Here is a 49,839-nt window from a genome sequence, read left to right on the forward strand (position 1 = left end):
TTCCGGTCCCCGCTATCTTCTCCAGGTTGTCATCAACTATCTCGACATCCACATTAAGTACGCCGGCTATGACCTCGGCATACTTTGTCACAGAGGACTGTATCTGCTTAAGGTAAGACCTTTTTTCGAAAGGAACACTCAAATCTCCATCCCTGTTCATTTGACAGCTCCGCCTGCACTCGCCAGCCTGTCCTTCATGCTGCGAAGCTCTTTTCCGTTCTTTACCTGCAGTATCTCAGCCAGTATTGCGACAGCTATCTCTCCCGGAGTTCCGTTGGAAATGTCAAGACCTATGGGGAGATGCAGAGTCTTCAGGCTATCCTCGGAAAAGCCGCTTTCCTTCAGAAGTGAAAGTGTCTCCAATGCCTTCTTTCTGCTGCCGAGCCCTCCAAGATAAGCATACTTTTCACCAAGGCATGCCTTGTAGGCCTCCTGGTCCAGCATATGTCCCCTTGTGGCGACAACTATGTATGTGTTCTCCCCGAAGGGTATCCTGACCTTTGCCTCAGTAGGCTTCAGACCTATGAATTCCTTTATCCCGGCGTATGCTGGAAGTTTCGCAAATTCCTCCCTGTCATCAGCAACATATATGTTGAAGCCAAGTGGCTTCGCTACCTCAGCAAGCTTCTCGCCTACATGCCCCGCACCGAATATGATGAGGTTCGATGGCGGATTGAAATACTTGACGAAGCCTTTGACATCTCCACCACATACCATGGCCAGCTCCCCCTTCTCAACAAGTGAATACTCAAAGCCGAAATGCTTTCCTTCTCTCATTCCTTCAAGTGCCCTTGTAACAACCTGGAATTCCAGGTTACCTCCGCCTATGGTTCCGGTCCTTCCACCCTCAGCATCCACTGCCATGATCGACCCCGTCACACCCGGAGTCGAGCCTTCATTCACCTCAAGAAGTATCATGGCGCACTTCCTGCCAGTCTTTAACCTGTCTGTCAAGAATTCCAGAACATCTGTCTCCATATCTATCAACCTTCCGTATTTCCGATTCTTATCATAATGATAATCCATCCTGGAATATAGTTCAACGGAGAGTACCAGGTTATTAACAAACCCTATGACAAGGATTTCACAGCTTATTGAGTTTTCGTTTTCATAATGATATAATTAGCGCGATTATAAGTGTCATTCGTCTCCATGGTTGCATTCCGGGCTGAAGTGGAGACCTTAACCCGCTTTTTGCTGCGCTGTCAAAATCATTTTGTAATCATTTACATAAGGTTTGACAGCTGTCGTTGGATTAGAGTTTTCACGGCCAAAAAGGAGATGTGTCCATGTATGCATTTAGGGTAAACGGAAAAGAGACAAGTACGGCTCAGGATATGGGTCTCATGAAATATCTGAGGGAGGAGCTGGGCCTTACATCGGTCAAGAACGGCTGCAGCGAAGGTGCCTGCGGCACCTGCTCGATACTTCTTGACGGAAAGCTTACAAAGGCCTGCGTCCTTACTACCGCCAAGGTGGCGGGAAAGAGCGTCGAGACTTTGGAAGGCTTCACTGAAAGGGAAAAGGAAGTATATGCCTATGCCTTCGAGAAGGCAGGGGCTGTCCAGTGCGGATTCTGCACACCGGGAATGATAGTAGCTGCCAAAGCTCTCATAGATGTCAATCCCGACCCAACTGAGGAAGACTGCAGGAAGGGTATAAGAGGAAACATATGCAGATGTACTGGCTACGTCAAGATAGTTGACGCAATGCTGATGTCTGCGAAGATCCTCAGAGAAGGAACCGCTATAGAAGCAAGTGACAAGTCAGGAGTATACCATAGCGTGCCCCGTGTGGATGCCAGGGCCAAGGCTCTCGGTACAGGAAAGTACGTGGATGATTACAAGATTGACGGAATGGTATACGGAAAAGCTCTGAGGACAAAGTTCCCCAGGGCTACAGTGCTTTCTATTGATACGAGCGAAGCCTCTCTCCTTCCTGGAGTAATTGGCGTCTATACTGCCAAGGACATCCCGGGACACAGATACATCGGCCACCTGGTGAAGGACTGGCCGGCGATGATAGACATCGGAGAGACCACAAGGTACATAGGAGATTCTGTGGCCCTTGCGGTTGCCGAAACCGAGGAGATACTTGAAAAGGCGCTTGCACTGATCAAAGTGGAATACGAGGAGCTAAAGCCAATAACATCACCTGCCGAATCACTGGCAGAGGGTGCACCATTGATCCACGAAAAGGGAAACCAGCTGTCATTCCAGCAGCTTAAGCGCGGTGACGCTGAAAAGGCCCTGAAGGAATCGGTCCATGTGGTCGACATTACCTTCAACACCCCTGCCACTGACCATGCCTTCCTTGAGCCTGAATGTGCGATAGGCATCCCGGTTGGAGATGGCCTTGAGGTCATAACCGCGAGCCAGGGAATATACGATGAGCAGAGGGAAGTTGCAGAGGTCTGCGGAATACCAATTGAAAAGGTAAGGATAAGGAGCGCTTATGTAGGCGGTGGCTTTGGAGGCAAGGAGGACATGGTGGTTCAGCATCATGCGGGACTTCTGGCCTATCTTGTGCAGAAGCCTGTCAAGGTTAGGTTCTCCAGGGCTGAAAGCCTTGCGATACATCCTAAGAGGCACCCAATGGAGATGCACTTCACAGTGGGCTGTGACGAAAACGGAATACTTCAGGGAATGAAGGCAAGGATAGTGTCAGATACAGGAGCTTACGCCTCCCTGGGCGGACCTGTTCTGCAGAGGGCATGCACGCACGCTGCAGGACCCTACAACTACCATAATGTCGATATCGAAGGCCGTGCGGCATACACCAACAATCCTCCTTCAGGAGCCTTCAGAGGCTTCGGGGTCACCCAGTCCTGCTTCGCAATGGAGAGCTGCCTGAACGCTCTTGCAGACAAGGTCGGCATATCCCCATGGGAGATCAGGAGAAGAAACGCCATTAAGCCTGGGGATGAGCTGCCAAACGGCCAGATAGCAGACGGAGGAACAGGTTTCATTGAAACCCTTGAAGCCGTCAGGGAAGAGTTTGACAGGTACTGGAATGACCCAGCCTTTGCTGTTGGCCTTGCTTCAGGAATGAAGAACGCAGGATTAGGCGTCGGAGTTCCGGATACCGGAAGGTGCAACATAGCGATCAGGAACGGAAAGGCACATATAAGAAGCAGTGCAGCCTGCATAGGACAAGGGATAGGAACGATAATGCTCCAGGTACTCTGCGAAACTACCGGATTGACAATGGACCAGGTAGTCGTTGAGAATCCTGACACGAAATATACCCCTAACTCAGGAACAACCACCGCATCAAGGCAGACTGTATTCACAGGTGAAGCGGTAAGGACTGCAGCCCTCCTTCTCAAGGAGCAGCTGGACAAGGGAAAGAGTCTGGCAGAGCTCGAAGGTGAGCTCTTCAAGGGAGAGTACTCCTTCAAGTCAGACCCTATGGGATCTGACAAGCCGAATCCTGTGAGCCACGTATCCTATGGCTTTGCGACCCAGATGGTAGTCCTCGACAAGGAAGGAAAGCTAGTGAAGGTCATTGCGGCACACGACCTTGGACGTGCGATCAATCCGGTTGCGGCAGAAGGTCAGATAGAAGGCGGAGTTGTTATGGGTCTGGGTTATGCCCTTACTGAGGATTTCAAGCTTGAGGCCTCTGTCCCCAAGGTCAAATACGGGACACTTGGACTGTTCAAGTCAACCCAGGTACCTGAGGTCAGGGCAGTGCTCGTTGAAAAGAACGAAGATTCTTTAGCCTACGGCGCAAAGGGAATTGGTGAGATAACCACGGTGCCTACGGCACCAGCAGTCCAGAATGCTTATTTTAATCTGGACAAGAACTTCAGGACAAGACTTCCTCTGGAAAACACATTTTATAGAAAATCTAAGTAGAAAGTGATTGTGTGATTTCCTGCAGCTAAAGTCTGCAGGAAATTCATTTTATCCGGCTTTCAAGGAGCAATTATGGAGCGTTTTTCAGCGGATCTTGGAACCCTAACAAATGAAGTCATTGCAATAACCGGCACAGGCGGCAAGACAACCCTCATGTTCAGCCTGGCCCGCCAGCTCTCGAAGGGCAGGAAGGTGCTGGCAACCACCACCACAAAGATAATGCTGCCCTCAAGGAACGAGTATGACAGGCTGTATGTTGATATTGAGGAACTGAAGCGTGAAGAAGGGAAATTTGAATTTGGACTTGTTGTTGCAGGAGGTCCTGTAAACAGTGACGGAAAGCTGACCTCAATATCAGATGAAGACCTTGGGAAGCTCCTCCCCTTTTTCGATACTCTGCTTATAGAGGCTGACGGTTCAAGGATGAAGAAGCTTAAGGCCTGGAGGAGTAATGAGCCTGTCGTTCCCTCATTCACTTCAAAGACTATTGGGATAATTCCCATAACATGCCTCGGTATGAGGATAGATGGTGAGCACATACATAATTTCGATTTGTTCGGGGAGTTTTTAAGTGGTGAAAAAAGTGTTACGATGGAGGTACTAAAGCGTTTAGTCCTGTCTAGGGACGGACTCTTCAAAAACTCCACCGGTGAAAGGATACTTGTCATCAACCAGGCAGACGATCAAAGCCTTCATGAGGCTGCACTGAAGCTGTCAGAGATGATTGAACAGGAAGATACCGGACACCTTATATCCAAGCACTTCATACTGAGTCTGGAGGCGATAAGCCATGGCGATTACAGCCATTATACTTGCCGCAGGCTATGGCAGGCGGATGAACGGAAATAAGCTCCACAGACTTGTCCGGGGAAAGGAAATGATTGAACGGGTGCTTGAGACGGTAGCTGCACTTCCCGAAGTAGACGCTCTTGTGGTGACAAACGATCGAAAGATCAAAGAAAAGGCGGAGTCACTGGGAATAAGGGCAGCTGAAAATAAAGATGCGATAGACGGACAGAGCACATCAGTAATAAGCGGGGTGCTTTCAGCAGATTCCAAGTCATCAGGATATCTCTTCTTCATGGGAGACCAGCCGTTCATATCACAATCCACAGTGATGAGGATAATTGATGAGGGCATGAATAATCCAGGATGCATCATAATCCCTAAATCAGGAGACAGGACAGGAAGCCCTGTTCTATTCCCCTCTGAATTCAAAGATGAGCTGCTAAGTCTTACAGGAGATACAGGAGGGAAAAGCGTATACAGGAAATATCCGGAAAGTCTAAGGTTCGTTGAGGTAGTGTCAGAATTGGAGCTGCTCGACGCCGACACCCCGGAAGACATAGAAATATTGGAAAGGACAGGTGAATGAAATGAACAACCTGGTAATAGTCAGAGGCGGAGGAGACCTTGCATCCGGAGCCATACTCAAGCTTCACAGAAGCGGCTTCAGGGTCCTTGTACTTGAAAATGATGATCCAAGCTGCATCAGGAGAAGCGTATCCTTCGGCGAGGCGGTCCACACCGGATCGGTAACACTCGAAGGCACAACAGCGGTATTTGCAAAGAGCACCGCCGAAATCGGAGCAATATGGGACAAGGGTCAGGTACCTGTCCTTTCAGACGAGTACGGCTTCATTCTTTCCATACTTAAGCCAATGGCTGTAATCGATGCAATAATCGCGAAGAAGAACCTTGGTACCACTAAAAAAATGGCGCCGGTCACCATAGCACTGGGACCTGGCTTTGAAGCCGGGGTTGACGTTGATACTGTAATTGAGACTAACCGTGGCCATGACCTCGGAAGGCTCATATTCAAGGGTACTGCCTCGGAAAATACAGGGATACCCGGAATAATCGGCGGAATTGGAATCGAGAGGGTCATATACAGCAGCAAGGAAGGCAAACTTACACATACTAGGAAAATCGGAGACAGGGTCGCAAAGGGCGAAACCATAGCTGTGATCGATGGAACTGATGTTGTTGCCTCCATAGACGGAGTGCTCCGCGGCCTGATAAGGGAAGGAATTGTAACTGAAGGCCTGAAGATTGCAGACATCGACCCCAGGGAAGGTTCTGAAGAATATTGCTTCACCATCTCGGACAAGGCCAATGCACTTGGCGGTGCTGTCCTTGAGGCTCTGCTCATAGGGATGAAGCAGCATGGCTTCATCCTAGACTAGAAATCATACTAAATCATTGACCAGAAAGGAAACAACGAATGAAGCTTATAAGGACTGCAGATGCCGTTGGGCATGTACTTTGCCATGACATCACGCAGATAATAGTCGGTGAAACAAAGGCCCCCATATTCAGGAAGGGCCATGTGGTCACTGAAGAGGACATTCCTGTCCTGCTTAGCGTAGGCAAGGAAAATCTGTACATTTGGGAAAAGCAGGAAGGCTTCCTGCATGAGAATGATGCCGCTCTTGTCCTTGCGGGACTCTGCGGAAAATCTGGAATGACCTGGTCTCCCGTGAGGGAAGGGAAGGTCGACATCACAGCTGATTACGACGGCCTGTTCAAGGTTGACGTGGAGCGTCTCTTTGAGGTCAACATGGTCGACGAGATAATGATAGCCACAAGGAAGACCAACACCGTCGTCAGAAAGGGCGACAAGCTGGCTGGAACAAGGATAATACCTCTGGTGATAGATGAAAAGAAGCTGGAGGAAGCAAAAGAATTGGCTGGAGATACTCCCCTCCTTTCAATAATGCCATTTGGCAGTAAGAAGGCCGGAATCGTCACTACAGGCAGCGAGGTATATCATGGCAGGATAAAGGATACCTTCGGTCCTGTCATAAGAAAGAAGCTTGCAGAGTTTGATGTTGAGGTCCTGGGCCAGACAATAGTCAATGACGATATTGAAATGATCAGGGAAGCAGTCTTAAGCTATATTGAAAAAGGCGCAGACATGGTCTTCTGCACCGGAGGCATGAGCGTGGACCCTGACGATGTGACTCCATCAGCTATCCGAAGTACTGGAGCTGAAGTCGTGACCTATGGCTCACCAGTCCTTCCGGGTGCCATGTTCCTCCTCTCATACTATAACGGCAGCATACCGGTGGTTGGACTTCCTGGCTGCGTAATGTATGAGAAAAGGTCAATATTCGACCTCATACTTCCGAGGCTCATAGCCGATGACAGGATGGACAAGAGAGATATTGCGAGGCTTGGACATGGCGGACTCTGCCTTCATTGTGAGGTATGCACCTTCCCTAACTGCGGATTCGGAAGTTCAGGCTGATAAGCAAAGCATTTACGAATTATCATGTCAGTCGCAAACCCTAAACTTTATTGTCAGTTTTATCAGAATATGGAATTTTTTTTCATATAATCAACTGAACCATGGTACAATTAATGTGCCATACTCAAAAGATAAAGGAGAGAATTAAATGAAGAATTGTCTAGTAGCACAGTCAGGAGGACCAACCTCCGTGATCAACGCTTCAGCGGTTGGTCTCTATCTTGCAAACAAGGAAAATGGCCACTTTGACAAGGTCCTTGCAGGCCTTAACGGCATTGAGGGAGTACTCAGGGAGGACTTTTTCGACATGTCCGAGCTTACAGATGAAGAGGTTGAGCTTCTTAGAACAACCCCATCAGCCGGCCTAGGCTCCTGCAGATACAAGCTGAAGGACAGCACAGTGAACAAGGAAGAATACGAGAAGCTTTTTGACATATTCTCGAGACATTCCATCGATTCCTTCTTCTACATTGGAGGCAACGATTCACAGGACACAGTGAAGAAGCTTTCCGCCTATGCAAAGGAGAACGGCTTTGATGTAAGGATTAACGGCATACCCAAGACGGTCGACAACGACCTGATGGTAATAGACCATACGCCAGGCTTCGGCTCGGCTGCAAAATACATTGCTACAAGCGTGCTTGAGAGCTATCTCGATTCACTTGTATACACCAACAACGGAATCTTCATAGTCGAGACCATGGGCCGTGATGCCGGATGGCTTGCAGCATCTGCCTGCCTTGCAAGGTACAATGGCAGACAGTGTGCAGACTTCATACTTCTTCCTGAGGTACCGTTCGATGAGGCTGCCTTTGCCGCAAAGGTAAAGGAAACCTTTGAAAAGAAGAACCATGTGTACATAGTTGCTTCAGAAGGCGTCAAATATCCTAACGGCGACTTCCTTGCTGCAACCAAGGCACAGAGCCATGACAGCTTCGGTCACGCTCAGCTTGGCGGAGCAGGAAATGCCATAAAGGCAATAATCGAGGCAAATGGAATAACCAAGAGGATCAAGGTACTTGAATTGTCAGTCCTTCAGAGATGCGCATTCCATGCAGTTTCCGAGGTTGACCTCGAGGAATCGGGTAAGCTTGGAAAGACCGCCCTTGAGCTTGCAGCTGCAGGCGAGACAGGTAAGGTTGCAATACTTGTAAGGGAATCTGACGAGCCGTACAAGGTCAATTTCACCTCCACAGACGCAGCGAACATTGCCAACAAGGTCAAGTACTTCCCTGCTGAATGGGTCACTCCTGACGGCTTCAACATCAAGGAAGAGGCACTCTCGTATTTCGTACCTCTCGCAGGAAAAATGCCTGAGTACAGGGTAATCCACAAATACCATAACATGTAGGATCGCAGGCTGGCGTTGCCAGCTTACTGATGACAGGACGGCTTTTGCCGTCCTTTTACTTTGCTGAGGACTAAAAATCAGGCTTGGATGAAAGTACTCAATTTATCACTATTTCTATATATCACGTTCCCACTTATCGCATAAATAACAAAATTTTAATCGCCCATTAATATAGATTTGGTATAAGTAAAAGGAGGAGTGATCATATATGGATTCAGGTAATAACAACAAGGGCGGCTTCACCATCAATTTCGGTCCGGGCACAAGGCGTGGAACCTCAAAGGGTTTCAAGGAAGCATATGCAGATTTGAAGAGGAAGATCATAATCCGCGACAGCAACCGGAAAGGGAAAAATCCTTTTTTCATTCTGCTTGCAGCGGTTGCCATAATGTTCGTACTGTTCTTTCTGACTCTGCCTGCGCTAAACTTCATGGCACCAGAATTCTATACGTTTCTTATAACAGGTATTCTGGTATATAACGGACTGAATCTTGTTGCCGGAAAAATGCCTATTCTTAAGACCGGAGTCGTTTCAGCGGTTGCAGTAGCACTGCTTATAGTAGTGCCAGCTGTTCTGGGATTCCTGTCACAGCCGATATTCCGGGCAAAATCATACTCTGCGCTCATACCGGTAACGGATGCAAGCTTTGCCGATACAGTAAAGGAAGTAACCTATGACAAGGTCCCTGTTGTAGACAGGGAAGCTGCGGCAATAATCGGGGCAAGGCAGATGGGTTCAGTACAGGAAGTTGTCTCACAGTTTGAGATCAACGACAATTACACCCAGATCAACATCAGGAACGTGCCTGTCAGGGTATCTCCGCTTGCTTACTCAGACATCATTAAGTACATCATCAATGCGAAGAACGGTATCCCTTACTACGTCAAGGTAGATATGGCTACCCAGGAGGCTGACCTTATAAAGCTGGTCAATCCTCTGAAGTACTCAAAAAGCGACTATCTTATGAGGGATATATATAGACATATCAGGTTCAGATACCCCACCAAGATGTTCGGGGAAACCAACTTCGAAGTGGATGATGAAGGCAGAGGCTTCTACATAACCTCAGTCCTTACAAGGCGCATCGGCTTCTTCGGTGGAACCGACGTAAAAGGTGCAATAGTCACAGATGGAAACACCGGTGAGTCAAACTATTATGAGGTTGATCAGGTCCCGGCATGGGTAGACAGAGTGTACCCTTCTGACCTCATAATCCAACAGCTTGACTTCAAGGGAAGCTACACTGATGGATTCTTCAATTCAATCATCGGACAGAAGAACGTTACCCAGACAACTGAAGGGTATAACTATGTACCGCTGAATGATGACATATACCTTTTCACAGGTGTAACTTCAATCAGAAGCGACTCTTCAAACCTTGGCTTCTACTTCGTAAACCTAAGGACAAAGGAAGCAAAATTCTTCTCAGTCCCTTCAGCTGATGAGGTTTCGGCCATGAATTCAGCGACAGGGCAGATACAGGAGAAGAACTATACGCCGACCTTCCCTGTCCTGCTCAACATTAAGAACCGTCCGACCTACCTCATAGGCCTCAAGGATGCTTCAGGCCTTGCCAAAATGTTCGCTCTGGTCGATGCTGAAAACTACCAGCAGGTAATCGTAGGCAATACAGTCCAGGAGATCATCAGAGAATCTAACCTGAGAACGGATACTTCGGGTCAGCCTGGGGCTGATGCAAAGGAGAAGACCATACTTATCGAGGCAATCGAGAGCGTAGTCATTGACGGCAACACGATCTTCTTCATAAGGGCAGCGGATGATGACCTGGTATATACGGGAACTGCCAAGGCTTTAGGATCGTCAATAATATTTGCGAAGCCTGGAGATACAATAAATATCTTTGGCAATCCAAGAGAAAGCCAGTTCGACATCCTTGAGATAAGGCCATAATCTATCTAGAAAGTTAGATTGTCCAAGAATCAAAATATAGCACAAAAAGGAAGCCCCTGATTTCAGTGGCTTCCTTCCATTTGCATACAAATTGGTTTTGAAAACATGACAAGCTCAGTTCAGTTTTTAAAGGGTATTTTATCCAAGCTCAAGTATGTCATTTTGCATATTCTGGAGCTCCTCGAAGCTTTCGCTCCTGAACAGGAACGCATAGTCACCAAGTGCTGGTGAGAAGATTCCTGCCACAGGTTCATGTATCAATATGGCCTCGCCGTATTTTTCCAGTATGTCATCAAGCACATACTTGTAGTACTTGCTCTTTCTTCTGCCAGCATAGCCTACGTAGTATTTCCTGTCCAGGTCAGCAGACAGCATCTTTCCTGATGCAAGCCTTGCATACTCCTTGTAGAGGTCTGCATCGTTAGCATAGTTGAACATGTCCATGGAGAGCCCTCCGGGCGGTCTTGTGTTGATTTCAAGGGCTACAAGCTTTCCGTCGTCAAGCCTGAAGAATTCGATGTGGAAAAACCTTTCCCTGAGCTCCAGCCCCTTGACTATCCTTGAACCAATATCGACCAGGTCTTTTGCCGGCTCTCTAAGCGAGTAGTAGAAGGCATCCAGCTGGTCGTTGACCATATCCATGACTCCAATGTTGTAGATGAACGAGGAGTAGAAGACGATGTTGCCTTCACTGTCAACCAGACCGTCAAAGGTATGGATCTCGCCGTTGATGAACTCCTCAATGATGAATTCCCTGTTTGGCTTGTTAAGGAAAAACTTGATCAGGTCTTCCCGGTTGTTCAGTTTGTAGGTATGCTCAGCGCCTACGCCTATATCCGGCTTCACGCATACAGGATAGCCTGTCTCAGCTATGAAGGCTTCAGCCCCTTCAAGGGTTGCTATTACAGTACCTCGTATGAAGTTGGCACCTGCCTCCTGGAAGACGTTCTTCATGACTGACTTTCTCTTGACCCTTGGCATGTCTTTTGTCTTGAAGCCAGGAATATTGAAGTCGGTCCTCAGCCTCGCATCCTGCTGCAGCCAGTATTCATTGTGGGATTCCAGCCTGTCTATCTTTCCGTGTTTGAATGAGAGATATGCCACGCCTTTGAACATCTCTTCATAATTCTCCATGCTGCCTACCTTGTAGTACTCTGACAGGGTATTCCTGAGCCTTGCTGACAGCATATCGTATGGCTCGCTTCCAAGCCCCAGGACATTTACCCCCTCTTCCTTGAGGGCTACTATGAAATTTTCGAAGTTTGAAGGGAAACTTGGGGATATGAATACGTAATTCATCTTGCACCGCCTTTTTGTCGCATCATTTGTAATATTAAGATAATTATAGCAAAAAAAATGACGATATTTCCATATCTCAAGAAATGTCCTTATTGATTAGCTGTCCCTATATGCAACTGTATAATACTTCAGAGAAATCCACCCAAAAACCAGCGACATTACGCAGATTCCAGCAAATTTCAAAATCCCGGAAACCGCCTGTTAAGAGCGTTTCCCGGGATTTTATCCAGCTTTTGGTGTCAAAGACCTAACATGATAATTCTCTTTTAGAAATGTCCTTTCTGGTAATACTGCTGAAGCACCAAGTCGACCATCATACCATAGCTCCTGACACCATCCACCTGTCCGTTGCCCTTCAGGTAAGTGTCGTTAATCTTCTCAGATATCTCCTCGGTCTTTCCCTCATACTGTTTCCAGAACTCTCCGTACTCATCTATGTCACCAAGGATATCCTCAGACATAGATGATATGAGCTTTCCGTAGAGATCAGAGTCAGCCCTTGCCAGTGCGTTCATTGAGCTTATGAGTGCAAGCATGACCCCGCTGTACCTGAAGTCAGAATCCGGATGGCTCCTTGAAACCATGAATGCAGCAAAGTTCGCCTCATCCTCATAGGCTATTCCTCTCTGGTGTGCCATTTCATGGAGCACTGTTGCGGGCAGAAGCAGGTCATGGACTGCAATATTGACATTTGCTTCCCCTGTAAATGGCATGTAGATCCCTGTTATTCCGGTATACAGCATGGGTCCTGACAGTAGGATAGGCTTGGCATCGCCATAGTCCCCTCTAAGCTCCCCTATCCAAGCATCATCATAGCCTGAGGCAGCCCTTTCTATTACACTTTCAGCGTCACCGGTGATTATCATCCTGCCATTGCTGGCAACATCTACATCAAGCCTTTCAGCGCTTGCTATTTCTGCAAGCTTTACCGTAACATCATACAGCTCCTTCGCCGAATACTCAGTATCTGAAAGTCCCGCCATCTCCCTTATCGATATCCTTGAGTAGTTCAGTCCCCAGAAGGAAACGAAAGCAGTATAGACTATGGCGAGAAAGACTGCAGTATTGAAAAGTCTCTTTGGCAGATTTCTGGTAAAGATGCCAATCAGCGTCATCAGCACAAGGTAAGTAAGAACAGCAATAAGTACGAAGAAAAGCACTTCTCCTACAGAAATTGGAAGAAGACCGGTTATCCTGCTTAGTAAGCTTATGAAAGACTTGTTAATTGATGATGAGTAATATCTCTCGAGGAGGTCAGGCCTGTAGGCAGAAAATCTGGCGAGCAGCATGAAAATGAGAGCGGAAGCTATCGCTGCCGCTCCGAATGCCAAGCCCTTATTTCCGTTTTGGTCTGCATCCCTCATATCTTACTCCTACTCGTATCTGAGTGCGTCTATCGGGTCCATTAGAGCTGCCTTCCTTGCGGGATATATCCCGAAGAATATGCCTATGGCCGATGAAAACAGTATTACTCCGATGATCTGTCCGACTGAAAGCACGGGTGTTACTCCTATCTGGTCTCCGCCGATGAGTGCCCCTGAAATCCCCACGACCATTCCCATGATGCCTCCAATGAGGGCGAGTATCACGGATTCTGTCAGGAACTGCACCAATATGTTTGTTGTCGTCGCGCCTATTGCCTTCCTGATTCCTATCTCCCTGGTCCTCTCAGTCACTGACACCAGCATTATGTTCATGACACCTATGCCTCCTACAAGTAGGGATATGGCTGCCACGGCACTGATGAATGAGGTGAAGAGGCCTATGATGTTGTCTACCTGGTCGAGTGTTCTCAGGAATGAGTTAGCCTGGTAAATGTCCCTGTCCTGTGCATTCTTCCTGGCATTAAGTATGCTTACCACTTCCCTGGCAACCTCTTCGGTGTTTTCCTTTGCTGTGCTTGAGACGTAGAACGAATTGATTATCCCGTCGCCTACGCCCATGTTTGTAAGCAGCCCGTACGGTACGAACGCAAAGGCTGGTATGTTGTCACCGAAGTTTGAAGATCCGGCTAAAGGGTTAACGCTTTCGGTAACTCCAACAACTGTGACGCTCTTCTTTGCCGAGCCTGCTCCAAGCACTATGTGCTCTCCTACTATGTCAGATACCCTGCCAAAAAGGTTAATTGCGCCATTTTCGTCTATAACGACAACAGCCCTTGAGTCCTCGTACTCACCTTCTGTGAAGAACCTTCCCTCCGTGAACTTCAGGTCCTGTATCCTGCCAAGGTCCTGGCTTCCAGCTGAGATAACCGTGGTCTTGGTGGTTGTCCCCAGGCTGATGCTTCCTCTTCTTTGCTCGGTCGGGGTAGCATATTTTATGTTTGCTACCCTCTCCTTGACATACTCGATGTCAGCAAGTGTGAAGTAGTCAGAGGAGGTAACATCCTCTCCTGATACCCTTACATCTATGGTGGTGGACCCTATGCTTTCAAATGTGCTTATTATGTACTGCCTGCCGCCTTCTCCAAGCGACAGTATTGCAATTACAGAGGCAATACCGATTATTATTCCAAGCATGGTAAGGAAAGACCTCATCTTGTTGGAGATTATGCTGTATACGGCTATCTTGAAGCTTTCTCCTAATCTCATATGTCCTCCTTACGGTGCCGTAGGATATTCCTCTGGTGGAATGTCCTTCAGAACCCTTCTGTTCTTGACTTCGTTATCCTCTACCACTTTACCGTCCTTGAATTTTACAATTCTCTTCAGGTACTTTATGTTCTCCGGCTCATGGGTGACCATGATAATGGTTGCTCCTTCATCGTTCAGGTCCTGGAATATCCTCAGTACATCAAGTGAGGATTTCGTATCGAGGTTTCCTGTTGGCTCATCAGCCATGATTACGGCCGGCTCTATTGCTATAGCCCTTGCTATTGCAACCCTCTGCTTCTGGCCTCCGGAAATTTCGTTTGGCTTATGCATGGACCATTCGAGGAGACCTACCTTGGCTAATGCCTTCTTGGTCCTCTCAGCCCTCTCATGACGTCCCATGCCAGCATAAATCATAGGAAGTTCAACATTCTCATACACTGTGAGTCTCGGCAGGAGATTGAAGGACTGGAACACGAAGCCTATCTTCCTGTTCCTTATGGCAGCTCTTTCATTGTCAGTAAGCTTGGCTACCTCTTTGCCGTCAAGAATGTAAGAGCCTGATGTCATGGTATCCAGGCAACCCAGGATATTCATCATTGTGGATTTACCAGAGCCTGAAGGTCCGAGTATTCCTGTAAACTCGCCTTCCTCTATCTTAAGGTTGACCCCGTCAAGAGCCTTGAAGCTTATGGCTCCGGTCTCGTATATCTTGACTACATCCCTGATTTCTATCACTTTACATTTACCGCCTCTCCGCTTGCAAGCCCTTCGGGAGGATTCAGAACTACCATCGCCCCTGCTTCAAGACCTGACAGGACCTCGACAGCGGAGACAGATGACAGGCCTGCTTCAAACTCCCTTTCGGTTGCAATGCCGTTCTCTACGGTGAATACTGTAGTGATTCCGCCCTTCTTGAATATGACGGCTTCAACCGGAACTGAAACCACATCAGTCCTTTCATCAAGGGTAATTTCTACGTCAGCCGAAAAATCAATTATCATACCTTGCGGTGAATCAACCTTTACCTTCGCACCCAGGGTAGGCTCACCTGAGGACACGCTGACGCCTGTCAGCGGGGACTGAGTTGATGTTGCAGCTGGATTAAGGTATGAGAGGGAGCCTGAATACTCCTTGCCGCCATAGGTTATCTTTGCAGGCATTCCAGGCGATACCTTTAGGGCATCATTCTGTACCAGCTCCACTGCTACATATACAGTCCTGTCATCCTTCACTGTGACTGCAGCCGTCTGTACTGTGGCATAGCTGCCTTCAACGGCTCCAACGTATGTGATTATCCCTGGGAATTCCGCGGTAAGTACACCCTTGGCAGAAACAAGCCTGTTTCTCGCGGTTGTAAGTGCCAGGTCAGCTGCCCTTATGGAGTTGTCCAGGAGCTTAACCTGTGAATCTGATACTGCAGGCACCTGTGCAAGTGCCTGTGAAAGCGATGATATGACAGTCGACAGCTCGTTCTGCTTTATGATCTCCTGGATTATTATCTTGAAGTTCTCACTGTTGAGTAGCTTCACGTCTTCTTCGCTCAGGGCAGGATCAGTTACTGCAGGCACTGTATCAGCAGGCACGCCTGTAGTCTTAATCTCTTCAATTATGGTGTCCACAAGCTCGGTGTTGACCAGATTCTTCTTTGCTTCCTCAACAGCTCTCTCAGAGGCTGCAAGTGCAGCTTTGGCTGCTGACAGCTGAGATTCCATTGTGCTCTTCGTCTTCCTTGCGGTTGCCGTGGCATCCGCTGCGCTGGCCCTCTGGAGTGACGCACTTGATTTCTGGATTTCCGCCTGCTTCACTGCAGTCTCAAGGTCAGTGGTATCAAATGCCACAAGCGGCGTTCCGGCTTCAACCCTGTCACCCACCTTGACATACACTTCCTTGACAAGGAGGTTGCTTCCAAAATAGGACTTGGAGTTTTCTGAGGTTATCTTTCCTGAAGACAGAAGAGTTGCAGTGATGTCACCTTTTTCAATCTCCCTGGTCCTGACCTCAGCAGGCACCACCCTGTTTGAATTGTATACCGCATATCCTGTTATCCCTGTGACTGCAAGGGCTATTATGCTGAGCACAGCAATGCTTCTCTTTCTCATATTTACATCTCCAATGCTTAAACTTTTTAAAATTCAATCCTATGCTAAATGTACTGCCAGAGATATAAAAAATGCTTAAGAATCGACTTTTAGCGACAATCCTTTCTCTTCCATAGCTGCCTTCAGGATCCCCATAGCCTTCTTCCCTATTCCGTGAAGCCTCAGGAGTTCCTTTTCAGAAATCCCCTGAAGGTCCTCAAGTGACCTTAAGCTTTCCCCTTCAAGTGCCCTCCCTGCAGGCCTTCCGATACCATCCGGGAAACCAGTCTTCTTTTCCATAGTTTAGATCTCCTTTACACCAAATGTTTGCCCCTTTCTTCACTCTCTAGTATAATTGTTTTTGGTGGAAACCGGGGAGGTGGAGTGAAATGATTGCTCTGTCATGCAAGGACATAAGACTAAGCTACGGAATAGACGTCATACTTGATGGAGTGACGTTCAACATAAATGAGGGCGACAAGGTAGCTCTGATAGGCGCAAACGGCGCTGGCAAGACTACCCTCTTCAGGATACTTACAGGCACGCTCCAGGAATTTACCGGAGATTTCTTCATAGATAAAGCAAAGACCCTCGGGTACTTATCCCAGGACCTTTCCCTGGATATGGGAAGCAATGTGTATAACGAGGTGCTTTCTGTCTTTTCTTCACTCACAACCATGGAGGAGAGGATGGTGACCCTTGAGTCCGAGATGGCAAAGCCATATGATGCATCAAACGAAGAATGGCATTCCAAAGTCATAACAGACTACACCAGGCTTCAGGAAATGTACGACATACATGGCGGCTACACCTACAAGGGTGAGATCAACAGGGTCCTAACGGGACTTGGCTTCGCCCCTGAAGACTATTCGAAGGACATATCCATACTCTCAGGAGGACAGAAGACAAGGGTAGCCCTTGGAAAGCTTCTGCTTTCATCCCCTGACATACTGCTGCTCGACGAGCCTACGAACCATCTTGACCTGCAGGCCATAGAATGGCTTGAGGAATACCTTGCAGGCTACAAGGGAACAATCCTGATCATATCCCATGACAGGTTCTTCCTGGATAAGATAACGACCCATACGTTCGATATGATCGGCGGGAAGGTGTACACATATAACGCACCCTATACCAAGTATCTGGAGCTTAAGAAGAAAAACTTCGAAGTTCAGATGAAGGCATACAACCAGCAGCAGGAAGAGATCAAAAGGCAGGAGGAGATCATCGAAAGATACCGCTCCTTCAACCGTGAAAAGAGCATCAAGGCAGCTGAATCAAGACAGAAACAGCTGGACAAGCTTGAAAGGATAGATGCACCGCCATCCGATGACAGGTCTGCAAAGATCTCACTTACCGCTGAAATAGAAAGCGGAAACGATGTGCTGATTGCCAAAGAGCTATCCAAGGCATACGGTGACCGGGTACTTTTCCATGACGTTGACCTGTTCATAAGGAAACGTGAACGTATCGCCCTGATTGGAGAAAACGGCCGCGGCAAGACTACCCTCTTCCGTATGATACTTGACAGGGTAAATCCGGACACAGGATACCTGGTACTTGGAAAGAACGTTACCTTAGGCTACTACGACCAGGAGCAGTCAGACCTCTCTGATGAGAAGACAGTCCTCGACGAGGTCTGGGACGATTTCCCGGAGCTGTCAACAAGGGAAGCGAGGACATACCTCGGCTCATACCTGTTCAGGGGAGACGAGGTGTTCAAGACCATATCGAACCTGTCAGGCGGCGAGAAGTGCAGGATAAACCTCCTGAAGCTTATGCTGAGAAGGTCCAACTTCCTTCTCCTGGACGAGCCTACCAACCATCTCGACATACCGTCAAGAGAAGCCCTTGAGGATTCACTCCTTGACTATGACGGAACCATGTTCGTCATTAGCCATGACAGATACTTCCTCAACAAGGTGGCTGACCAGATATATGAGCTTACCGAAGGCGGCATAGTCAAGTATCTGGGGAACTATTCCTACTATGTCGAGAAGAAGGATAATCCCGAAAGGTTCGCTGGAATCCCCATTGAGGAAAGACCATCAAAGACTCGGATAGTCGAGGAAAAGAAGAGGAAACGCGAGAAGGAAAAGGAAGAAAAGGACCGAAAGCTGAGGATCAAGGACCTGGAGACAAGGATAGAAAGCCTTGAAGACAGGAAGGCAACCCTTGCAGACGACCTGTGCAGGGAAGAGGTCTACTCAGACCCAATGAAGACCCACTCGATCAGCCAGGAGCTCAAGGACCTGGAAATCACCCTCCAGTCCCTGTATGAGGAGTGGGAGGAGTCACTGGAAGACAACTGAATACAAATTCAAGCATGAGCCATCGGATTCAGTCCGGTGGCTCTTTTTTCGGATCCACGTCCTTATCAGTCAGATTGCTGCTTGTTTATTTCTGACCTGTTCAAAGATTCTATCATTTTCCGATCATTTCCAACTTGAGAATAATTATCATTTATTTTTGAAATTTGACGTACGTCATAAAAATAGAGATGAATCAGGTATAGACTTTAGCCATGGAAAGAAATGAAAGGATGATGAAAATGAGAGAGATAAGGGACGGAATATTCTGGACAGGCAAGGTTGATGACAGGAAGGTGCCCTTCCACAGGCTGATACTTGAAAAAGGAACAAGCTACAACAGCTACCTCATAAAGGATGAGAAGAATGTTCTGATAGACACTGTAGACTTCATGTTCGGCAAGGAATTCACCGACAGGCTCGGAAGCGAATTCGACCTAATGAAGCTTGACTATATAGTCATAAACCATACGGAGCCTGACCATTCAGGAGCGTTGGGGTCGGTTGCCAGAAAGGCAAAAAATGCAACAATCCTATGCACGGAGATCGCGATACCTGAGCTCATGGAGATGTACAAGCTTGGTATCGAAAGATTCAGGGCAGTAAAGGATAACGAGACTCTTTCAATCGGTAGAAGGACCCTGAGGTTCCTCCACACTCCTTACCTCCACACTGAAGAGACAATGGTAACATACCTTGAGGAGGAAGGGATACTCTTCACCTGCGATATATTCTCCACTCACGTTGCAGATACAAGGCTTCTTGCAAGTGAGCTTGAAGCTGGCGAAAGCTTTGACCCTGACTTCATAGGCTACTACTCTCTGATCATGGATCCACACAGAAGATACGTGAAGCCACTGCTCGACAAGATAGAAGGCCTTGAAATATCTATGATTGCGACCTCACACGGTTATATTCTGGACAAGGAAGTAGACAGATATATCGGCATCTACAGGAAAAGCTCCGAGAAGGTAAAGGATGTAAGGACAGTGATACTCTATAACTCAATGGGCGGCAATACAAAGAGGCTTGCAAAGCTCCTTGGGGAAGAGCTTGAGAAGACAGGTATAAGCACAGAGGTAATTGATGCCAATGTAAGGCCAAGGGAAGAGATCCTTGCCAAGGTAATTGATGCAGACGGAATACTTGTCGGAGCCTCCACAAAGTATGCTGACATATCAGGAAACCTTGAGGGCATACTGGCGGAGCTCAAGGATATGGACCTTCAGGGCAAGGTCGCAGGCGCTTTCGGATCCTACGGATGGTCAGGTGAAGCAGCGCATGTGGTCCAGGATTATCTTAAGGAAGCTGGAATGAAGGTGCTCACCACAGAGGAAGCTGTCAGGACAACAGGAATGGATGATGTCTCATTCCCGCTGAGGGTCAGGTTCAGGCCAGAGGACAGCATGGATGCTGTAAGGGCCGCAGCAGCCTATTTTGCAGACAAGGTAAGATACTAGAAAGAAAATACCTGCCATTTTTGCAGATCGATATGCTGAGCATGAACTCATCAGGCACATTTTCCCGGAGGATTCAGGATAAAGAACAACTTAACGAATACAATAATTGCTAAAAGTCGAGAAGCCTCTCTCAGGTTAAGTTAACCCGGGAGAGGCTTCTATTATTCAGTCAGTGTTCATTTATATCTTTTTCCCGCTAGAAAATGATGAATCCAGCCAGTCCAGACAGAACAACGATCAGTATCGGGTCCGCATTGAACCTGAAGCTTGCGATGAATGCAGCAAGGAAAATGATTACGCTCCAGACTCCTGTGAATACATCTCCCATCAGCAGCACAGCTGCGGCTGCTATAAGGCCTACGGCACCCAGCCTGATTACCTTCAGGGTACCCTGGACGTATATTCCGTCCTTGTATCTCATGAAAAGCCTTGAGATCACATATATTATGATTACTGATGGCAGTATGACTCCGAATGTCGCGAAGGTTGAACCTAAAATACCGGCAGTCTTATACCCCACATATGTAGCTGAATTTATCGCTATCGGGCCCGGTGTCGCCTGACTTATACCTACTATGTTTATGAAGGATTCAGCGGTTAGCCAGCCATGGACGGTGACAACCTCCCTTTGGATGAGGGGAAGCATGGCATATCCGCCGCCAAAGCTGAAGAGTCCGATCTTGAAGAAGGTGATGAACAGTTCAATCAGTATCGCCATTTATCCTTTCCTCCCTTCAAGCTTTGTCTTCACTATCCCGAGCAGTATGAACCCGATTATAAGGTAAATCGGAGTCACTCCCAGAAATCCTACTAGTATTACCGCAGATAATGGTATGTAGAAGTTGCTTCTGTTCATCTTTGCTGTCCTTGACATGGTTATTACAGGGGCTGCAATAAGGGCCACTACTGCAGGCCTTATACCCATGAACACCTGCTCGACTGCTGGATGCTTCTCTATTCCAAGGAATACTGAAGCGACAAGTATTATTATTCCGAACGAAGGAAGTGTCGATCCAAGCACAGAGGCGATTATTCCCATTACGCCCCTTACCTTGTAGCCAACAAAGACGCTAATGTTTACAGCAAGAGGTCCTGGTGCCGACTGGGCAATTGCCACCATATCAAGGAAATCCTCCTCGCTTATCCATTTCTTTACCAGGACAACCTCTCTCTGTATTAGAGGAAGCATGGCATAGCCACCACCTATGGTGAACGCCCCTATCTTGAAAAATGTCAAGAACATGTCAAAAAGCAGCTTCATATATCTCCTCCTGCAGCCAAAAACTATTCTGGCTTATAATCCCATGTGCCATATTGAATGGTTGCCTTACAAGAACAAATATAGCTGTTTATTTTAGTTAAGTAAAATAGTATAATTTTATAAACAACATAATAATTTCATTATGTATTGGAGGCAATCATGACTCTAAGGCACTTAAGGATATTCGTGAAGGTTTGTGAAACAGGGAGCGTCACACTTGCGGGAGAGGAGCTTTTCATCGCTCAGCCAAGCGTCAGCCTCGCCATTTCAGAGCTGGAATCGTATTATGGGACTAAATTCTTCGACAGGATAGCGAGGCGGCTCCAGATTACCGAATCAGGAAAGTTCTTCCTTCAGTATGCGAACCACATAACCGCACTATTCGATGAGATGGAAAAGGGTCTTAAGAACATTGATGCGACGGGAACCATCAGGATAGGCTCAAGCGTCACCATAGGCAACTATCTGCTTCCAGGGTATATCAAGGCTTTCAGGGAAATCTATCCTGATATAAGGATTGAGGCTGTAGTCGACAACTCAGACAGGATCGAGGAGCATGTGCTTAAGAATCGACTTGATTTTGCTCTTGTGGAGGGTACAGTCCATAGCGAATACATCACTCACAAAAAATTCATGGACGACGACCTTGTTGTCATCTGCGGAAATGCACATCGACTTGCAGACAAGAATGATGTCACCCCTCAGGAGCTTGCTGGCGAGGACCTGGTGCTTAGGGAGCGTGGCAGTGCTGGAAGGGAGACTTTGGAGGGTATATTCTCGTCCTTTGGCTTTGAAATGAAACCTTCCTTCGAAAGCATAAGCACACAGGCAATTGTCAAGGCTGTTGCGGCAGGACTTGGTGTATCCTTTCTCCCCTATCTTCTTGTGAAGGAGGATATTGATGCCGGGAAGATAAGGATGCTCAGACTTAAAGGAGCAGCCTTCGAGAGGTGCTTCAGGATCATCCATCATAGAAACAAGTTCATTACCCCAGGCATGCAGGCATTCATGGACTTGTGCAAATAAAAAGACTGTTCCATACCGGTCATCCGGTCTGGAACAGTCTTATCTTACTTTACAGTCTCATATCTCCAGTTCATTATGCCGCCCTTCATGTCCTTGACATCTGAAAAGCCTGCACTCCTCAGGAAGCTTGCAGCCCTTGCGCTTCTTGCGCCGCTGTGGCAGTATACGAGGACCTGCTTGTCCTTGTATGCCTCAATCTCCTTGAGTCTGGTGTCAATTACTTCTACTGGAACATTCTTTGCTCCCTTGATGTGTCCGCCTTTGAACTCATCCTTGGTCCTTACGTCCAATATGAGAACTTCCTTGTTTCCTATGTTTTCCTTGAGTACTTCAGGTTCTACTTTGTTTCCGCCACCAAATAATCCAAACATATTATTCTTCAACTCCATTTTTAATATTCATATATTGCAATATTAGAATATATGAAAGTTCCGTCCCTGTCAAGTGAAAATTTCAATCATTCTTCAAAAGGATTATCCATATGTGTCCCGTCACAGAATGGTTTGTTCCTGGACTTTCCGCATCTGCAAAGGGCGTACCTTTCCTTCACGAATGGCTTTATCCCCTCCTCATTGCGAAGCTCTATATTGCCGGTGACCTTGAAAGGACCGTTCTTCCTGTAGGATATTCCGTCTTTGATATCTGCCTCGAAGGTGTTCCCGTCTTTAAGTTCGTAGTCAAGCGCACCTGACGGACAGGTCTCTATGACCTCCGCTATTTTCTCCCATTCTGCCGCATCAGCCTTTATCCATGGCCTTCTGTCCCTGTCGAACACCATTGGCAGCCCTTTCAGGCACCTTCCACTGTGATAACAGAGCACTGAATTGAAAATTATTGTTATTCCATTCCCCTGATACCTTCTTATCCTTGAAGTAGGGCAGTCTTCGCTCCTCTCCTCGTCAAGTCCCTCCTCGTTATGGGACCCGTCGCAGAAAGGCTTCCTTTTGGATTTGCCGCATCTGCAAAGGGATGCGACTTCTCTTACATCTATTTCGCCTTCACCGTCTATCGTTATCTTTTTTACGTTGACCGCAAGATATGGTGTATTTCTTGAAAATATGATCATAGGATCCTTCTCCATAAATATCAGCTCCAAATCCTTTTAGCTTGATTATACTATCTTTGCACTCTTTTGGACAATAAGACGCCGCAGACCTTTTGCCTGCGGCGTCTTGTTCTATCATTATGGATTTATGGTCTTTCTCTGAGTGTCACCTGAACCTGTACGTATTCACCGTTCCTGTATACCTTTAGGGTTATCGTTTCGCCGGCCTTCTTCGTATCTCTCAGCGTATTGAGCTCTGAGACTGTCTTGACTGCCTTGCCTTCGAATTCCGTTATCACGTCATTGATTTCAAGGTCGCTTTCCTCAGCAGGGCTGCCCTCCTGAATTTCAAGTATAAGTATGCCTTCAGGCATGTTTCTTTGCTGAGCTGTTGCAGCATTGATTTCCCTGCCTGCTATGCCTACATAAAGTGCCTTCTGGGAAAGCACGTTAAGCTTTGACTTAAGGTCGTTTATAGGTATCGCAAAGCCAATTCCTTCAACAGTCGAGTCGGATATCTTCGCTGAATTGATTCCAACGACCTCTCCGTTTCCATTGATCAGTGGTCCTCCTGAATTTCCGCCGTTAATCGCGGCATCTATCTGGATGTACTGGTAGGATGAATTCCCTATGCTTATTGTCCTGTCAAGCGCTGAGACAACTCCCGCCGTAACAGTGCCTGCAAATTCCTTTCCAAGGGGGTTTCCGATCGTAACAACCGTCTCTCCCACTCTCATTGCGTCTGAGTTTCCAAGCTTTACAACACCAGGCACCTCAATGTCGCCTGTTATCCTTATTACAGCAAGGTCTGCAAGCGCATCATAATTGATTACTGAAGCGTCCACAACCTCTCCGGTATAAAGTATCACCTTAAGCTCAACTGAGCCTTCGACAACATGATAGTTGGTGGCTATGTATCCTTCCTCGTTCAGGATGAATCCCGTGCCGATTACTTCCTCCGTTCCACCCTGAGGATTGAAGAAGCTTGCTCCTGCAGGCACCTGAGACGTGACTGTTACAACTGCAGGCTTTACCATGTCAACAATTTCAGGTATTGTCAGACCGTCTGAGGCAACCACAGGTGTTGCAATATATTCAGTCTTCGTCTGAGATTCCGCTATAAGTTTTCCGAGCCTGCTGTTTTCAAACAGTGCCGTACCAGGCAATATGTTATAGGCACTATGGATGCCGAGAGCCGTTCCAAGCAGGGTGAAAACAAGAGCTATGGCAATTGCTGTCATTGCTCCAATTCCCTTCCTCTGCGGCTCCGGAGGATAGCTTCCACCTCTTACACGGAACTCTGGCTGCCTTATTGGCCTTTCATCCTGTGCAGGCGGAACGTACTTCCTTCTCTCCCATGGTGCGGTGGGTTCTTCAGAAACAGCATCCTCACTAATCTCTGGTTCAGCCTCAATAAATGACTCCGGTTCTGTTTCAGGGTTATTGTCCGGAACCTTTTCAAATTCTGCTGTATCCTCTATATCTTCCGGGATTTCATTCCCGATTATCCTGTCTTTTTCTTCATCCATCATTTGAAACCTCCTGTATGATTTTTCATACTCTTATGATAAGCCATGAATGTTACAATTTCGTGACGCCATGAAATTCTTTACTGTGGCCTTGAGCAGCTATAAGCAATCTGATTCTGAAGCAATTTCCCCAGGAATCATTCAAATATCTTCAATTTATAAGCATAAGAATCAAAATAGCCTAACCACACTTTTCTCTTTGTGTGGTTAGGCTGTAAATCACCTTGACATAATCGAATTGCTTGACTGTTTTAAAGGTCAATCCTCTTTAGCTTCTTCATAAGTCCGTTCAGTATCGATATGACATCTTCAGATCTTTCCAGAAGTATTTCTTTCACGCTGTCACTGACTATCACGGTTTCCTGGTCTGATGAATAAGACAGGATCTCCGACTGCTTCATATCCTGGAGATGCCTGTTTGTAGTCATGAGATAGACCGGCCTCACTCCTAGGGCACCGTCGACAGCTTTTATTGCATCAAGGGCAGACATTTCAGCCAGTTCTGCCTCGAAGGCCTTAAGGTGTGCATTCGTAAGCCAAAGGTTCGAATAGAAATCCAGGTCGGCATCCGAATCGATGTCAACTTCCCTGTTGAACCTAGCTACTCCGGCATTGCTCAGGATTCTCGGTATACCGAAGGTACCAAGTGTCCTTATTTCCTCCATTCCTTCCCTGGAATCTTCTATATAGGTATCCATGGTCTCTGAGCCTAATGCTGGACCCACAGGATTGATCATTATAGCTCCAAGGACCTCGTCTGGATACATGTTGATGAACTCCTGCATGACAAGACTTCCGAACTCTTCGCCTACCAATATGTAGCCTGTGGACCACCCGAACTTCCTGAACATGAAATGAAGGTCTTCTGCAAGCTCCTTAGGTGACTTGGCATCTCCGTCTGTAGAGCCATATCCGGGCCTGTCGAAGAAGAACAGCTTATGGTCTTCTCCAAATGCCTCAGAAAGGGCTTTTCTGCTCAGCATGGACTCGCCTGCGGCTCCGGCTACTATTATCTTGTAGCCCTTACCTGCGGTTGCTTCATAGTTATAGCCTATGCCGTTTACGGTAATGCTCTTTCCAGGCGCTGCGCCAACATATTTCCTTGCCTCGCCGTTTTCATACATATATCCGAATATAAACAGGGCAACTACGAAAAGAACTGAGGCCCTGATGATGTTAGCTTTGTTGATAATCTTCGTCTTCTTGAACCTGTGGAGACTGTTTGAATTCTCTATATGCCTCATCCATCTACCTCGCTCCCAGGGTAAGGCCTGGCTTGGCATTAAGCGACATGAGGGATTCCTTCCCGCTTATGTGCTCGAAGTATGCTGCACTTGCTATCATTGCCGCGTTGTCTGTGCATAGTATAGTTGACGGGAAAAGCACCTTGGCACCAAGCTTTTCTGCAGCCTGGGTCAGGCTTTCACGCAATGAAGTATTCGATGCCACACCTCCTGCTATTGCAATCTTGTCCAGCTTCCTGTCCTTTATTGTCGCAATGACATTTTCGGTCAGAACTGAAACAACTGCCTTCTGGAACGATGCTGCAACGTCAGGCACGCTTATTTCAATGCCCTTCTGCTTTGCTGAGTTAAGATAATTGAGAACTGCACTCTTAAGCCCGCTGAAGGAAAAGTCTAAAGTGTTCTCATGGAAATTCGCTTTGGGGAACCTGATTGCATCAGGATTTCCAAGTTTTGCCACCCTGTCAATCTCAGGGCCTCCGGGATAGTTAAGCGAAAGCGCCCTTGCGACCTTGTCGAAGGCTTCTCCGGCAGCATCATCCCTTGTTTCTCCCAACACCTCGAAATCTCCATAGTCCTTGACATGGACAATGAAGGTATGCCCGCCTGATACCACGAGTGATACGAATGGCGGAACCAGGTCCTTGTGCTCTATGTAGTTGGCGGCGATATGCCCCTCTATATGATTTACTCCAATCAGTGGCTTTCCCAGAGAGAAAGCGAATCCCTTCGCGAACTGAAGACCTACGAGAAGGGCTCCTACAAGTCCGGGACCGTAGGTTACGGCAACTGCATCAAGGTCCGAGGCTTTGACTCCAGCCTCCTTCAAGGCTTCATCCACAACCCAGGATACATTCTCCACATGCTTCCTTGAAGCTACCTCAGGTACTACTCCGCCAAATTTCCTGTGTTCCATGATCTGTGACGATATTATGTTCGAAAGCACTTCCCTGCCGTTGCGCACTACGCTCGCAGCGGTCTCGTCGCAGCTCGATTCTATAGCTAGTATTAATATATCTTTCATCTATGTTAACCTCATCGGTTGAATTATTTTTTTCATTAGCCTATAATATTATAGCCTGAACTAATATTTTAAACAATCAAGCTTAACACGGCTTTAACATTTTAATAAAATTCATTTTTGAATACGCACAGGATGCAAAATCCGGGGAGATGCTATGACAAGCTATGCCAAGGTAGTGGTTATGGGAACACCTATAACCAAATCAAACTTTAAGCTTATAAACAAGGAAGGACGCTCTTTCCTTCCCATGAACTCCGGCAAATACCATGACAGGTACGCCAACTACGAGCAGGAGATAGCCTTCACCGCAATGTCGCAGAATCCCGGACTCGTCCTTGACGAATCCCTCATTGCGATCCTCAGGGTCTATTACAAGAGCGAGAAGCGCCATCCTGACACCAACAACATTACAAAAAGCATATTCGACGGCATTGAAAAGTCAGGGCTTATAATAAACGATGCCCAGATTACAAGGCTCGTCATCGAAGAATACTATGACAGGGAGAACCCTAGATTCGAGCTAGAGCTCTTCGGTGACAGCGAATTCAACCTGACATACCAGGTGCTCAAGAGAGAAACACCTCTGCCAATGAAATCCTACGACCTGGCATCCAACAAGAAGGGTGAAATGAGGATCAAACCGAAACCAGTGAAGAAGTCAGATGTGATTAGTGGCAGCAACTGCTGCTCTGTCTGCAAAAAGCCCATTTCGGGCCGCGACTTCATAAGTGCCGATGCAGGAAGGACAATAATCTGCAGGAGTTGCTTTAACAAGCTGCTCTAGCAAATAAGCAACTTTAGAACTAAATTATATTGAGTCATATTTTAAGGGGAGCCTCATCGGCTCCCCTTGTCATAATCATTCATAATAAATATTTAACTTGATTGTCAGAATCTTTTTGTGAACTGGTTGACTATCGCCTTAAAATATTCAGGCTGTTCAATAGCATTAAGATGTCCGGCATCAGGAATGATGGCTAGCCTTGAATCAGGAATGGCAAGCTGATATGCTCTCATTGACTCAACTGCAATCTCATCATTGTCGCCAGAAACGAGAAGCACTGGCACTTTTAGTTTTCCAAGTTCAGGAAGCAGATTGAAATCTCGTAGGTCCCCTGAAAGCTTTATCTCACTCGGACCCTGCAGTTTACCATATACATCATAATTTGCCGTCATCATCATCTTCATTACCATTTCAGGAACGGGTCTCTTCCTGCAGCCATATACCTTGTAGTACTCCATTATGGCCCCCTGATACTCTTCTCCGTAATTACCCTCTTTCTCAAGCCTTTCGATGGTTTCTCTCGCCTTTTCCGGCAGCCTCTTCATGTTCCTCTCTACATCCTCTTCGAAAAACCTGGCGCTAAGGAACGGTGAGTTCAGGACCAATGCGCTTACTCCTTCAGGGTTTTTGTCCAACATATACTTTGAAACAAGTCCACCGCCCCATGAAGTTCCCATAAGGACAACCTTGTAAAGTCCAAGTGCTTTCCTCACTTCATCCAGTTCTTCAACAAAATAATCTGTTGTGTACTCCTCAATGCTGTCAGCCTTATCTGACCTGAGACTTCCAAGCTGATCATACATATATACCGGACGATCTTCTGACAGGTCATCGCCTGATTCTATCACTGAGCAGAAGCCTGGTCCGCCGTGGACAACAAGCATAGGTGTTCCTTCCTTTTCCTTGCCAAATACACCATACCAAATGTTTTTTCCCCTGATATTGATGAAGCCTTCTTCCAAAATGATTCCCTCCTTCAGGTTTTCACTTAAATCTTGAGTTATCGCACAGAATGTCACTTAAGCCTGCTTTTGTTAATCATCCAATCTTACTTCCGTACTTTCAGTCAAGCCCTTCCTGGACCTTCTTTGCTACAGTATGAACCACCTTTTTCGAGACGATGTCGTCAACTATCATTTCAGCAAGTCCAAGTCTATCGAATATTATCTTCTTTGATTTCATCTTATTTGACTCATCAAACTCGTATGTAGAATATCCCGGAAATTCAACAGGCTTCTTATCTACAGTTCCGGTTACGTAGTACTCAGATACACCCCACCTGTCTTTTGCCACCGTGCCGATACCTATTTCATGCAGAGTGAAGTTCTTGATTCCATCAAAAAACCATACAAGATATCGCCGCACCTCAGCCTTGCCTCTGAATATCCCGCTTGAAGTAGTCCAGACGGAATCCTCAGCTGTCATAGAAAGTATTTTCTCAATATCATGGGAATTGAATGCATCCCTAACTTCACGGATCAGGTCTATGACAGGAATTTCTGACATTAATTTTTCCTCCATTTTTACAGGCTATTTTCCGAACAAAATTCAAGGTTTGCTACACTAAAACTCTTGCACACGAAATGATCCATTACCAATCCTCACTCCACATACAGCCATTCTGCTAATCATATACACACACCATTCAGATGCAGCTCCATTATTATTCAACCACAGACCATTAGACACTGTATACACTGACTGGAGATACTCACCGATGTCCAATTTAAGAACTCTGCTGAAAACCCAACTAAACTAAATTCACTTTGACTATCAAAATATATCACTATTATCCACTTAAATTATAGCACTATGAAATGCTGATTCAAGCAGACCATCTGAACAACAATGAAATTAATCATTTATTCAATTACATGCCACTTCATTTACATTTGAAACAAATAACTTTCAAATACCCATAATTCAATACATGCTTCTGTTGGACAACGAAAAAAGTGCTTCAGCCATTCCAGCTGAAGCTTTTAGTTTAAACTATTGTTCTGTCTGCAGCATCCCTGTTGCATATGCTGCTGCATCTGCTCCTGCAGCTGATCCGCTTTCCATGGCCGTCCTGCAGTCGTAGGATACCTCTTCGGCATTTCCCGCGGTGAACATGCCCATCTCGTCCAGATTTCTCCTGAATCTTTTGAAAAGCCTTCTTGAAGGGTCAAGACCTACTGAAAGGAGGAGTGCATCGCATTCTATGACCTCGGTCATTTCTTCAGGAAGGCTTGTCCTGATTTTTACAGCAGATATCCTTCCGTTTTCAGTAATCTCAAGGATCCTTGCTCCGAGCTTTACCTCCACACCAGGATATGTTATAAGTCTGTCCATGCTTTCATCCCAGTTCTTGAAGGTTTTTCCGGGCTCTACTAAAGTAACACTCCGGGCTCCCTCTACTACCAGCATCCTTGCAAGGTAAATGCCATTCCTGTCACCGCCGTATATAACCACGTTCTTCCCGGGCAGGAACCCGTCATTGACGATGAGCTTCCTTGCTGAGCCTACGCTCATTATTCCAGCTGAACGCTTCGAGCTGATGTTGAGCAGCCCTCTGGGACGCTCCCTGGCACCTGTCGCAAAGACGATTGTCTTAGCCTCTATTTCCCTGACACCCTCGATTCCGTTCACGTACTTTATCACTCTGTCTTTAGTGACTGTGAGGACTAGTGTTCCCGTCTTCACGATAACCTTTCTGACACCGGTCCTTCCGGCCATGCTGTCAGCGAGCTCCACTCCGGTCAGGCCTCCATCCCAGCCTGTAAGGGGTTCTATCAGTTCGTTCAGCACTCCGCCTAAGACATCGTCTCTCTCCAGTATAAGAACCCTTGCGGCTCCCTTTTCTTTGGCTGCTATTGCGGCCGACATTCCTGCCGCGCCGCCTCCGATTACCGCTACATCATATGTTTCCATCTGTCGTCGCTCCTTGTGTATATTACCTTACCTGCCTTGATTGTCATCGCTGCCTGGTTCACGCCGAAATGGTATGGCAAAAACCTGTATGATGATGCGTCTATCAGCACCAGGTCAGCATCCTTGCCTTCCTCTATCGTACCCTTTCTTTCTCCTCTTCCAATAGCACATGCGCTGTTAAGAGTCAGCGCAGTTAGCATCTCTTCGGGAGTGAGCCTCATCTGCAGGCATGCAAGGGCTGCCATGAGAGGTATCGAATATGAATATGAGCTTCCGGGATTGAAATCCGTGCCCAATGCCACCGGAAGTCCCATGTCTATCATCCAGCGTCCGTCTGCATACTCTTCCTTCAGTGAAAATGCAGTAAGAGGCAGAAGCACAGGTATTACTCCAGCTTCCTTCATTGCCTGCAGCCCTTTTTCAGAAGCCTTCAGCAGATGGTCTGCACTGATAGCTTTAATTTCAGCTGCAAGATACGCTCCTCCCAGGTCACTCATCTCGTCAGCATGAAGCTTGAGCCTGAAGCCCATATCATTGCATTTCTTCAGGTATTCCCTTGAATCCTCAACCGAGAATACTCCCTTCTCGCAGAAGATATCGCAGAATTCAGCAAGGTCCTCTTCCTTTACAGAAGGAAGCACATCCTCTATGAGCATATCAAGGAAATCACTTTCCCTGCCTTTGTATTCCGGAGGTACTGAGTGTGCACCCATGAATGTGGAGACTATCTCAATGATTCCTTCGTCATTGAGCTTTTTCACAACCCTCAGCTGCTTGAGCTCCGTCTCCTTATCCAGTCCGTATCCGCTCTTTGCCTCCACTGTTGTGATGCCGTGGGAAGCCATTCCCATGAGATGCTTCCTTGTCGTAGCCAAAAGATCCTCAAAGCTTGCCCCTTTGGTTTTTGCAACGCTTGATGCGATTCCTCCGCCCTTCTTCATGATCTCCATATAGCTCTCGCCTCTAAGCCTCATGGAGAATTCCTCCTCCCTGGTACCGCCGAAAACCAGATGGGTGTGAGGATCCACAAATCCAGGAAGAAGCGTCATGCCTGTTCCATCGATAACTTCATAGTCCCCTGTCTCCAGCATGCCTGCTTCAGACTCACTGAGCACTCTTGATATCTTCCCTCCGCTTAGTATCACTGAAGGCCTGATCATTTCAACTATCCTGCCCTGCTCAGAACCTCCTTTAGGAGTATTTCCCAATGGAGTGGCAAGGCTTGCAAGTCCATATATCAGTTTATCCTTCTCCATTATTCCATCAGCCTCGTTTCAAGGATCTGGTCAGCAGAGAAGTTCTCAAGCCCCATGTAGTATTCAAGTGAATCAGACAGTGCCTTAAGCGGCACAAGGCCTACTATCTCAGTCCCGACTACACTGACCCCGTATCTTCTTGCCTCGAACCTTACGTTCTCCAGTGCGCTGTAGATCGATGTCTTTGAAAAGTCCGTCAGGTTCATGCTCACCTGGACCTGTTTCCTTTCAGTGAGGCTGACACCCATGGCCTTCACGAACCTCAGCCCTCCGCCGATGTGCCTGACCTTCCTCGCAATCTCGTCCGCAACCTTTATGTCAGAGGTTCCCAGGTTCACATTGAAAGCCACAAGTGGCATCCTTGCTCCGATTACAACAGCTCCGAAGGTCTCATGGGGACTTTTCGGACCGAAATCGCTCTCCCAGCCTTCCTTTGCCATCTTCTCCTTCAGTCCCTCGAATTGTCCCTTCCTTATGTTCGCCAGGTTCTCCCTGTCAGGCCTGGTCGCGCTCTTCTCGTACAGGTATACAGGTATCCCAAGTTCCCCGACTGCCTGTCCAACCTCCCTTGACAGAGCTATGGCCTCCTCAACGCTTACTCCCTTTATGGGAATGAATGGGATGACATCAACTGCACCCATCCTGGGGTGTGCACCGGTATGCTGTCTCATGTCTATTGAATCAAGAGCCACCTTCACTGATTCAAGGACAGCCTTCTTTATGCTCAGAGGCTCTCCTACCACAGTCACCACAGACCTGTTGTGGTCAACGTCACTGGTGTAGTCAAGGAGCTTTACCCCTTCTTTGCCTCTGAAGCAGCCGGCTATCCTTTCAAGGAGTCCCGGGTCACGGCCTGTGCTGTAGTTTGGCACGCATTCAACTATCCTGTCCATCACTTACCCCCAATATCCTGTCAAGCAAAGCGTCATCAGCAAGCCTCGGCACTGTAACCTGCCCTTTGCCCTTTGCATTGTATCCGATGCTTGTCGCTATGGCATTATCATTCCTTGCCCATGACCTCCTGGCTACTCCTCCATATACATCCCATGGCATTGCAACCTTAAGTATGGAGTCAACCCTCTCACTCCCGTCAAGCACCATTCCGAATCCGCCGTTTATGGCCTTTCCTATACCTACTCCCCCTCCATTATGGAGAGCTACCATGGTCATTCCCCTGGCAGCGTTGCCGGCAAAGCATTGTACAGCCATATCTGCCATGATGTTCGAGCCGTCTTTTATGTTGGAGGTCTCCCTGAATGGAGAATCGGTACCCGAAACATCATGATGGTCCCTTCCCAGCATCACAGGACCTATCTCCTTGTTCCTTACCATCTCATTGAACTTAAGGGCGATTGCCAGCCTTCCTTCACCGTCCTGGTAAAGGATCCTCGCCTTGGTACCCACAACCATGTTGTTTTCCTTCGCATCCCGTATCCAGATGTAGTTATCCATGTCCTGAGGACGTCTGAAGCGGTCTATTGCATCCATGGCAGCCTTGTCGGTCCTCTCAAGGTCTTCTTCCCTTCCTGAGAGACAGACCCATCTGAAGGGACCGTAGCCATAGTCAAAGAGCTCAGGCCCCATGATGTCCTCCACATAGGAAGGGAATATGAATCCATCCTTCTCATCATGTCCGTTCTTTGATATTTCAGTGACTCCTGCATCATACACTGCCTTCATGAACGAGTTCCCATAGTCGAAGAAATATGTCCCCCTTGAGGTCAGTGTCCTTATCAGCTCGAAGTGTTTTCTAAGAGTCTTGTCGACCATTCCCTTGAAGGTATCCCTGTCCTCCTTTAGGAGCCTTGTCCTCTCCTCGAAGCTTATCCCCTGAGGGCAGTAGCCTCCGTCATATGCCGCATGGCAGCTGGTCTGGTCTGACAGAAGGTCTATATGGATGGAATTGTCAACAGCATGCTGAAGAAGGTCCACGATGTTGCCGTGGAACGCAACTGAAACAGTCTGTCCGGAAGCCATCGCTTCATAAGCAATTGAAAATGCTTCCTCCGGGCTTCTGGCAATTGCCTTCACCCACCCCTGGGTTAGTCTTGTTTCAATCCTCGACATGTCGACCTCTGCGACTATGGAGCAGCAGCGCGCAATGTCCGCAGCCTTCGGCTGAGCTCCGCTCATGCCGCCCAGGCCTGATGATACGAAAAGCCTGCCTCTAAGGTCATCGCCTGACACCTTAAGCTTAAGCCTGCCTGCATTGATTATCGTATTGAACGTGCCGTGGACTATTCCCTGTGGTCCGATGTACATGAGTCCGCCGGCTGTCATCTGTCCGTAGTTGGCAACGCCTATCTGCATTGCGCGGTGCCAGTCCTTCTGGTTGTCAAACATGCCAACCATCAGTGAATTGGTTATTATGACCCTTGGAGCAAGATTATGGCTCGGAAAAAGACCCAAAGGATGTCCGGACTCTATCACAAGTGTCATATCATCCTCAAGCTCCTCTAGGTACCTCTTTATCAGCAGATACTGCATCCAGTTCTGGCATACCTGGCCTGTCTCGCCATAGGTAACGAGCTCGTAAGGATAAAGTGCGGTCTCGAAATCAAGGTTGTTGTCCAGCATCACCTGTATGGCCCTGCCCTCCAGGCATTTACCCTTGTACTCATCAACAGGTTTCCCGTAGATCCTGCCCTCAGGCCTGAACCTGTAGCCATAGATCCTTCCTCTGCTTCTGAGCTCATCCAGGAATTCCCCTGCCATCTTCTCATGGTGCTCCTCAGGTATGTACCTGAGTGCATTCTTAATTGCCAGCCTGGTATCAGCAGGATCCAGGTTATACCCCCTGTCAGGAGCACGCCTTATTCCTTCCACAAATCCAGGGTATTCAGGCAGTGGTCCCCAAAGCTTTATCGACATGGATCTTTCAATAGCCTCATTGCCAATCATAAGACACACCTCTTCTTTTTTCGCTACTTACATTGTAATCCATCTGTCTGGACATGTAAAAGCTTTACAGGATTCATCCGCTTATTAAGGCTATGCTTCCTGTCGAAGAGTTAAATTTCAATTAAAAACCGCCTGACGCTAAATGAGACTGATAAAATGTAGTCATGAAAGGATGCTATTGCATCAGGGGGAGGAAGTAAATGAAAAACAAGTCGAATTACTATATAGGATTGATCCTCGTGATAGTCGGAAGCGCGGCATTTTACAACTCAGTTTTCCTAAATGGATTTTTTGGAGTCAGGAACCTGTGGCCGCTATTCATACTGCTGCCTGGACTGTTCATGGAGATTGACTACTTCGCTGGAGACAAGCTGAAGGGAAGGGACCCAGGGGTCCTTATTCCAGGCGGCATTCTCACAGGCATGGGTACGTTCCTTCTGCTCAGAGAATTCCTTGACATCATTCCAGGCATGACAGGTCCGGTGATGATAGCAGTGACAGGCGCAGCGCTTCTCCAGTACTATGTGGCAAAGCCAAAGGACAGAGGACTTCTGGTTGTCTCACTTGCGCTGATACTCATCGGAGTCCTTCTTGGAATCAGCAGGTATACAGGTGAGCTTCCTGTATGGCTTACAGCAGGTTCACTTACATCTCTTGCAGTGATCATGGCAGGTGTATACCTCATCGCAAAGAAGCCTCAGGAGTACAAGGATTCAACCTACAGGCCAAGGGACAGCGAAAACCAGAAAAAGAGCCAGTAATTTAAAAAACTTCCGCAAAAAGCGGAAGTTTTTTTATTGCTCAATTGTCTTCTTATAGCATTGAGTTGCTTGAACCGAGTACGTTCTTTATCTTGTGCTGTACCATTCCCTGTATAGCATCCCTTGCCGGCCCGAGATACTTTCTTGGGTCGAAGTCCGATGGGTTCTCAACAAGATGCCTTCTGATGGCTGCAGTCATTGCGAGCCTCAGGTCTGTGTCTATGTTGATCTTGCATACTCCAAGCTTTGAAGCCTGTCTCAGCATGTGCTCAGGAACTCCCTGCGCTCCGGGGATGTTTCCGCCGTACTTGTTGCAGAGCTCTACGAACTCAGGAAGTACTGTCGATGCTCCATGAAGAACAAGCGGGAAATTTGGAAGAAGGTTTGTTATTACCTCGAGCCTTGCGAAGTCGAGCTTTGGCTCTCCCTTGAACTTGTATGCACCATGGCTTGTTCCGATGGCTATTGCCAGAGAGTCAATGCCTGTTCTCTGTACGAACTCTACAGCCTGGTCAGGATCGGTATATGATGCATCTTCCTTGCTTACGTTGACTGAATCTTCAACACCAGCGAGTCTTCCAAGCTCAGCCTCTACAACTACGCCCTTGCTGTGTGCGTAGTCTACGACTTCCTTGGTTATCCTGATATTCTCTTCAAATGAATGATGTGAAGCATCGATCATGACTGATGTGAATCCGTCATCAACGCACTTCTTGCACATTTCCACACTGTCACCATGGTCAAGATGGAGAACTATGTCCAGACCTGAATCTTCGATAGCTGCCTCTACAAGCTTCCTCAGGTATATTGGATTCGCATACTTTCTCGCACCTGCAGATACCTGGAGAATTATAGCTGACTTTTCCTGCTTTGCAGCATCAACTATTCCCTGGATTATCTCCATGTTGTTGACATTGAAGGCTCCTATCGCATACTGTCCTGCATACGCCTTCTTGAACATTTCGGTTGAAGTTACTAGTGCCATTTACATTACCTCCTTGGTTTTGGGATATCTATATTAATTATAGATAGCAAATGTAACGAAATCAGTCTTCATCATTACCGAGCTCGAACCTGATTCCTCCTGACTCTTCCTCGCCTTCAGGCTCAATCTTGTCGCTTTCGCCATAGAAATGGCTTGAATCACCGTAAATCCTTGTCTCGGTCCTTGAGAATGAGCCCGCCTTATCCATTATAGCATCTTTTATGTTAATGGTGATATGGCCTACACTCTCTTTTGCCTTGTCTACCTTTTCCTTCAGGTCTTCAACATCGATTTCTGAAACAGCTTCTTCCAGAAGCTCACCTGCAGCATTGAAGGTGGTCTCTATGAATTTCCTGCCTTCCTCCCCTACTGTCCTGGAGCCTGTAATAGCCTTGTAAGCCAGCTCCTTCCTGTCCATCCTCAGAGCTGCAAGCCCAATTGCGTCACCGGTAAACTCCACTGTGGCGCTCAAGGCTCTTCCAATGGTCCTTCCTGCCTTGTTTGCGTTCTTTTTGACCTTCACTTTTCCTACCTCCACGATAGTCTTATGTATATATTTAACCACAAAATTGTTAACAAAAACCAAAGTAGTTAAAAAAACCGCAAAAAAACGAATCTTTTACCTTCACAAATGCGATAAACCGCATCTGTGAAAGCAAAAATCCGCTCCTTAGTGCCTATTCTTCTATTTCCCTTGGGAAAACCATCTTTATCTTCTTGTCAGCGATTGAGAATACAACCTGTTTCCTTGCAGCTAGCTCGCCATCCACATTGATGTATACCGGCTCCTCAGCGATTATTTCCACCCTTTTGCATCTTCTGTACTGAAGCTCTTCAAGACCCATGTGCTTTCCCGCAATTGCCTTTGGAAGGAACTTCATGACCTTCGCCCTGTCGATGTCAGTGACAATCAGGACATCAAGAAGCCCGTCGTTGATATCAGCAAGTGGTGCTATCTTTATGCCACCGCCATAGTACTTTCCGTTTGCTACAGCCACCATGAATACTTCTTCGTCGAATACCTCTCCGTCGGCAATTATCCTCACCTTCTCAGGCTTTATGTCCATTGCGGTGGAGATTACGCTCAAAAGATACGAGACCTTGTTGGGAATAATCGGCCCTGTCTTGTACTTTTCTGCATTCTTTACCACGTTGGCGTCAAAGCCAAGTGACGCGATGTTCAGAAAATACCTGTCGTCAGCCATTCCCAGGTCGACTTCCTTTTCAGTCCCAAGAATTGTGTCGAGGAGAATCCTCCTCCTGTCGAACTTCTTGACCACTGACTTTATGAAGTCATTCCCGGATCCTCCCGGAATGCATGCAAGTGTAGAGTTTGTCCCAACCATGCCGTTAAGGACCTCATTAAGGGTACCGTCCCCACCGACTGCGTATATGCGGTAGTCTCCTGTTGACGAAAAGTCCCTTGCGATTTCAGTCGCATGCCCCTCATATCTAGTGAAGACTATCTCGTAATCTATATCCTTGTATTTCTGCTTCAGCTCCCTGAAGAGCTTGCCGATGGTCCTTGCCATCCTGAGAGCTATTCCGTTACCGGCAGCCGGGTTTACTATGAACAAATGCTTTACGGGACTCATAAATTACCACCAAATCCGTTATTTTTTTACTCCGCCTAACCTTTGCGGATCTCTTCTTCAAGTATAGCATCTTATGCTCTGCTTCAATTATGTTAATCAATATTTAAGCGAATTTTCAATTGTCTTTGACACTTACCTCCGGATGAACCTTCACACCAGCAGAGGAAGCTGTCTCAGTCCATCTGTCAACGAAGTCTCCCCTTGCCCATTCAGCCATTATTATCTCCTCATCCTCATCGACTGCTATTGTCATTGCCGGCCTTACTGAGAGGTTCATGTTCTCGTCGTACATGAACATTATGAGATATCTTGGAGTCCTGACGATTACGAACGCATTTCCCGGAGCATTTATGACATCCTTTGCTTCAGGAACCATTTCCTTTATCCTGCTCCATGATACCTGCAGCTCATCATATGTGACAAGCTTTGCAGGAGGGATAAGTGAGACTGTAATGTCCTTATAGTCCTTTGCCGGCTCCCTGACAGAATTAAGCCTTGCAGTCAGCACCCAGTGACCGTTTCTCCTCTCCATTGCGAGGCTTTCAGAAAGGTTACCGATGCTACCTCCCTTCGTTTCAAGCGAGCTGTCCCTTATGCTCTCACTTTCATACGAGCTTTTCAGGGCTTCCATCCCCTCTTCCCCTGCGATTTCTGTTATATTGACACCCCTGTACTCAGTATAGTTGTCAACAGCCAGGATCTTCTGGTACGGAAGGCTCATGTCAGCTTTTGAAATGCTTGTCCCCTGGGTTATGCCGATGTAGTCGTTCCCTACAAAGCCGACATCAATGAACCTTTCGGCTGTCACAACAGGCGTTCCCAGCTCATTCTCCGTTATTACCTGCCTTCCAGCAGGCTTTATAAGCAGCGACTCGAATACCTTATTCTCCTCAATGTACCTTTGAACGGAAAGCAGCATGAACTCCTTCCTGGGGAACAAGATGTCCCTGACCTCGTATGCATCCTGGAATTCTCCATTGCTGTATATCCAAAGCGTCCTGTACGCTGTACCTTCATCCTTTGTCCTCTCTGACTTGAGGCCTATGAGCACTCCTGCCTTCGGCTGATAGGAAATGACCTTGCTTGATGAGTCAAAGGCCATATCCATTTCCGGAGCTGCTCCTGATGACTTCTCTGTAGTCGGTACTGCATCTCCGCTTCTGACAAGCTTAATGAAGTTCTTCCCCTGTATGATCCCGATCATGTCCTTCTCCAGGCTGAAAACCTGATAGAATGACTTATTCTCGGTACTGATGTCGTATACCTCCATCTCGCCGTCCTTTAGATTAAGTCTGGATGGATTGAGCCTGTACCTGTTGAGCAGGAAATCAAACACATTGACGAGCTTAACCTTATATTCAGGTGACTTGACAGTTTCACTTCCGACCCTGGCCTCTTTCGTATCAAAGTATGCTGTGAGGCTCTTATAGTCAGATTCGCTTATTTCAACAGTACCTTCAAGTGGCACCACAGAAAGGTAGCTGTAGCTTCCTTCTATTTCAAGCGTTGCAGGTTCAGGGGCATGCACTACCCTCTCATTACCAGAGATGCCCAAAGAGCATCCAAATAGCATGAGGGTGCAGGCCATCAAAGTGATTATTCTAATCACGTGGGTGATTATTCTATTTGTTCTTTTCATAATTCACCACTCCCTTTAAGGGAATCCTCATCCTTATCTCGGTTCCCTTTCCCACTTCGCTCTTTATCACAAGTTCTCCGCCATGCAGCTTAGCTATCTCATCACAGATCGAAAGTCCTATTCCATTCGATGAATTTGAAGTCTTTCCCTTGAAGAACTTCTCCTTCACCTTGTCGATATCCTCAGAACCAATACCTATGCCGTTGTCTGTCACTATGAAGTCAAGATGCTTTTCAGTCTTTTCCATTGACACTGTGATCTCTCCACCCGGCCCGGTAAACTTGAAGGCATTGTCTATGAGGTTTATGAAAACCTGCTTCAGCCTGTTGGCGTCGGCTGTTATGAATCCCATGTTGTCCTTCCTGTTGACTTTGAACTTCTTACCTTCTCTGTTGGCCCTGTCCTCCATGTTCTTCCAGATGAAGTCGAATAGCCTTGTTATGTCGACCTTCTCAAGGTCCAGGGTAATCTTGCCTGATACGAACTTCGAAAAGTCAAGAAGCTCCTCCACCATGTTCTTAAGCCTGTCGGTCTCATTTGATATGATGTCCAGGCCGTCTGACAATAGCTGCCTGTCAGTGCTCTCATCCTGCAAGGTTATCGCCCAGCCCTTAATTGCTGTTAGCGGTGTCCTGAGCTCATGGGATACGGATGATATGAAGTCATTCTTCAGGGCATCCTTCTTCCTGATTTCCCTGGTCATGTAGTTGAAGGTGTCGGAAAGCTTTCCAACCTCGTCATCGTTGTACTTCCTGCTGACTACGTTATAGTTCCCGGAGGAAATCTCTTCAGCAGTTGCAGTAAGCTCCTCGATCGGCCTTATTATCTTCTTTGACAGGATCTGGCTTATAGCTGCTGTTACAGCAACCACAACTATGGCGAACAGCCCGAAGTTCAGTGCAATGACCCTAAGTGTCCTGTCCACATCCCTCATTGAGGTAATGAACCGAAGTGCTCCGACAATGCCCGTGCCATCTGTAAGAGGATATGAGACTGCCATTACCTTCTGGCCTGTCCCTTCCTTGTTGAACAACAGGTAATCTGTCCCTCCTGAAAGAGCTGCTATTATGTCCTTCTCATCCCTTACGCCCTTGGGCCTGGTTCCCTGTGAATCGAGGATCACGACACCCTCCAGGTTAATTATCTGTACCTCTGCGTCAGTCTGCTTCCAGAATGCGTCCACATCTCCATAGACATTGTCCTCAAGGCTCTGGTCGGAAAAGTACCTTTCATAGAAATCCGCTGATATCCTCAGCTGGTTCTCAAGGGTCGTCCTTATGTTGTTGTAGAAATATTCCTGAAGCAGGAGCATGGTGGCAAATTCGGTGACGAACACCGAAATGAAGATTATGATCATGTAGTTCCTTGCCATCCTGTTCTTCAGGCTGTTGTACCTTCCCAATTCGCGCACCTCTTTGTATGTTCTTCTTAATGCCAAAAGGAAACCAAGAGCATCCTTTTGGTTTCCTAAGCTATCTTGACCACCTGTAGCCTGTGCCCCATACGGTCTCTATGAATGCCGGCTCTGACGGATTGTCCTCCACCTTGGCTCTGAGCCTTCTTATGTTGACATCAACGATCTTCGGGTCACCTATGAAGTCGTAGCCCCACACAAGGTTAAGGAGCTCGTCACGTGAAAAAGCCTTTCTCGGATTTTCGAGGAAGATGCTCATCAGCGCATATTCCTTCGGAGTGAGGTCAAGGACAACGCTGTCCTTCATTATGGTCTGCGAATACTTGTCCATGACGAAGCCCTGGCTTTCGACCTTGTACTCGTCCTTCTTCACTGTCTTCCCTTCCTCAAGGCGCCTAATGAGCGCCTTGGTCCTCAGGATGAATTCCGTGGGGTTGAAGGGCTTGACCACATAGTCGTCAGCTCCCCTTTCGAGGCCTGTAATCTTGTCCATGTCCATTCCCTTGGCAGTCAGCATGATGATTCCGATTTCCGGATGCTTCTCCCTGAGCCTTCTGCATACCTCAAAGCCGTCTATTCCCGGCAGCATGACATCCAGCACCACAACCTTTGGTCTCTCAAGCTCAGCAAGCCTCAGGGCTTCCTCTCCTGAGCCTGCCTCGACCACCGAGAATCCGTTACGTTCAAAGTTTATCTTCAGGAAAGCCCTTATGCTTGACTCGTCTTCACATATCAGAATCTTCACAAACATCACATCCATTCTATTTTAAGATACCGAATTTGTACCCCTGTTCCTTGAATTCAGCTATGATAAGCGGCAGTGACTCCGGTGTAAGCGGCTTGTTTGTAGCATCATGCATCAGGACCACTACGACCGACTTTATCTTTGTGTAGTTGAGTGAGTCGAAAACAAAGTCTGCCATTGCCTGAGCGTCCTTAGGCCTTCTCGATGTAGGCTCGGAATCACCGTTTATGGCATTCCAGTCCACATATTCTATCCCCAGTCCTCCTATGACCTCATCAACCTTGTCCATTCCCTTCCATGACATATGTCCGCCTGGATACCTTAATACCTTGCTGTCAAAATCATCCTTGCCTGTTGCTGTCCTTATGGCATCGACAAGCTTAACCATCTCTTCCTGGATGTATACTGCATCCCCTGTGTTCTTGGGATAAAGCTTCTCGTAGACATGGCTGTATGTATGGAGGGCAACTGAGCTGCCTTCCTCAAGTATCCTGTTGATGACTTCACCGGATCCTGCCTTCTCCACACTCGTTCCTATGACGAAGAATGTGCCCGGTACACCCTCTTCCTTGAGGACATCAAGGATTTTTGCTGTGCTTTCAGTATTAGGTCCGTCATCAAAGGTCAGGAACACCAGCTTTTCTCCGGTGTACGGCACCTTTCCGGTCATCCAGTCCCTTACGTCCTTTGTCAAGTATGCATATTCATCAGCCTTTACAATGTGGTTGCCGTTCCTTACGAGATCCTCAGGGGATACCACCGGTACGGTCTCAACAACTGTCGGCTGGGTATTGTCAACAACAACAGGCTTATTTGAAGTAAAGTAGCCTTTCCCGAACAGGTAGAATACTCCAAGTCCTATTGCAGTCCCAAGTATTACAACTGCTCCAACTGTCCTCAGAATCCTTCCGGTTCCGCCTCTTCTTTCTGGTGCGAATAAATTTTTGTTTCTTCTCATATTTCCTCCGAATCTGTCTTTATCTTAATTCTAAGTTGCGCTGCATCATATTTTGTTACAAACAGGAATCATCTCCTATATCATAACAAATATACGGGCATAAATGGTGATTTTGAAGGCAAATTCACCTTTGCACCGAATCTGGAACATTCCATTCTATCTCAATATGATATAGAATGTTTGTGATGGCTGTGTCATGCAGCAATGATTTTTTTAAGGAGCTGATCCATTGTTTGGATTTTTTGGCAAATATGTCGACATAGTATCGCCTTTTACAGGAAAGACCATTGACCTGAGTGAGGTACCGGACGAGGTATTCTCCCAGAGGATGGCAGGAGACGGTATTGCAGTGATTCCAACCGGGAATGTGGCCGTAGCGCCTGCTGATGGAGATATAACACTTATTTTCCAGGGAGGGCACTCATTCTCGATTAAGACTCCGGACAAGCTTGAATTAACAGTGCACATTGGTATTGATACGCTAATCATGAACGGTGAAGGCTTCGAGGTGCTTGTACAGCAGGGTACAAAAGTGACCAAGGGAACTCCGATAGTAAGATTCGACCCTGCCGCAATAACAGACGCAGGCCTGTCCCTGATTTCACCTGTCCTACTGACTGATCCGGATTCAGTTCGTTCAATATCTGCATATTCAGGAATTGATGCTGAAGCAGGAAAAACCGACATACTCAAAGTCAGGCTTAAGTAACCCATAAACCAAGAATAAAGGCTTGTCAGAATGTGTAATATATGACATCAGGGAGGTTCTGAATGAAGAGGATTCTTGTAATAGCTATAGCTGCAATAATGCTTCTCACCCCGTTTTCAAAGGTCCTGGCAAATTCTGCTCCAGTATATTGGGAGGGTTATCCTTCATCTGTCATAATGTCTGTTGACAAGGAAACTGACATAAGTGTCGATTCAGAGAAGCTTCTCTTCGACCTTAGTGAAGGCCTCAAAGGCGGGTACAGCCCACTATGCAGGATTACAGCAGCCTATTCAATGTCTGCAGGCGAGGATACCACATCGACAATGGCCTTTCCCTACATCGGCAGCCTCCAGAGCCTTTATGAAGGCGAGGTCAGGATCACAGCTGATGGAGAAGAAGTGCCGTTTTCACTCTTTTTCGGAGAACCTGCCGAAGGCTATGGTACCTTCTCGGATTCAGAAAAAAGGGATCCTCTGACTTTCTCAAACATAATCCAGGCAGTCTCAAAGACGGACTATGAGCCCGTAAGCTTCAATGCTGATGAAAAAGCTACCCTTGTAAGCATAGATGTTAAGAAGACTGGTTCTTCATCGCTTATGATTTCAGTTCCAATGGACCTTCAGGGCAAGGACACCGATATCATCGCCCTGGACTTCAACGGATACTCCAGAGAAGGTGACAGGATGGAGCTTAAGTCCTGGGTCGACAGTACAGATAAAATTGAATTCCTTGTCATTGGAGACAGGTTTGATGTTGCAGTCGAAGGCTACGTCGACGCAACAGAAAAGGAGAAGAATGACGGCTTCACCTATGAGATTTCAGAGGATGAGGTAAACATAAGGGACTTCCTACTAAATGAGGGTGAACGTCTCCTTGGTAGGAATATAACCGATGATTCCACGCAATACTGGAACGTCCTGGCCAGGGAGGTTGATAAGGCCATCCAGAACAACGATGGCTTTGCAAGCATCGACGACCTTACAAGCGCCCTGTACACTGACAGGTACATACTGTTCATTTACTCAGTGGATTTCATGAAGGAAACCTCAAGGGAAGTCTCTGTCTCGTATCTTTCCTCAGGCACCATGGACAGGAGAGAAACATCTACTCCAAAGTACACCTTCAGCTATCTTCTGAGCCCGGCATCACTCTGGGATGGCTTCAAGGACCTGGATATTGAGATAAGGACATCTGAAACCGAACCATACCTGCTCGAAAGCACACTTGAATTTGAAAGTACTGCTGCCAGGAACTACAAATCGTCCTTTGAGACTCTTCCTGACAAGGACCTTGTCTTCACGGTATATAAGTCTGAGAAGATAACATTGTCGGACAGGTTCAACGGATGGCTTTCCAGAAGCTATGGATTGATTTTCATGCTTACGCTGCTGCTACCGCCAATCATAGTCTTCGCGATCCTCCTCCTGATAGCCAGGGCAGTATGGAAGAGAAGGTCAGGAAATGGCATGTGATATGATATAATCTAATGTGATATACAAGACATGATTAATAAGGGGGACCACAATTGATACGAAGGGTAATTAACATAGACAGAGAAAAATGCAATGGCTGCGGAATCTGCGTTACAGCATGCCATGAAGGAGCAATAGGACTTGTAGGTGGAAAGGCACAGCTCATGAGGGACGACTATTGTGACGGCCTCGGAGACTGCCTTCCGGCATGTCCTGAGAATGCCATAACGTTTGTTGAACGTGAAGCCGCTGCATATGATGAAGAAGCAGTGCAGGCCAATATGGCAAAGAAGAACCAGCCCCAGATGATGACTTTCAGTGCAGAACCGACACCAAAAAGAACAGTAAAGCAGCAGGCTCCTGTCCATACAAGCGGCGAGTCACAGCTTTCACAGTGGCCTGTAAAAATCAAGCTTGTTCCGGTCAAGGCACCATTCTTCGAGGGCGCGAATCTTCTCATAGCAGCTGACTGCAGCGCATTCGCCTTTGGTGATTTCCACGACAGGTTCATCAAGAAGAGAGTGACCCTAATTGGATGCCCTAAGCTCGACAACGTGGATTATTCTGAAAAGCTGACCTCAATAATAAAAGAGAACAACATAAAGAACATTACAATAGTCCGCATGGAGGTTCCATGCTGCGGCGGTCTTACAAGCGCCGTAACTACTGCCATGAAGAACAGCGGAAAGATGATCCCCTGGCAGGTTGTTACCATATCCTCAAAGGGTGAGATTCTCGAGGACTGATAAGCATGTTGAGAAGAAATAAGCTATAGAACATAATTTACCGGATAAATTTCCATTTATCCGGTAAATTCGAATACCCATGATTAATCTGAAGATGCAGCAATACGAACATAGGAGGCCGATAAGGCATGGATATCGAAATCAGGGAATACGAAAAGAAATACATTAACGAGGCGATCAGCATCTGGAATGATATTGTCGAGGATGGCATCGCTTTTCCACAGATGGACCTGCTGACAGAAATCAGCGGTCATGAATTTTTCTCACAGCAGTCATTCACCGGCCTAGCCTACGACAAGGACAGCAAAAGCATTGTCGGACTCTACATCCTCCACCCGAACAACATAGGACGATGCGGACACATTTCCAATACAAGCTATGCTGTAAAGAAAGGCCTGCGAGGTCACCATATCGGAGAGAAGCTCGTAGTGCATTCACTTAGCAAGGCGAAGGAACTGGGCTTCATGATCATGCAGTTCAACGCTGTGGTGAAGACAAACGAAAATGCCCTTCACCTCTATGAAAAGCTTGGTTTCGTGAAACTTGGCATCATTCCCCAGGGCTTCCTCATGAAGGATGGCACGTATGAGGACATTGTGCCGCATTATCGGGTGCTGTAAATAATCCCTGCCCTGGCCAATAGGTTGAACCTGTTATATCAGTTTATTTTGGAATTGGGGTTGATGAAAGAATATGAAAACCAGAATAATAGCTCTGCTTGCAGCATTCTCACTGATGCTCGCTCTGGGATGCACCAATAAGGAACTTAAGACAGGAAAATATGTGATGCAGGGAACCGAACTTGCAGAATGGGCATGGGTTATCCTGGAAGATGATGGTAAATTCGTATTCAATAGGAATCTCGCTACATCCTATCTACCTACCGGTACCTATACGGTAGAAAAGGGTATGCTGATTCTGTCAGTCAGCGCTGACGAGACCTACAGGTTCAGGATCGATGGGAACGATCTTATCTTTGACAGCGGAAAATTAGCTGAATCATTGGTTGAAAAGGGAGCTATCTTCAGATTATCTGAAATCACGATCGAAGCCGGAAAGTCTCTTAAGTTTTCAGAAGAAGAAGTAACCGAGGCCATTAATCTGGTGAAGACTGAATTCCATTTCCCATCCGCAAACCTGACAAAATTGATCTATGACGAGGAAACATCAGAACGGCTAATTAAGGGATATATGGAAAATGGAAAAGGCTCTGTAAATGGAGTAGACCCGAAGAATGTCATCATTCTGCTCTCAGAGTTTCATGTGGATGGCTCCGGAAAAAATCCAGTCCTTAATCCCAATTCAACCTACACAGATTACCAGTGGATCTTGATAAGGCAAAGTGAAAACAGTGATTGGATAATAGATGACCAGGGTTATTGATTGTATTCTATGATCAGGGTTATTTAAGTAAATATATGATGAGGAGAGAGGTTCAAGCTGAATCTCTCTCCTTTACTGAAATATCTATTTGTCCTTTTATTGAATTTCCCTATTATCTCATTCTTTCGTCCCTTTTGTGCACGATGTCCCCCATCATCCAGGCTGTGATTATCTCAATCTTCCTAGGTAAATATGATCTTTCAGCTTTGGCTAGCTCATAAATGTTTTACATTTTCTGATTCATAGCTATATTGCAAAATTAACTGATAGTTTATGAAAAATCCATGCATATTGCATCGATTATTATAAGCAATGTGATTCAATGTAATTGATAAGAATATGCATAAGGTGTTTTATTTTGCTGAAAGTATGCCTATTAGAGCAATTGCTGCTTTGAATTGGTTCAATTAAAGCGATTTGCATACCGAATCTATTGTTTTTATCGGTGAATACATCACTAAATATATAATATACCACCTAAGGTATTAGCATGTTTTCAGTAATCATTTTTTCCTGGATGCTCATGAAAGGGGGTATTTAGATTGGCTTCATCAACAAAGTTATCTGGTTTCATAACCTATAAGGATGCATTAAAATTGACAGCAAAGCAAAATGCCGAGAATCATCAGAATTTCATCAATCCTGGATTGGTAAGGCTTTTAGGGTTCCTTAATTTCGATAAGCTATTTGTTCGTGCTGAGAACTGCTCGGTTTGGGATAGCGATGGCAATGAGTATATAGACTTTCTTGGTGCATATGGAGCCCTTAACATCGGGCATAACAACAGTGAAGTCATAGAAGCATTGAAGTCAGTAGATGCTCTGCCCAATTTTCTTCAGATTTCATTGAATCCGCTGACTGGGGCACTAGCCAGCAATCTTGCCCATCTTTGTCCAGGAGAGCTAAAACATTCCTTCTTCTCTAACAGTGGAGCAGAAGCTGTTGAAGGTGCCTTGAAGCTTGCAAGGGCATCATCAGGAAAATCCAGGATAGTCTCTTGTGAAGGATCATTCCACGGTAAGACATTTGGAGCTTTATCCGTTACTGGAAGGAAAAAATACCAGAAGCCGTTTTCTCCAATGTTACCAGGAGTCAGTTTTGTTCCCTTCGGAAATGCTGATGCACTTAGAAAAGCCTTGGCTGCAAAAGATGTTGCAGCCTTCATCGTAGAGCCTATCCAGGGAGAAGGCGGGATTATAGTTCCACCTGTTGGTTATCTTCGTGACGTCAGAAAAATCTGCTCTGAGACCGGAACGCTGTTTATAGTCGATGAGATACAGACAGGGCTTGGCCGCACCGGAAGGATGTTCGCCTGCGAATACGAGGATGTCTCCCCTGACATCATGTGCCTTGCAAAATCACTTGGCGGCGGGATAATGCCCCTGGCAGCATATATTGCAACTGAAAAAGTATGGAAAAGCGCGTATGGCACATTGGATAAAGCGGTTCTCCATACGTCCACCTTTGGAGGCAACACAAGAGCAGTAACTGCAGGCCTGGCAGCACTCGAGGTGACATTGAGGGAAGACCTGCCTGGACAGGCTGAAGAAAAGGGCAAGTATTTTTTAGCTGAACTCCAGAAGCTGAAGCTAAAATATCCAATAATCAAAGAAGTCCGCGGTCGAGGTCTGATGCTCGGAATCGAATTCGCTCAGCCCAAGAATAATTTCCTCAATAAGGTCACAAGAGGTAACTTTGAAAAGCTTTCGTATGAATACGTGGGCTCCCTGATAGCCGGCGAGCTTCTGAACAAGCACCATATCATCACTGCATATACTTTGAATAATCCTAAGGTAATCCGCTTGGAACCGCCTCTCACCATATCATATGAGCAAATTGATAAGTTCCTGAAGGCTCTGGATACGGTCTGCCATAGGAACAAAGGCTTCTTTGGCGTTGTCAGGTCAAGTTCAAAAACCGTTATAGTTTCATTCCTTAAGAAGAAGTTCCATTCTTAAATGAAACAACAATAGAACACATCAGCTATATTACTGATGTGTTCTCTCAATTCTAGTATTTCAAAGCAAAGCAAATCCCCCGGACCAAAAGATCCGGGGGATTTAGATGACCTGGCGACGACCTACTTTCCCACAGAGCTTCCCCTGCAGTATCATTGGCACCTTGAGGCTTAACCGTCGTGTTCGGAATGGGAACGGGTGTAACCCTCAAAGTTATAGACACCAGATACGAAAAACCTTAGGTTTTTCGATCCATTCGTGCAGATTCGAAGAATCGCAGAATGGCTATGCAAACTATTCATCTGCATTAGATGAAACAAGTTTCATCATTGAGAGATATGCTCCCTCAAAACTCCATATACCTGAGAAACGTTTCAA

At 46.8% G+C, this 49,839-nt stretch carries 46 protein-coding genes and 1 rRNA gene (1 of these 47 cut by a window edge); 18 read left to right on the forward strand and 29 right to left on the reverse strand.

Going from position 1 to position 49,839, the window contains the following annotated elements:
* Together J2Z34_RS08475 and J2Z34_RS08480 are read right to left on the reverse strand one after the other, a co-directional pair.
* Positions 1-160: the 5' portion of a sigma-54-dependent Fis family transcriptional regulator gene (locus J2Z34_RS08475; RefSeq protein WP_209459431.1), read on the reverse strand. 1,643 nt of this gene lie to the left of the window's left edge; 160 of the gene's 1,803 nt are visible here — the first part of the coding sequence; the start codon lies at positions 158-160; its stop codon lies beyond the left edge, outside the window.
* Complete coding sequence (locus J2Z34_RS08480) at positions 157-978, reverse strand: XdhC family protein (protein WP_209459432.1); 822 nt, start codon at positions 976-978, stop codon at positions 157-159. The genes J2Z34_RS08475 and J2Z34_RS08480 overlap by 4 nt, the downstream gene beginning before the upstream one ends.
* Positions 979-1,289: 311 nt before the next feature.
* On the opposite strand from J2Z34_RS08480, the gene xdh reads away from it, so the two are divergent.
* The 7 genes from xdh (at position 1,290) to J2Z34_RS08515 (ending at position 10,373) form a co-directional block, all read left to right on the forward strand.
* A complete protein-coding gene (gene xdh, locus J2Z34_RS08485; protein WP_209459433.1) occupies positions 1,290-3,860 on the forward strand; it encodes a selenium-dependent xanthine dehydrogenase in 2,571 nt (856 codons plus the stop codon).
* A 72-nt stretch (positions 3,861-3,932) separates the two neighbouring features.
* Positions 3,933-4,709, forward strand: a complete 777-nt coding sequence (gene yqeC / locus J2Z34_RS08490) for a selenium cofactor biosynthesis protein YqeC (protein WP_209459434.1) — start codon at positions 3,933-3,935, stop codon at positions 4,707-4,709.
* Positions 4,651-5,235 carry a nucleotidyltransferase family protein gene (locus J2Z34_RS08495; protein WP_209459435.1) on the forward strand — a complete coding sequence of 195 codons (585 nt, stop codon included), beginning with the start codon at positions 4,651-4,653 and terminating at the stop codon, positions 5,233-5,235. Before yqeC ends, J2Z34_RS08495 begins: the two co-directional genes overlap by 59 nt.
* A 1-nt stretch (position 5,236) precedes the next feature.
* Entirely contained in the window at positions 5,237-6,046 is an 810-nt protein-coding gene (gene yqeB, locus J2Z34_RS08500; RefSeq protein ID WP_209459436.1) for a selenium-dependent molybdenum cofactor biosynthesis protein YqeB, read from the forward strand.
* 38 nt (positions 6,047-6,084) lie between these two features.
* Complete coding sequence (locus J2Z34_RS08505) at positions 6,085-7,110, forward strand: molybdopterin-binding protein (protein WP_209459437.1); 1,026 nt, start codon at positions 6,085-6,087, stop codon at positions 7,108-7,110.
* A gap of 148 nt (positions 7,111-7,258) precedes the next feature.
* Positions 7,259-8,461, forward strand: a complete 1,203-nt coding sequence (locus tag J2Z34_RS08510; protein ID WP_209459438.1) for a 6-phosphofructokinase — start codon at positions 7,259-7,261, stop codon at positions 8,459-8,461.
* 208 nt (positions 8,462-8,669) lie between these two features.
* A complete protein-coding gene (locus J2Z34_RS08515; RefSeq protein ID WP_209459439.1) occupies positions 8,670-10,373 on the forward strand; it encodes a hypothetical protein in 1,704 nt (567 codons plus the stop codon).
* Positions 10,374-10,511: 138 nt separating this feature from the next.
* Here the strand turns inward: J2Z34_RS08515 and J2Z34_RS08520 are convergent, their stop codons facing one another.
* The 6 genes from J2Z34_RS08520 to J2Z34_RS08545 all read right to left on the reverse strand — a co-directional run bounded on the left by J2Z34_RS08520 (position 10,512) and on the right by J2Z34_RS08545 (position 16,644).
* On the reverse strand, positions 10,512-11,672 hold the full coding sequence (locus J2Z34_RS08520) for an ATP-grasp domain-containing protein (protein ID WP_209459440.1): 1,161 nt from the start codon (positions 11,670-11,672) through the stop codon (positions 10,512-10,514).
* 266 nt (positions 11,673-11,938) lie between these two features.
* Positions 11,939-13,036: a DUF3810 domain-containing protein gene (locus J2Z34_RS08525; RefSeq protein WP_209459441.1), complete on the reverse strand. Its 1,098-nt coding sequence runs from the start codon at positions 13,034-13,036 to the stop codon at positions 11,939-11,941.
* A gap of 9 nt (positions 13,037-13,045) precedes the next feature.
* Positions 13,046-14,263, reverse strand: coding sequence for an ABC transporter permease (locus tag J2Z34_RS08530; RefSeq protein WP_209459442.1), 1,218 nt, complete (start codon positions 14,261-14,263; stop codon positions 13,046-13,048).
* A gap of 9 nt (positions 14,264-14,272) precedes the next feature.
* Positions 14,273-15,001, reverse strand: a complete 729-nt coding sequence (locus J2Z34_RS08535; protein WP_209459443.1) for an ABC transporter ATP-binding protein — start codon at positions 14,999-15,001, stop codon at positions 14,273-14,275.
* A complete protein-coding gene (locus J2Z34_RS08540) occupies positions 14,998-16,365 on the reverse strand; it encodes an efflux RND transporter periplasmic adaptor subunit (protein WP_209459444.1) in 1,368 nt (455 codons plus the stop codon). Before J2Z34_RS08540 ends, J2Z34_RS08535 begins: the two co-directional genes overlap by 4 nt.
* A gap of 75 nt (positions 16,366-16,440) precedes the next feature.
* Positions 16,441-16,644, reverse strand: a complete 204-nt coding sequence (locus J2Z34_RS08545) for a helix-hairpin-helix domain-containing protein (protein WP_209459445.1) — start codon at positions 16,642-16,644, stop codon at positions 16,441-16,443.
* Between the two features lie 89 nt (positions 16,645-16,733).
* Here J2Z34_RS08545 and J2Z34_RS08550 point away from each other — a divergent pair, with 89 nt between their 5' ends.
* Both J2Z34_RS08550 and J2Z34_RS08555 read left to right on the forward strand, forming a co-directional pair.
* The gene (locus tag J2Z34_RS08550; RefSeq protein WP_209459446.1) at positions 16,734-18,656 is read left to right on the forward strand and encodes an ABC-F family ATP-binding cassette domain-containing protein; all 1,923 of its coding nucleotides are present in this window, start codon (positions 16,734-16,736) and stop codon (positions 18,654-18,656) included.
* 230 nt (positions 18,657-18,886) lie between these two features.
* A complete protein-coding gene (locus J2Z34_RS08555) occupies positions 18,887-20,113 on the forward strand; it encodes an FprA family A-type flavoprotein (RefSeq protein ID WP_209459474.1) in 1,227 nt (408 codons plus the stop codon).
* A 196-nt stretch (positions 20,114-20,309) separates the two neighbouring features.
* Here J2Z34_RS08555 and J2Z34_RS08560 read toward each other — a convergent pair whose 3' ends face one another.
* On the reverse strand, positions 20,310-20,831 hold the full coding sequence (locus J2Z34_RS08560) for a chromate transporter (RefSeq protein ID WP_245250577.1): 522 nt from the start codon (positions 20,829-20,831) through the stop codon (positions 20,310-20,312).
* The gene (locus tag J2Z34_RS08565; RefSeq protein ID WP_209459447.1) at positions 20,832-21,374 is read right to left on the reverse strand and encodes a chromate transporter; all 543 of its coding nucleotides are present in this window, start codon (positions 21,372-21,374) and stop codon (positions 20,832-20,834) included.
* Positions 21,375-21,533: 159 nt separating this feature from the next.
* On the opposite strand from J2Z34_RS08565, the gene J2Z34_RS08570 reads away from it, so the two are divergent.
* Positions 21,534-22,400: a LysR family transcriptional regulator gene (locus J2Z34_RS08570; protein WP_209459448.1), complete on the forward strand. Its 867-nt coding sequence runs from the start codon at positions 21,534-21,536 to the stop codon at positions 22,398-22,400.
* 44 nt (positions 22,401-22,444) lie between these two features.
* Here the strand turns inward: J2Z34_RS08570 and J2Z34_RS08575 are convergent, their stop codons facing one another.
* The 5 genes from J2Z34_RS08575 to tsaD all read right to left on the reverse strand — a co-directional run bounded on the left by J2Z34_RS08575 (position 22,445) and on the right by tsaD (position 27,242).
* Positions 22,445-22,771 (reverse strand): rhodanese-like domain-containing protein, encoded by a 327-nt coding sequence (locus J2Z34_RS08575; protein WP_209459449.1) that lies wholly within the window; start codon positions 22,769-22,771, stop codon positions 22,445-22,447.
* 86 nt (positions 22,772-22,857) lie between these two features.
* Positions 22,858-23,496 (reverse strand): CDGSH iron-sulfur domain-containing protein, encoded by a 639-nt coding sequence (locus J2Z34_RS08580; protein ID WP_209459450.1) that lies wholly within the window; start codon positions 23,494-23,496, stop codon positions 22,858-22,860.
* Between the two features lie 95 nt (positions 23,497-23,591).
* Positions 23,592-24,977: a S1C family serine protease gene (locus J2Z34_RS08585; RefSeq protein ID WP_209459451.1), complete on the reverse strand. Its 1,386-nt coding sequence runs from the start codon at positions 24,975-24,977 to the stop codon at positions 23,592-23,594.
* Between the two features lie 248 nt (positions 24,978-25,225).
* The gene (locus tag J2Z34_RS08590) at positions 25,226-26,218 is read right to left on the reverse strand and encodes an alpha/beta fold hydrolase (protein WP_209459452.1); all 993 of its coding nucleotides are present in this window, start codon (positions 26,216-26,218) and stop codon (positions 25,226-25,228) included.
* A gap of 4 nt (positions 26,219-26,222) precedes the next feature.
* On the reverse strand, positions 26,223-27,242 hold the full coding sequence (gene tsaD / locus J2Z34_RS08595; RefSeq protein ID WP_209459453.1) for a tRNA (adenosine(37)-N6)-threonylcarbamoyltransferase complex transferase subunit TsaD: 1,020 nt from the start codon (positions 27,240-27,242) through the stop codon (positions 26,223-26,225).
* Between the two features lie 154 nt (positions 27,243-27,396).
* Here tsaD and J2Z34_RS08600 point away from each other — a divergent pair, with 154 nt between their 5' ends.
* Positions 27,397-28,026, forward strand: coding sequence for a RusA family crossover junction endodeoxyribonuclease (locus J2Z34_RS08600; RefSeq protein ID WP_209459454.1), 630 nt, complete (start codon positions 27,397-27,399; stop codon positions 28,024-28,026).
* A 104-nt stretch (positions 28,027-28,130) separates the two neighbouring features.
* Here J2Z34_RS08600 and J2Z34_RS08605 read toward each other — a convergent pair whose 3' ends face one another.
* The 6 genes from J2Z34_RS08605 to J2Z34_RS08630 all read right to left on the reverse strand — a co-directional run bounded on the left by J2Z34_RS08605 (position 28,131) and on the right by J2Z34_RS08630 (position 35,096).
* Positions 28,131-28,988: a proline iminopeptidase-family hydrolase gene (locus J2Z34_RS08605; protein ID WP_209459455.1), complete on the reverse strand. Its 858-nt coding sequence runs from the start codon at positions 28,986-28,988 to the stop codon at positions 28,131-28,133.
* 100 nt (positions 28,989-29,088) lie between these two features.
* Positions 29,089-29,532, reverse strand: coding sequence for a nuclear transport factor 2 family protein (locus tag J2Z34_RS08610; RefSeq protein WP_209459456.1), 444 nt, complete (start codon positions 29,530-29,532; stop codon positions 29,089-29,091).
* 486 nt (positions 29,533-30,018) lie between these two features.
* A complete protein-coding gene (locus tag J2Z34_RS08615; RefSeq protein ID WP_209459457.1) occupies positions 30,019-30,939 on the reverse strand; it encodes an NAD(P)/FAD-dependent oxidoreductase in 921 nt (306 codons plus the stop codon).
* Entirely contained in the window at positions 30,921-32,195 is a 1,275-nt protein-coding gene (gene hutI, locus J2Z34_RS08620) for an imidazolonepropionase (protein WP_209459458.1), read from the reverse strand. The genes J2Z34_RS08615 and hutI overlap by 19 nt, the downstream gene beginning before the upstream one ends.
* A complete protein-coding gene (gene ftcD, locus J2Z34_RS08625; RefSeq protein WP_209459459.1) occupies positions 32,195-33,088 on the reverse strand; it encodes a glutamate formimidoyltransferase in 894 nt (297 codons plus the stop codon). The genes hutI and ftcD overlap by 1 nt, the downstream gene beginning before the upstream one ends.
* The gene (locus J2Z34_RS08630) at positions 33,072-35,096 is read right to left on the reverse strand and encodes a urocanate hydratase (RefSeq protein ID WP_209459460.1); all 2,025 of its coding nucleotides are present in this window, start codon (positions 35,094-35,096) and stop codon (positions 33,072-33,074) included. The genes ftcD and J2Z34_RS08630 overlap by 17 nt, the downstream gene beginning before the upstream one ends.
* A gap of 200 nt (positions 35,097-35,296) precedes the next feature.
* On the opposite strand from J2Z34_RS08630, the gene J2Z34_RS08635 reads away from it, so the two are divergent.
* On the forward strand, positions 35,297-35,857 hold the full coding sequence (locus J2Z34_RS08635; protein WP_209459461.1) for a hypothetical protein: 561 nt from the start codon (positions 35,297-35,299) through the stop codon (positions 35,855-35,857).
* A gap of 52 nt (positions 35,858-35,909) precedes the next feature.
* Here the strand turns inward: J2Z34_RS08635 and fba are convergent, their stop codons facing one another.
* The 7 genes from fba to J2Z34_RS08670 form a co-directional block, all read right to left on the reverse strand.
* On the reverse strand, positions 35,910-36,842 hold the full coding sequence (gene fba, locus J2Z34_RS08640) for a class II fructose-1,6-bisphosphate aldolase (protein ID WP_209459462.1): 933 nt from the start codon (positions 36,840-36,842) through the stop codon (positions 35,910-35,912).
* A 61-nt stretch (positions 36,843-36,903) separates the two neighbouring features.
* The gene (locus J2Z34_RS08645) at positions 36,904-37,365 is read right to left on the reverse strand and encodes a hypothetical protein (RefSeq protein ID WP_209459463.1); all 462 of its coding nucleotides are present in this window, start codon (positions 37,363-37,365) and stop codon (positions 36,904-36,906) included.
* 154 nt (positions 37,366-37,519) lie between these two features.
* Positions 37,520-38,437: a diacylglycerol/lipid kinase family protein gene (locus J2Z34_RS08650; RefSeq protein WP_209459464.1), complete on the reverse strand. Its 918-nt coding sequence runs from the start codon at positions 38,435-38,437 to the stop codon at positions 37,520-37,522.
* A 115-nt stretch (positions 38,438-38,552) separates the two neighbouring features.
* Positions 38,553-40,076, reverse strand: coding sequence for a hypothetical protein (locus tag J2Z34_RS08655; RefSeq protein ID WP_209459465.1), 1,524 nt, complete (start codon positions 40,074-40,076; stop codon positions 38,553-38,555).
* On the reverse strand, positions 40,060-41,478 hold the full coding sequence (locus J2Z34_RS08660) for a sensor histidine kinase (RefSeq protein ID WP_245250578.1): 1,419 nt from the start codon (positions 41,476-41,478) through the stop codon (positions 40,060-40,062). Before J2Z34_RS08660 ends, J2Z34_RS08655 begins: the two co-directional genes overlap by 17 nt.
* A gap of 70 nt (positions 41,479-41,548) precedes the next feature.
* On the reverse strand, positions 41,549-42,235 hold the full coding sequence (locus tag J2Z34_RS08665; RefSeq protein ID WP_425348042.1) for a response regulator transcription factor: 687 nt from the start codon (positions 42,233-42,235) through the stop codon (positions 41,549-41,551).
* 16 nt (positions 42,236-42,251) lie between these two features.
* Positions 42,252-43,193 (reverse strand): polysaccharide deacetylase family protein, encoded by a 942-nt coding sequence (locus J2Z34_RS08670; protein ID WP_209459466.1) that lies wholly within the window; start codon positions 43,191-43,193, stop codon positions 42,252-42,254.
* Positions 43,194-43,422: 229 nt separating this feature from the next.
* On the opposite strand from J2Z34_RS08670, the gene J2Z34_RS08675 reads away from it, so the two are divergent.
* From J2Z34_RS08675 to J2Z34_RS08700, 6 genes are all read left to right on the forward strand, one after another.
* Positions 43,423-43,902: a PTS sugar transporter subunit IIA gene (locus tag J2Z34_RS08675; RefSeq protein ID WP_209459467.1), complete on the forward strand. Its 480-nt coding sequence runs from the start codon at positions 43,423-43,425 to the stop codon at positions 43,900-43,902.
* A gap of 62 nt (positions 43,903-43,964) precedes the next feature.
* A complete protein-coding gene (locus J2Z34_RS08680) occupies positions 43,965-45,374 on the forward strand; it encodes a hypothetical protein (RefSeq protein ID WP_209459468.1) in 1,410 nt (469 codons plus the stop codon).
* 53 nt (positions 45,375-45,427) lie between these two features.
* Positions 45,428-46,120: an ATP-binding protein gene (locus tag J2Z34_RS08685; RefSeq protein ID WP_209459469.1), complete on the forward strand. Its 693-nt coding sequence runs from the start codon at positions 45,428-45,430 to the stop codon at positions 46,118-46,120.
* A gap of 128 nt (positions 46,121-46,248) precedes the next feature.
* On the forward strand, positions 46,249-46,740 hold the full coding sequence (locus tag J2Z34_RS08690; protein WP_209459470.1) for a GNAT family N-acetyltransferase: 492 nt from the start codon (positions 46,249-46,251) through the stop codon (positions 46,738-46,740).
* A gap of 73 nt (positions 46,741-46,813) precedes the next feature.
* Positions 46,814-47,503, forward strand: coding sequence for a DUF4829 domain-containing protein (locus J2Z34_RS08695; RefSeq protein WP_245250579.1), 690 nt, complete (start codon positions 46,814-46,816; stop codon positions 47,501-47,503).
* A gap of 542 nt (positions 47,504-48,045) precedes the next feature.
* Positions 48,046-49,461 (forward strand): aspartate aminotransferase family protein, encoded by a 1,416-nt coding sequence (locus J2Z34_RS08700; protein WP_209459471.1) that lies wholly within the window; start codon positions 48,046-48,048, stop codon positions 49,459-49,461.
* A gap of 109 nt (positions 49,462-49,570) precedes the next feature.
* Here J2Z34_RS08700 and rrf read toward each other — a convergent pair.
* Positions 49,571-49,688: ribosomal RNA gene (gene rrf, locus J2Z34_RS08705) — 5S ribosomal RNA — on the reverse strand.
* Positions 49,689-49,839: the final 151 nt, after the last annotated feature.

The sequence above is a fragment of the Youngiibacter multivorans genome (assembly GCF_017873395.1).
In the GTDB taxonomy this organism is placed as follows: Bacteria; Bacillota; Clostridia; order Clostridiales; family Clostridiaceae; genus Youngiibacter; species Youngiibacter multivorans.

Coding starts and splice junctions, on each gene's coding strand:
- J2Z34_RS08635 (WP_209459461.1), top strand. CDS start 35,297: ATGAAAAACAAGTCGAATTACTATATAGGATTGATCCTCGTGATAGTC.
- J2Z34_RS08695 (WP_245250579.1), top strand. CDS start 46,814: ATGAAAACCAGAATAATAGCTCTGCTTGCAGCATTCTCACTGATGCTC.
- J2Z34_RS08615 (WP_209459457.1), bottom strand. CDS start 30,939: ATGGAAACATATGATGTAGCGGTAATCGGAGGCGGCGCGGCAGGAATG.
- J2Z34_RS08670 (WP_209459466.1), bottom strand. CDS start 43,193: ATGAGAAGAAACAAAAATTTATTCGCACCAGAAAGAAGAGGCGGAACC.
- J2Z34_RS08600 (WP_209459454.1), top strand. CDS start 27,397: ATGACAAGCTATGCCAAGGTAGTGGTTATGGGAACACCTATAACCAAA.
- J2Z34_RS08585 (WP_209459451.1), bottom strand. CDS start 24,977: ATGATGGATGAAGAAAAAGACAGGATAATCGGGAATGAAATCCCGGAA.
- J2Z34_RS08690 (WP_209459470.1), top strand. CDS start 46,249: ATGGATATCGAAATCAGGGAATACGAAAAGAAATACATTAACGAGGCG.
- J2Z34_RS08590 (WP_209459452.1), bottom strand. CDS start 26,218: ATGAGGCATATAGAGAATTCAAACAGTCTCCACAGGTTCAAGAAGACG.
- tsaD (WP_209459453.1), bottom strand. CDS start 27,242: ATGAAAGATATATTAATACTAGCTATAGAATCGAGCTGCGACGAGACC.
- J2Z34_RS08545 (WP_209459445.1), bottom strand. CDS start 16,644: ATGGAAAAGAAGACTGGTTTCCCGGATGGTATCGGAAGGCCTGCAGGG.
- J2Z34_RS08505 (WP_209459437.1), top strand. CDS start 6,085: ATGAAGCTTATAAGGACTGCAGATGCCGTTGGGCATGTACTTTGCCAT.
- yqeC (WP_209459434.1), top strand. CDS start 3,933: ATGGAGCGTTTTTCAGCGGATCTTGGAACCCTAACAAATGAAGTCATT.
- J2Z34_RS08570 (WP_209459448.1), top strand. CDS start 21,534: ATGACTCTAAGGCACTTAAGGATATTCGTGAAGGTTTGTGAAACAGGG.
- J2Z34_RS08520 (WP_209459440.1), bottom strand. CDS start 11,672: ATGAATTACGTATTCATATCCCCAAGTTTCCCTTCAAACTTCGAAAAT.
- J2Z34_RS08495 (WP_209459435.1), top strand. CDS start 4,651: ATGGCGATTACAGCCATTATACTTGCCGCAGGCTATGGCAGGCGGATG.
- J2Z34_RS08555 (WP_209459474.1), top strand. CDS start 18,887: ATGATGAAAATGAGAGAGATAAGGGACGGAATATTCTGGACAGGCAAG.
- J2Z34_RS08655 (WP_209459465.1), bottom strand. CDS start 40,076: ATGAAAAGAACAAATAGAATAATCACCCACGTGATTAGAATAATCACT.
- J2Z34_RS08650 (WP_209459464.1), bottom strand. CDS start 38,437: ATGAGTCCCGTAAAGCATTTGTTCATAGTAAACCCGGCTGCCGGTAAC.
- J2Z34_RS08515 (WP_209459439.1), top strand. CDS start 8,670: ATGGATTCAGGTAATAACAACAAGGGCGGCTTCACCATCAATTTCGGT.
- J2Z34_RS08480 (WP_209459432.1), bottom strand. CDS start 978: ATGGAGACAGATGTTCTGGAATTCTTGACAGACAGGTTAAAGACTGGC.
- J2Z34_RS08560 (WP_245250577.1), bottom strand. CDS start 20,831: ATGGCGATACTGATTGAACTGTTCATCACCTTCTTCAAGATCGGACTC.
- J2Z34_RS08610 (WP_209459456.1), bottom strand. CDS start 29,532: ATGTCAGAAATTCCTGTCATAGACCTGATCCGTGAAGTTAGGGATGCA.
- J2Z34_RS08510 (WP_209459438.1), top strand. CDS start 7,259: ATGAAGAATTGTCTAGTAGCACAGTCAGGAGGACCAACCTCCGTGATC.
- J2Z34_RS08630 (WP_209459460.1), bottom strand. CDS start 35,096: ATGATTGGCAATGAGGCTATTGAAAGATCCATGTCGATAAAGCTTTGG.
- J2Z34_RS08525 (WP_209459441.1), bottom strand. CDS start 13,036: ATGAGGGATGCAGACCAAAACGGAAATAAGGGCTTGGCATTCGGAGCG.
- J2Z34_RS08565 (WP_209459447.1), bottom strand. CDS start 21,374: ATGAAGCTGCTTTTTGACATGTTCTTGACATTTTTCAAGATAGGGGCG.
- xdh (WP_209459433.1), top strand. CDS start 1,290: ATGTATGCATTTAGGGTAAACGGAAAAGAGACAAGTACGGCTCAGGAT.
- fba (WP_209459462.1), bottom strand. CDS start 36,842: ATGGCACTAGTAACTTCAACCGAAATGTTCAAGAAGGCGTATGCAGGA.
- J2Z34_RS08550 (WP_209459446.1), top strand. CDS start 16,734: ATGATTGCTCTGTCATGCAAGGACATAAGACTAAGCTACGGAATAGAC.
- ftcD (WP_209459459.1), bottom strand. CDS start 33,088: ATGGACAGGATAGTTGAATGCGTGCCAAACTACAGCACAGGCCGTGAC.
- J2Z34_RS08575 (WP_209459449.1), bottom strand. CDS start 22,771: ATGTTTGGATTATTTGGTGGCGGAAACAAAGTAGAACCTGAAGTACTC.
- J2Z34_RS08530 (WP_209459442.1), bottom strand. CDS start 14,263: ATGAGATTAGGAGAAAGCTTCAAGATAGCCGTATACAGCATAATCTCC.
- hutI (WP_209459458.1), bottom strand. CDS start 32,195: ATGGAGAAGGATAAACTGATATATGGACTTGCAAGCCTTGCCACTCCA.
- J2Z34_RS08680 (WP_209459468.1), top strand. CDS start 43,965: ATGAAGAGGATTCTTGTAATAGCTATAGCTGCAATAATGCTTCTCACC.
- yqeB (WP_209459436.1), top strand. CDS start 5,237: ATGAACAACCTGGTAATAGTCAGAGGCGGAGGAGACCTTGCATCCGGA.
- J2Z34_RS08540 (WP_209459444.1), bottom strand. CDS start 16,365: ATGAGAAAGAGAAGCATTGCTGTGCTCAGCATAATAGCCCTTGCAGTC.